This window comes from Candidatus Binataceae bacterium (assembly GCA_036495685.1).
GTDB lineage: Bacteria > Desulfobacterota > Binatia > Binatales > Binataceae > JAFAHS01.
In genome coordinates this window covers 1-55760 of record DASXMJ010000205.1, presented here as the reverse complement: position 1 = coordinate 55760, position 55760 = coordinate 1, and the positions used below count along the sequence as shown (strand labels likewise).

Here is a 55760-nt window from a genome sequence, read left to right as displayed (position 1 = left end):
TCTGCTAGTGTCCATCGGCAAATTACGCAGGCATTACGGCCTGCTTGAATTTGTTTCTGGATCAGTGTAGGTAAGCGAACCGAAACGCGCGTCTGGGAGGCCTTCCTTTTAGGTCACGGGAGGATCTTCTTGCGCCGGCTTTCTTGGGGATTGGTCGGCCAAAAAACGCGGAGGACGACAGGTTGAGTCACAGGGTACGTGCCTGCTGACTCAGCGGGGGTTACAACATGACTCAGGGAAGGATGCATACGATGACTCAGGTCAGAGATTGGTTCTCATTAGTGCACAGAGCCGCGCTAATGGTCGCACGCGCCCGGCGCACGTTAATGACGATAGCGAGCGCACTAATCGTGGCTTCGCTGGCAGTCGTCGGAGTCGGCTACGCGGGACCTATTGATGAGCTGGCTGTATTGAATTTCGGTGGCACAGTCACGGGTCTTGGTGGCCTCTGCTTCTTTTGCAACATCGCGGTTGACACGGCCGGCGGAGGACAAAATAAGGTTCCTACCGGGAATATCACTAGCTCCGCGCTCACTGGCGCCACATCGATAACGACTACTCCCGAGGGCGCACTCGCCGTAACCAGTGGTATAGGCGAAGTCCTGGAATTTGCGCCCAACGCGACCGGGGCGTCCGGACCAGTCCTTTTCATCTCGCCCAAGACGCCGCCCGCGAGTCCAACGCTCGATCTCTCGCTAGCCCAAGGTATAGCTTTCGTCCCAAAGAAGCCCCTCATGGCGCTGTCTGAGAGTTTCTACGTGGCCAACTTCCTCGGTGACCCGAAACCCGCCAACGTGGGTAGCGTGATCCTGTTCCCCGCCAACGCCGGCACCTCAAGCTGGACGGGCAACATTCTGGGAACCATTCATAATACGCTCGTTTGCAAGGGCTTGGGCCTCACCGACACCGCCCTTCTTCTGCCGGCCGGCGTTGCAACCGACGCCGCAGGCGACGTGTTGGTTGCGAACTCCGGCAATCCCGCCATGGGCATCCCCGCCTACGTGACCGAATACTCTTTGGCTAACACCGCGAACCCCGCCTCCACAGGTTGCTTCGCTCCCACCAACCTGGTCGGCTTGGGTATCCTTAAGTCAGCCAATGGAGTGGCAGTAGATCCCGCCGGAAACATCTTTGTTTCGGACCTTGTCGCGAACGCGATTTTCGAGTTCAGCCCGGCCGGTGCGGTTCTCACTGAAATCCGGGGCAAGAGGACGAACCTGACGTCTCCTATGGGTATCGCGCTGAGCCCGAAAGGGTTAGCCGCTGGGACTGATGATCTGTACGTGGCTAACAGCCTGCGTGGCTCAATATTGTTGTTCTCTAACGTCAATAGCATCGGAGTAGTAAATATGAGGGGAACCTTGGTACTCAGGGGCCCCAAGACAAGGCTGACCATTCCTATTGGGGTCGCCCCGCTCTAAAGCGCAGAAGAGTGGTCGTTCAGAAGAAGCCTCGGAGGTTATCCTCCGAGGCTTCTTTGCTAGTTGGTGCACAAACCTTGCTGACGGAAACGGCGGACCCAAGTCAGCGAAGGCAACCCCAGCCTTGCAAACGGGCCGTCTCAGCAGCAAGGACCGTGGGCGCATCATCGGCGAGAAAAACACCTGAGCGCGCAATTAATCCGCGACCAGCGGGTCTTCCTTCTGCGGGGTCGGAACCGGTTTAAATCCGCGTCAGCCCGCGAGGTCTTCGGCGAGGGCACGGGCTAGATTGCCGAGTATGGGCGCACGTGCTGCGAGGCTTGGATGATCCACTTCAATCGCGAGTTTGCCGCCCTCGGCGAACGCTAGCAATCGACCGCGATCGATTGATCCGACTGGAAACCGCACGAATTGCACCGAGCTAATGCGGTCGATGGTCATCTGGCGCGTATCGAAGACCGCGCGCTCACGTTTTTCGCCCATCGAGATCCAGAGATGATTTTCGAGTCCGAGCAGACGCCGCAGCGCGGCGTCGCGTTGCCCTGGCTCTGGATATTCGATGAGCATGGTGGCCGCCAGTTCGCCGGGGCCCAGGAGCAGCTCGTTGTAGGTTTCGATTTCGTGCGCGATGGCGTCTGCGGTAACAAGCTTCTCGGTACGAATCATCTCCTGAGTCTGGTACCAGACGGTCTGTCCGTTCTCGAACAGCAGGGTCAAATGCGATCCGACCGCCAGGCGTCGACGGTCCTTCTCGTGAATGAACAGCGCGCGCAGCCGCCCGCGCACTCTTTCATAGTCGGCCGGCGCCAGGATCTCGCTTGCGGTGATCGGCTTCATGTTGATTGCTCCGGTCGCGGAGGCGGCACCGGGTCCGGGAACCCGGTGTCGTCATACGCGCGTGCGAGGATCTCGAGGGGATGCAGCGGGCGAATGCCGGTGGCCTGCAGAATCTGCAGCGTCGCCAGCGGGCAATCGATCATGCGGGCGTCGGCATCGCGCAGACGGCGAACGCCTTTTCCCGGTTCGGAGCGAGAGCTCGAAATACTCTTTCTTCATCGCCCAGGTGCCGTCGTGGTCGGTGCAGGCATCGACGGTCGTGATTGCGGCGCCCGGAATAGTCCGCATCAGGTCACGTGATCGAAATCCAATCGCTTGCGCTTTTAGATGACAGGGCACGTGATAGGCAATTTTGCCCGGGGTAGTACGGAAATCGAGGCGAAAAAGATTTGCCGACTTCAACTGCCAGAGCACCTATTGCGGATCCACCACGGCCGCCGCGAACTCCTTCGCTTCAGCACCGGCCAGCAAGGCAGGGTACTCCTTGCGCATGGTCAGCGAGCAGGTGGGATTGATGGCGGCCACCTGGTCGCCTTGCCGGACCAGGGGAAGCATCGACTCAATGTTGCTGCGCGCCTGGCGCCGCGACAGCGTCGCGCGAATTCGGCCAGCCGCAGCACCGCATATCCGGCGCGGCGTCTCTCGCTGAGCAAGCGTAGTTCCAATACCTAGATGAGAATTATTATCATCTGATAGTAAGTGACGTCAAGGCCTTAACGGTACCGCTCCCCGCTTGGTGACCTCGCTCCCGTGATGATTTAATCTCAACTGCGATGCTCAAAGTGGTGCTCAGTATCGCCGGTTCGGATTCCTCCGGCGGCGCCGGCATCCAGGCCGATCTCAAGACCTTTTCTGCGCTCGGCGTGTTCGGTGCGACCGCGATCACCGCGCTCACCGCACAAAACACGCTGGGAGTACGTTCAGTCGCCGATCTGGATGCGCAGTTCGTGAGCGCGCAAATCCAGGCGGTGATGGACGATCTGCCGGTGGCGGCGGCCAAGAGCGGAATGCTCTCCCGTACCGAGATCATCGAAGTGGTGGCGGCGGCGGTACGCGAACGCTCGATTCCCAACCTGGTGGTCGACCCGGTGATGGTCGCGGCAAGCGGCGATTTGCTGCTTACTCCGGGCGCGGTCGCGGCACTGCGCGAGCACATGTTTCCGCTCGCGCTACTGGTCACGCCCAATCTGCGCGAGACCGAGATCCTGCTGGGACGCGAGGAGATCACCGGGCGTGACGCGATGCGAAGGGCCGCGCGCGAACTGGTTCACATCGGCGCGCGGGCCGCGCTCGTTACCGGCGGTGCGCTTAAAGGCGACGCGCTCGATGTCTTCTTCGACGGCCACGAAATCCACGAATACAGCATGCCCCGCCGCGGCGCCCGGGCACACGGAGCCGGATGTACCTTGTCCGCGGCCATTGCGGCGCGGCTCGCGCTGGGCGACCCGCTTGCCGACGCGATTGGCGCCGCCAAGCACTTCGTCACCCGCGCCATCGCGCAATCTCCCGAGCTGGGACGCGGCGCGCGACTCCTCAATCACCTCGCCTCTGACAAGACCTGATCGGCTGTGATGGACTCATTGAGTAGCATCCTGCGCTCCGACGCCGCGGAAATCTGGAAGCGCGAGCTTGCCCACCCGTTCGTGCGCGGGCTCGGCGACGGCACCCTGCCGGTAGATCGCTTTGGCTTCTACTTGGAACAGGATTACCTCTTTCTGGTCGAGTATTGTCGCGTGTTCGCGCTGGCCTCCGCGAAAGCGCGCGACCTTGGCGTCATGGGGCTATTTTCGGGCCTGCTCAATGACACCCTGCAGACCGAAATGCAGTTACACCGCGACTACTGCAAGCGTCTGGGCATCGCGGACTCGGCTCTCACTGGCGCTCGCGCGGCGCCGGTAACTCACGGATATACGCGCCACCTTTTAAGCACCGCATACAGTGGCTCGATCGTCGAGATCGTGGCCGCCGTGCTGCCCTGCCAGCTCGGCTACGTGGAGATCGCCCGCGCGCTGGAGCACGAGGGTGGCGGCGGGAACAATTCCTTCTACCGCGAATGGATCAAAACCTACACCTCACCTGAATTCGTGGAGGGCGCGAAGCGACTGGTGCAGCTGCTCGATCGACTCGCCGACGGGATACCGCCACCCGAGACGGCTTGGCTGTCGGATCTATTCCTGACCAGCAGCCGTTTCGAATATCTGTTCTGGGAAATGTCCTGGACCAAGGCGACCTGGCCGGTGTGAACTCCCGGCCAAACCGGGCAGAACACCCAAAGCGGCAGTGTAGTGCGCGCGCCTCGATCTCCGCGGAATTCCACAGCGCCCTCGATGCGGCGGACGGACCGCAACTATCCGCTGGTCACTCGATCCAGGAACTTCCGCACCGCCGCATTGAAAGCGGCCGGCTGGTCGATATTCGCGGCGTGACCCGCGTTCGCCAGGATTAACTTGTCAGCGCCAGGAATCTTGGCCCCCATGTACTCGGCGGACGGGATGAACATCTTGTCTTCTGCACCCGCAAGCACCAACGTGGGCACCCGGATTTCCGCTAATGACTCGATGACCTTACCGTCCTTCTGTGTCAGCATTCCCCGCGCCGCGAGCGCCAGGCCCTTCGCGCTGCGGTGACGCGCGACGCGCACCTCGGCACTCGCCTGCGCAGTGTCGAGCCCGTCCATTTCGAGTTGTGCGGCGCGCGCCCTCGCCATCTTGTTCCACTCCTCGCGCGAACCGTCCTTTTTGTAGCCGGGCCCGGTGTCAAATAGCATCAGCGCGATGGTTCGGTCCGGATGGACGAGGTGGAACGCCAGTGACATGAAACCGCCCAACGACAATCCACTGATGACCGCTCGCCGCACACTGCTCGAGCACCGCGCTCATGTCGCCAATGGTGAGTTCGTGTGAATACCGGGCCGGATCATCGGGCGAATCGGAGCGGTCGTGGCCGCGCATGTCAAAAGCGATCAAATGATAGCGATCGGACAGAGCCTCCAACTGCCCCTGCCACATCCGGGCGCTTGCGCTGTACCCGTGCGACAGCAGCACGGCAGGGCCGCTGCCCCACTCTTCGTAGTAGATTTTGACTCCGTCGCGATTGAGATACGCCATGATTGCCTCCAAGAGCGTGGAGCTCCCGCCAGGTGCGGTCTGTCGGTTGCTCCTGCCGGTTGGCGTTGCCGCCGAGTCCTTCTCGCGCGCGCGGCTTGACTGCGGCGGGATTCCCTGGACCCGGTCAGCGACACCTGGGTCGTGGGGGTTGCGGCGCGCCCGCCCAGCTTCATCCTCCTACGCCACTCTGGGATTCGCTTGCCCGCCGTCGACGGTCAGCACCGCTCCGGTTGTGAAGCTGGCTGCTGGACTGCCAAGGTACAGGGCCGCGCCCACGATTTCCTCCGGCTCGCCAGCCCGTCCGCTTGCGTAATTCCTCGCGGCCCGTTGGGTGAACTCTTCGGTGCGCGACCACCCCTTGCTGATATCGGTATGAAACGGGCCCGCCATGATGCAGTTGACGCGGACCTTCGGCCCGTACTCATTCGCAAAGGCAGCCGTAATCGCGTTCAGCCCCGCCTTGGCCGCCGAGTATGGCGCCGTGGTCGCAGAGGGTCGAATCGAAGAGACCGACGAGACATTGATAATCGCGCCGCCGGCGCCGGCCTTCATCTTCGACCCAAACAGCGCCGCCAGCCGAAACGGTCCCTTCAGATTGACCGCGATCACCTTGTCGAAGAGGTCCTCGGTGTGCTCGACCAACGAGGAGTACAATGGCGACAGGCCGGCGTTATTGATCAGCACATCGCAGCGGCCCCACTTCGCGTAGACTTCATCGTAAAGCCGGTTGCAATCGTCCCACTTGCCAACGTGAATTGCGTGCGCCGAACCGTCGCGGCCCAGCGCACGGATTTCTTTGACCGTCGCTTCGCACGATTCGATCTTGCGGCTCGCAATCGCGAGATTCGCTCCGGCTGCCGCGAAGCCCAGCGCCATGGCGTGACCAAGGCCGCGGCTCCCGCCGGTAATACACACCACCTGGCCGGAATAGTCGTACTGGATGGGCGCCGTCATGATTGCATCGACACCTCGCGCTCGATGCGACCCGCGTACTTGCGGATCGCCGCCTCGCGCAGCTTGGGGATGTGCTGGGTCGGAAAAAGATCGGTCGTGGCCTGATACTCGCGCAGCACCTGCCGGGCAACCGTGATTTTGTGAACCTCGGTTGGGCCATCGGCCAAGCCCATGTGAAAACTCTGGATCACCTGTTCCACGAACGGCATTTCGCTGGTCGCGCCCAGTGATCCATGCAGGTGAAGCGCGCGCGCCGCCACGTCGTGGAATACCTTCGGCATCAGTGCCTTGACCGCCGCGATATCTTTGCGCACCTTCAGGTAGTCCTTATAGCGATCGATCTTCCACGCGGTGCGCAATACCAGCAGTCGAAACTGCTCGATCTCCATCCACGAGTCGGCGATCTTCTCCTGTACCATCTGTTTGTCCGCCAGCAGCGAACCCTGAGTGGTGCGCGACAGCACCCGCTCACACATCATGTCGAACGCGCGCCGCACCTGCCCGATGGTCCGCATCGCATGATGAATCCGCCCGCCGCCCAGTCGGGTCTGCGCAACGACGAATGCGCCGCCACGGGGTCCGAGCATGTGGTCCTTCGGGACATGCACGTCTTCGTAGCGGATGAAGGCGTGGCTGCCCTCGCGCTCGTGCATACCCACGGCGAGGTTGCGCAGGATATTCACCCCCGGTGTGTCGGTCGGCACGATGAACATCGACATGCGCTGGTACGGCGAGGCCGTGGGGTCGGTCACCGCCATCACGATCAGGAACGAGGCCAGGTGGGCATTCGATGAAAACCACTTCTGGCCATTGATGACCCACTGGTCGCCTTTGAGTTCCGCCTTGGTGGTGAAGACCTTGGGGTCCGCTCCGCCCTGCGGCTCGGTCATCGAGAACGCAGACACGATTTCATTGTTCAGGAGCGGGGCTAGGAAGCGTTTCTTCTGATCGGGGGTTCCGTAGTGCGCAAGAATCTCAGCGTTGCCGGAATCGGGCGCCTGGCATCCGAAGACGATCGGCGCGAAGCGCGAGCCGCCGAGAATTTCATTCATCAGGGCCAGCTTGATCTGGCCGTAGCCCTGGCCACCCAGTTCGGGGCCCAAGTGGCATGCCCACAGTTTGTGTTTCTTTACTTCGGCCTGGAGCGGGCGCACGAGCGCATTGCGCTTGGGGTCGCGTACGTCATAAGGATGGCCGAGGACATAGTCGAGCGGCTCGACTTCCTCGCGCACGAATTGTTGGACCCAATCCAGCTCCTTTTGATATTCCGGTTCGGTTTCAAAATCCCAGCTCACGATAGTTCTCCTTCGAGCAGATCTGTTTTGCTCGGGTGGGTTCTGAGTACCTTGTCTGCAAGCACGATGGCAACTTCCACAGGGCGCTTGGGGAGCGGGGGACCGGTGCTGGCTTCGCATACGCGTAGCGGTCCGAGACGCTTCGCTCCTTCGCGTTGCTCACTCCTTAGGATGACACTTAGGTCTTACTAAAGATGCGGGCGTAGGTCTTCTGCGTGGCCGCCGCGGCATCCTGGGCCTTGCGCCGCTCTTCGGGCGTGGCCATCTCGGCAATCATCTTGCGCTCTAGCGCGAGGCCGTCCTTCAAGGTCAGGTCCAGGCCCCTATTGATGAGCGCCTTCGCTGTCTTGAGCGCGTAGGCGGCGCGCTCGATGTAGACGCGGGCGATTTCCTCGCACGACTTCATCAGGTCCGCGGCCGGCACGACGCGATTCACCAACCCAACGCGATACGCCTGCTCCGGCGTCCATGGAAGACCGCTGAAAATCATCTCCTTGGCGATTCCCGCACCGACCAGGCGGGGCAGACGCTGGGTGCCGCCACCAGCGGGCAATGCGCCGAAACGAATTTCGGGAAGACCTATGGTCGCAGTGTCGGCGAGGATGCGGATATCGCAGGCCAGCGCGATCTCGCATCCTCCCCCCATCGCGGCACCGTTGATCGCGGCGATGACTGGAACACGCGATTCCTCGAGCGCCGTGAACAGGTCGCGGCGCGGCGAGACGAAGTCTCCCCCGCCTGCACCCGGCTGCCCGCCACTCGCGCCGCGCTGGCGGGCGCGTTCCGCAAAATCGCGCAGGTCTGCGCCGCCGCAGAAATGCTTGCCACCGGCGCCGGTGAGGATCACGACCCGATACTCGGGGTCCTTGTCGATCTCTTCCATCGCGTTAACCACATCGATCATGAGCTGAAGGCTGATCGTGTTAGCGCGTTCGGGACGGTTGAGGGTCAGGTATCCGATGCCGTCCTTGGGTTCGAGAATGATGGTTTCGTAGTTCATGCTGTTTCCTCTACATGGCGAAAGAGTAGCCGCCGTTGACCGGCACCGTCTGTCCCGTCATCCAGCTCGATGCGTCCGACGCCAGGAACAGGATCATGTTCGCGGCATCCTCGGGTTCACCGAAGCGGCGAATCGTGTACGACCTGAGCATTCGCTTGGCGAATTCTTCATTGGAGGTCGCCGCGGCGATCGCAGGCGTGCGGGTCGCGCCCAGGGCCACGCAGTTCGAGGTAATCGAGAAGCGCCCCAGCGCCTTGGCCATCGCGCGCATGAAGCCCGCTGCTCCCGCCTTCGCCCCAGAGTAGATTTCGAGATTCGGCTCACCCACCCGGCCCGCGTCAGAAATCACCGTGACGAGCTTGCCGTAATTCTTCTGGATCATTCCTGGCACCGCGTGCCGCACGCAGTTCAGCACCCCGAACAGGTTGGTGCCCAAGAAAGCTTGCCAGTCCTTGGGCTCCTGCTCCCAGAACGGCTTGCGCGAGACGGCGCGTGGATCGGCGCCGGCGTTGCCGGCGTTGTTGACCAGGAGGTCAACGCTTCCGAATTTGCTGCGCGCCTGGTCGAACATCGCGCCCACGGATGCGAAGTCGGTGACATCGGATTGCACCGCCAGCGCGGCGCATCCGGCGCGCTCGACTTCGACAACGACCGCCTCGGCGCGGGCCAGCACGAAATCGTTGACCACGACCCCGCCCGCGCCGTTATTGGCGAAGTGCAGCGCGACCGCGCGACCGACGCCTTGTCCCGCGCCGGTGACCAGTCCGATGTGACCTTTGAGGTCGAGAATGTTGGTGCTCATGCTTGGGCTCCTTCAAACCTTCATTGGAGAATTCCGTCTGCCGTCAAGCGCGCGATTTCCTGCTCGGAGATGCCGCAGACCTCGCGGAGGATTTCGTGGGTGTGTTCGCCGATGCGCGGGCCGCGGCGAGTCGGCGCAGCCGGAGTGCGATCGAAAGCCGCGCGCGCACCTTCGATTTCCACCTCGCCGATGACCGGATCATCGATCTTCACGAAATGCCCGACATGACGCAGGTCGGAGTCGCGCGCGAGATCGAGGCCGCGACTGACGACATGCGCGGGGATTCGCGCAGCTTGCAGCTCGGCCTCGACCGCATCGCTCTCGCGCGTATGGGTCCACTCTGCGATGGCGCGATCGAGATCGTCGCGACTACGGAGCCGTCCAACAATCGTGTCGAAGCGAGGGTCGCCAAGCGCACCGCCGATCAGACTGCGCAGTGCGGTCCATCTGTCCTGCGACACCGCGTCGATCGCAACCCATCGATCCTTGCCCGCACAGGGATATAGGCCCTGCGGCGCCGCCAGCGGTGATCCTGCCGAGCCACGGCGTTCCGGAAGGCGCCCATTGGCAACAAACTCGTAGTACGCCGGCATCATGAACTGAATTCCGCATTCGGCCTGAGCCAGATCCAGATAGCAGCCCTTTCCGGTACGCGATCGCTGATGAAGCGCCGCCAGAATGCTTGCGACGATGAAGCGCGGAGTGACCGCGTCGGTCCAGGGCCCCCAGGGACCGCTGGGCGGCCGATCTGGCCATCCGAACTGGTAGGTCGCACCGGACATGGCCGCGCCCATTGTGCCCACACCGCTGGTTCCTTTGGCATCGGGTCCGGTCTGACCGAGGATGGCAGTCGAGGCCATGATGATCTTCGGATTGCGCGCGCTCAGGTCTCGATAAGCGAGCTGCAACTCCTCGAGCACGCCGGGTGTGAAACTCTCCAGCACCACATCGGCCCACTCGCTCAGGCGCAGCACAAGTTCGCGTCCCTGCGGCTTGCGGATATCGAGCGTGATGCAGCGTTTGCCGGCGTTGAGATTGTGATAGCTCACCGAACGCTCGGGGCCCGTCTTGCCGTCCTTGAACGGGCCGAGAGTGCGAACCGGGTCGATGCGCCTGGAGCTCTCGACTTTGATCACATCGGCGCCGAGGTCGGCGAGCGCGCGTCCGCTGGCGGGACCGACCATGACCCAGCTCAGGTCAAGCACGTGGATGCCGGTGAGTGGCGAGCTCATTTGGTTTCTGCAAGCCCCCCCTTCATCCGACGCCAGGGCGCACCTCCTCCCCAGAAAAGCGGAGAAAGACTTTCGCGGAGCGACACGCTTGGCTTTCGTCATACAACCCGGTGTGCAAACAGCGCCTGGATTTCGAGGCGCGACAAGTTCAATTCCGACTCCAGCAGCTCCACCGTATGCTGCGAGAGCGTGGGCGCCGGGCGTTTCGATTCGATCTGGAAATTGGAGATCTGCACGAAGCGTGCCGGCACGTCGATTTTGCGGCCGGGCGCGATCTCAATCTTGGTGAACAATCCGCGCTCGCGATACTGCGGAGATTCCGCGACATCGCGCATCGTCATCACCGGCGATGCGAGCAGACCGAGCCGGCGCGCCGCCGCCCCGAATTCATACTTGCTCTTGCTGCGGGCGAGCGCCTTGATGCCATCGATGAGCGCCTGCAGGTCGGCAGGAGTGCGCTTTTTCTGCTGGAGGTCGCCGATAAACGTGGTCCACGCGACCTCACCCAGCTCGGCCGCAAGGTGTTTCTCTTCTGCCGCCCACTGCGCAAGCCGATTCGTCATCTGTCCGAACACCGGACCGAACGCGACCGAGACCAGCACGAAACCGTCGGCGCATTCATAGATGCTCGGAATCTCAACACCGGCGAACGAAATCGAGCCGCCGGTGCGGCCCAGCTCAGCATTTCCCGCACCCGGCCCGAGCATCTGGCTCATCGCGCTAATCATCGCGGCGATACGCGCTGACACGTGAGCGTTCTGTCCGCGGCCCTCGCGATCGCGCGCCAGCAATCCCGCCAGAGCCGCGATTGCTGCATCGGCGCCCGCTTCCATCATCGCTTGGGGTACGGAAAAGAACGCGGGCGGCCGATCGCGATCGCCGCTGACGCCCGGCGCTCCACTGGCCGCCATCACGACCAGGTCCGACGCCGCATAGCCGCTCTTGGGGCCGTTCGATGCGAACGCGCTGATGCGAGTCCGAACCATCTTCTCGGGAAGCGCAAAACCATCGAGCGGCGCAGCGCCTTTTCGCGAATCGACCGAGTCGATCGCCACATCGCACTTGTCGGCGAGCTGCGCGAACAATTGCTGCCCGTCGATACTGGCGAGGTCGAGGGTGATTGCGCGCTTGTTGCGGTTCATCGCCTGCCAGGTGAGGCTGCGCTCAATTCCGGGAAGGTCGTCGAGGAAAGGCTCGAGCCTGCGGCCCGCCGCGCCGGAGGGTGGTTCGATTACGATAACATCTGCGCCGAGCGCGGCCAGGTTGCTGCCCGCGAGCATGGTCTCGGGCGAGGAAATCTCCAGCACGCGAATATCGTCAAGCATCGCGACGCTTCCTCGTGCTGCCATTAGCCGCGGCGAGGCTCCGCGTGAGGCTGGCGCGCAGCTCGCGGCACAACGCATCCGGATCGAACGCGGACCCATCGATTAGATGCTGGATGGCGAGACCGCGCAGAGTCGCGACAATCATTGCCGCTTGCGCATTGGCATCCGCGTCAGCGCGAATCTCGCCGAGCGCGATGCCCTGGACGATAGATTCGCGGACCCCGGCGCGAAAATTCGCGTCTGCCGCGCTAATCTCCCGGCGAATTTCCGGCATCGCCCCCAGCGCCTCTCCGATCAGCACGTAGAGCGCGTTGCGACTGCGCGCGACCACCGCGCGCAGGTAGCGTTCCACGAGGATGAGGACCGCTTCGAGGCCGTGATGGCGATCCGCATCAGCCATTTCGTGGCGCGCAAAGCTCGCCTGCGCTTCGCGCGTGACTGCACGCACCAGGGCTTCCTTGGATCCGAAGCGATGGCTCACCAGACCGTAGCTGTAGCCCGAGAGCTCGCCAATTTGCGCGAGCGTGGTGCGGCTGCTGCCCTGCCGCTCGATCAGCTTGACGGCGGCGGCCAGCATCCGCCTATAAGAGGCTTCGCGGCGTTCGCGCTGGGTGCGGCGAACGGGCCGCGCGGTGGTGGCTGCTCGATCCATCGAACGGGCTTGTAACATATTTGTTGACTAACCAGCAAATGCTCGAGTAGACTCCCGCTGTTTCCCGAGGTGCTGGTCGATGGCTGAATCAGTTCCTGCTCAACCTGCGCTCTACTCCGGATCGGAAAATCCGCCGTCGCTCAACGGTGGTCGATGCCACAGGTGCGGGTATGTGTTTTTTCCGCCCCAGCAATACGGATGCGAATCATGCGGCGCCCCGCCCGAGGAGCTCGAAGCAGTCACCCTGCCCGGCCGTGGCAAGCTGCATTCGTTCGCCACCGTGCATCTGCACCAGGGCAAAGGCATCGAAGCGCCGTTCACGGTCGGCGTGATCCTGCTCGATGACGGCCCGGCGATTCGATCGATTCTCACCAACCGCACCGGCCAAGGCCTTAAGGCGGGAGTTCGTATGAGCGCGACCATTGTATCGCAGGGAAGCGATGAACAGGGCCGTGAGGTCATGGAACTGCGTTTCGAGAAAGCGGCAAGGTAATCGACGATGAGTAAAACCCTGATCGATCTGCGACCGGTGTACGTGGTCGGTATCGGGCTGCATCGCTATCAGCGCCTGAGTGAAACCACCTACGTCGATCTCGGGCTGACCGCGGTGCGCGCGGCGCTCGCAGACGCGAAGATCCAATGGAGCGAGGTGGAGGCCGCATATACCGGCACGGCGTTTATCGGCATGGCGGCATCGCGCCCGATGCTGCGTCATCTCGGCGCGACCGGAATCCCGATGGCGCAGGTCGAGAACGCGTCGGCTTCGGGATCGACCGCGTTCCGGCAAGCCTGCCTCGAAGTCGCCAGCGGCATCTCTGATGTCGCGTTGGCAGTGGGCGTCGACAAGCCGGGACCCATCGCCGGGGCGCCCGGCAAGACCAACATCCGCGACCTGGTCGGCGCGCGCGTACTGCCGTTCACGCACTTCGCGCTGCTCGCCAACGACTACATGAATCGCAATCACGTGACCGCCGAGCAGATAGCGCTGGTCGCCGTGAAGAACAATCGCAACGGCGCGCGCAATCCATATGCGCAGCGGCAGAAGCAGGTGACGCTGGAAGAAGTAATGGCCGGTCCCGCGATCTCCGGCGCGCTGACCCGATTGCAATGTTGCCCGGTCGGAGAAGGTGCCGCGGCGGTGATCGTCGCATCGGAAGATGCGATCGCGCGGCTGGAAATCGATCGCAATCGCGCCGTGCGTGCGGTCGCATCGGTCACCCGCACCGAGCGGGTCTATCGCGAGGCCAAGAATTTCGATGCCGAGCTGACCGGCGAGACGGTTGCGCAAGCGTATCGTGAGGCTTCAATGACCGCACGAGACCTGGATGTGCTCGAGTTGCATGACGCATTCACGATCGAGGAGCTGCTGTACCTGGAAGCGATGGGACTGTGCGCGCCCGGCGAAGGCGCGCGGATGATCGAAAGCGGCGCAGCGGATATTGGCGGGCAATGTGCCGTGAGCGCATCGGGTGGTCTCCTTGCGATGGGTCATCCGATTGGTCCGACGGGAGTCGGGCAGATCGCAGAGCTCACGCGCCAACTACGCGGCGAGGCGGGCGATCGGCAGCAGCCGAACGCGCGCGTCGGGCTTGCGCACATGGTGGGCGTCGGCGCGGTGTGCGTCGTCCATATTTTGCGGAAAGATTGAGGAGGAGATGGCAATGGCTGAGAAAAATTTGCAAGTGACGCTCGCCAACCGCCCAACGGGATGGGTGAAGGAGAGCGACTTCAAAATCGTCGACCGCGATGTTCCCAAGCCGGGCGCCGGGCAGGTGCTGGTGCGCAACCTGTGGCTCTCGCTCGACCCATATATGCGCGGGCGCATGAACGACGTGAGGTCGTATGCGGCGTCGGCGCAGATTGGCGACGTGATGGTCGGTGCGACGGTAGGCGAAGTCGTCGAGTCGAACAATCCCGCGCTGAAGAAAGGCGATCATGTGCTCGGCTACTACGGATGGCAGCTTTACGGCCTGTCCGACGGACGCGAGCTGCAGAAGGTCGATGGTAAAGCCGCGCCGCTCTCCGCCTATCTCGGAACGCTCGGCATGCCGGGCCTCACGGCGTGGTTTGGCCTGCTCGATATCGGCGCGCCCAAGCCGGGTGAGACGGTGGTGGTTTCTGCGGCGGCCGGAGCGGTGGGAAGCGTGGTCGGACAGATCGCCAAGATCAAAGGATGCCGCGCCGTTGGAATCGCCGGCGGCAAGGACAAGTGCGCGCACGTCGTCAATGAGCTCGGCTTCGACGCGTGCATCGACTATAAGGCCGGCAACCTGATGAAGGACCTCGCGGCGGCCACGCCGAAAGGAATCGATATTTACTTCGAAAACGTGGGCGGCGACATCCTGGAAGCGGTCGCGCTGCGCCTGAATCCGTTCGCGCGCATCCCGCTGTGCGGACTCATCTCCCAATACAACGCGACCCAGATGCACGGGCTCAACAACCTGGTTATGTTGCTCATCAATCGCGTGAAGCTGCAGGGCTTTATCGTGTCGGACTATGCGGACCGCGCGCCGGGGGCGCTGGCCGAACTCGTGAACTGGGTGGGGCAAGGAAAGATCAAATATCGCGAGACGATCGCGAACGGAATCGAGAATGCGCCGAGCGCGTTCATCGGGATGCTGAAGGGAGCGAACGTCGGCAAGCAGCTCGTGAAGCTCGTCTGACGGAAGGCGCGTGTCACTTCCTGCGAGGATTGCGAAACGGCTGCGGCTGCCGCTGATAGCCGCTCCGATGCTGCGCGTGTCGGGCCCGGACCTCGTGGTCGCGGCCTGTATCAACGGCGTGATCGGGGCCTTTCCGGTCGCCAACAGCCGAACCCTTGAGCAGCTCGATGAGTGGCTGGTGCAAATCAAGTTTCGACTCGAAGCCGCGCGCGCCGAGGATCCTTCGCGCATCGTCGCGCCCTTCTGCCCCAATCTGATCATCCGGCACGCGCAGGTGCGCGAGGCACTCTCCTGCCTGGTGCGGCACAAAATCGAGATGGTCATCACCAGTGTCGGCTCGCCGGAAGTCGCGGTCGGGCCGCTGCACGACATCGGCTGCCTGGTCTTCGCCGACGTGGCAACCTTGCGCCACGCGCGGAAAGCGATCGCCACCGGAGTTGACGGGCTGATCCTGCTCACCGCCGGCGCGGGCGGCCAGACCGGATGGATGAACGCATTCGCGTTCACGCGCGCGGTGCGCGAGATGTTCGACGGTCCGATCGTGATGGCGGGCGGAATAGCGGACGGTCGGGTGCTTTGGACGGCGGAAGTGCTGGGTTGCGACCTCGCCTACATGGGCACCAAGTTTATCGCGACCCACGAGAGCATGGCGGAGCCCGAGTACAAGCACATGCTGGTGGAATCGAGCATGGACGACGTGATGCTCACGCGCGCATTCACCGGTCTCGACACCAACATGCTGCGGCCCTCGATTGTAGCGGCCGGCTTGGACCCGGCGAACCTTCCGGAGCGGGTGACCATCGAAGCGGCCAACCAGATGCATGGGTCCGGCGCCAGCGGCCCGCGGAGATGGAAAGACGTGTGGAGCGCAGGGCATTCGATTTCGGGCGTGACCGGCGTGATGAGTGCGGCGGAGTTGATCGAGCGGACGGCGCAGGAGTACGAGGCGGCGAAGCGAGCCACTTTGGAAACTCTTGGGCGCTGAGCCATACTACGTCATTTCTGAGCGGAGTCTGCGCAGCGAAGAATCTCGGCGCCCCCACGAACACCTAGCGGTGATCCACCGCAGAGTCTCGAAATCTTAGGTGAGATCTCTCACTTCACGGACTTCGTTCAGGATGACGGCGGGTGCCCTGGCGGGACGCCACGAGCCTCGAAGGAGTCAGCCGCGGCTTGAGTTGAGCTGACTCGATGGGCGATAGTGCGGCCTGAACGATCGGTACGGCGCCGACCTCGAAGGCGGCGACGGCAAGGAGCGTTCCCATGCATGACCTCGTCATTCGCAACGGCAAGATCGTCGACGGAACCGGAGCGCCAGCGTTTGTTGGTGATATCGCGATCGACGGCGACGTAATCGCCAGCGTTGGCGGCGAAGCCGGCGCAGGACGCCGCGAAATCGACGCGTCGGGCCTGCTGGTCACGCCCGGCTTCGTGGACATCCACACTCACTACGATGGCCAAGTCACGTGGGACCCGTATCTGTCGCCATCGTCATGGCACGGCGTCACGACCCTGGTGATGGGCAATTGCGGAGTCGGCTTCGCTCCGGTCGAGCCCGGCAAGCAGGAATTTCTCATCGGCCTGATGGAGGGCGTCGAGGACATTCCCGGCACCGCGCTCGCCGAGGGTATCAAGTGGTCGTGGGAGAGCTTTCCGCAATACCTCGACGCGATTGAGAAGATGCAGCGCGTGATCGACGTGGGCGCGCAGGTGCCACACGGTGCGGTACGCGCGTACGTGATGGGCGAACGGGGTGCACATAACGAGGAAGCGACTGAAGAAGACATCACCAGGATGGCGGCTCTCGTGCGCGAGGCAATCAAGGCTGGCGCGCTGGGATTCTCGACTTCGCGCACCATGCTGCACCGCGCGAAGAACAAGGAAGTCGTGCCGGGCACGTTTGCGAGCGAAGCGGAGTTGCTCGGAATCGGACGCGCGCTGCGTGCCGCGGGACACGGGGTATTCGAGATGGCATCGGACATGGCGGGACCCGACGCCACGATGGAATGGATGATCAAGCTGACGCGCGAGACCGGGCTGCCGATCACCTTCGCGATGGGCCAAGGTGATCAGAATCCGGACGGATGGCGCCGCATGCTCGATCGCGTGAAGAAATACAATGCCGAAGGCGCGCATCTTGCCCCGCAGATTTCGCCGCGGCCAACCGGAATGCTGATGGGCCTGCAAAGCTCGCTGCATCCGTTCATCACCCATCCTACGTATCATCGCGAGCTGGCGCATCTGCCGATCGACGAGCGCGTCGCCGAGATGCGCAAGCCGGAAGTGCGAGCGCGCATTCTGGCCGAAGAGCCTGGAACGAAGGACCGCGTGACCCGTTACCTGGTGACTAACTTTGCGAAGTATTTCCGACTCGGCGATCCGCCCGACTACGAACCCGCACCCGAGACCAGCATCGCAGCGCGCGCACAGCGCGCGGGAAAGAGCGCTGCAGAGTTGACCTACGACCTGCTACTCGAGCGCAACGGCCGCGAGATGCTGTACGTGCCGTTCTCCAACTACGCGTCGTACAACCTCGACGCGGTCCGGGAGATGATGACCGATACGACCACGACCTTGGGGTTGAGCGATGGCGGCGCACATTGTGGGCTCATCTGCGATGCGAGCATGCCGACTTACCTGCTCACGCACTGGGTGCGAGATCGCAGTCGCGGGGAGAGGTTGCCGGTCGAGTTCGTAGTAAAGCGCCAGACGGCGGACACGGCGAGGCTGTACGGACTCAAGGATCGCGGCACGCTGAAGCCGGGATTGAAGGCCGACGTCAATGCGGTCGATCTGGACGGGTTGCGGCTGCATGCGCCTGAGATGGTTTTCGATCTGCCGGCAGGTGGACGCAGGCTGGTACAGCGGGTCGATGGGTACAAGCACACGGTGGTGAGCGGCGAAGTAACCTACCAGGACGGTCAACCGACGGGTGCAATGCCTGGCCGCCTGATTCGGGGCCCGCAACCAGCCGCCTAAATAGCCTGTCATAGGGGCGCGGGCATTCCCGTGCTGCTCTTTTTTGCGAGCGCTTTTTCTTGCGCCGCGTCTGAATGCGCTCTCGGAGAGGATCGCCGGGAAGCGTCTATTTCACCTTCAGCGGGTACCCGCTAACCATCAGGAATACTTCGCCTGCTGCCTGTGCGATCCACTGATTCGTAAAACCCAGCCGGTCGCGGAAGCGGCGTGCCACCACGTTGTCTGGCACAATGCCGCTGCCGACCTCGTCAGTCACCACGATGCTGTCGAACGGCGCCTGCGCGAGAACCTGCGCGAGCCTCAGGCACTCCTGCCGGAATGCTTCCTCCGCCGGATAAGCCCCCATCAGGTTCGATACCCACAGGGTCAGCGAATCGATGAGAACCACCTCCGCACTGCCGCTGAGATGCTGCAACGCGCTGGTCAGCTTGACCGGCTCTTCGATGGTCGCAAAGTCGGCCGGGCGCTCGGCCTTATGCCGCGCGATGCGCGCGGCCATCTCCTCATCCGAAGCCTCGCCGGTTGCGACATATGCTCGTCGCACTCCCGGGCGCTCCCCCGCGAGTTTAAGAGCATATGCGCTTTTCCCGCTGCGCGCGCCGCCGGTGATTAACGTGATTCCTTCCACGACGCACAAGGCTACTCTCCTGCCGCTGCGCGTTCGACGACCGGTTGACTACCTCGCGATCACGGCGTAAATGTTGCGCGCACCCGGTGTACGGGAAGCCGGTTAGAATCCGGCGCTGCCCCGCAACTGTACGGGGGGACAAAGGCCCACGATGCCACTGCTGCGGCAGGAAGGCGGGCCCAAGGATGATCCCCAAGCCAGGAGACCGGCCGGGTCATTACGACGTCAGCCTTCCGCGGGGAGGGTCGGCATCAGGTGACGACCTGCCTGGAGCCCAATCCCTCTTGTGGGGGTTAGGGCTTTTAAGTCTTTTCCTCCGCGGATGGCCGACTGAACTCGGAGGAGTTCATGAATCGGCTGACATTTCTTGTCATTTGCGTCGTCCTCGTATGCATCGGAGCGTTTCGTACACCGGGCCACGCCGACCCGTCGCCGCTCTCTACACCATCGGCGTCCGCAACCCCGGCAGCATCCCAATCCACTCAGACCGCTCCGCAAACGACGCCGTCCCCCGCCCAGGAGACCAAGCTTAAGACCATCGTCGTGACCGCGACTCGAGTCGCGCAGCCGATCGATCAGATTGGCACCACCGTCACAGTGGTGCCCGATCAGCAAATGGAGTCGCAGAAGATTCAAAGCGTCGGGACCGCGCTGCAGCAGGTTCCGGGGGTCACCGTGACTCAGAGCGGCTCTCCCGGAACCGAAAGCGACGTATCGATTCGGGGCGCGTCGGCTTCGCAATCGCTGATTCTGATCGACGGGGTAGAAGTCAACTCGGGAACCACCGGCGCATTCGACATCGCGAATCTTACCACCCAGAATCTCAACCGCATCGAGGTCCTGCGCGGCGCCGGCGGATCGCTCTATGGGTCGCAGGCGATCGGCGGCGTCGTGAATATCCTGTCGCAGGAAGGCGAGGGGCCGCCCGCCGCGACCCTTCTCTCGCAGGGCGGCAACAGCGCGACCCAGCGGCAAATCGCCACGGTGAGCGGAGCGCAAGGCAAGCTCGGGTTCTCGGGCTCGGTCGACTATTTCTCGACGGAGGGTTTTCATCTGGTCAACGACAACTCCGATAACCTCTCGCTGCAGGGACGCCTTGACTATCACCCAACTGACGACACCACTGTGCGCGGCTTCGCCCGCTACATCATGTCCAACGTGAGTCTGACCAACTTCACCATTCCGTTCGGAGTCCCGAATAATCCGACTGCCCATCAGCGCGGCGAATTCATGCTCTACAAGGGCGAGGTCGAGCATAAGTTCGGCGAGCGGCTGGTGGTACGCGCCAACGGCTACTACGTGCGCAACCAGATTCGGCTCAACGAGACACCGTTCCTGGGCTTCGACGGCAGCGAGGTCGACAATATTCCGGAAGAAAGTCGCGGCGCGCAGATCGAAGCCGTCTACACTTGGAACGAAAATTTCCGCACCGTATCGGGTTTCGATTTCAGGAGCTTGTGGGCGCGCTCTGACAGCACCTCGCTGTTCGCCGGGACCCTATCGGCGAGCAACTTCACCGCGACCCAGCAGCAATATGCGGGCTACCTCGAACAACAGGCGACGTTTCTTAACGGCCACCTGCTGGCGACCGGCGGTTTCCGCGTCGATGGCAACAGCCAGTTCGGCACAGAAGTGAGTCCGTCCTGGTCGGTGCTGATTCCCATCACGCAACTCTCCACCAGGCTGCGCGGCAGCTACTCGGAAGGCTTCCGCGCACCGTCGTTCGACGAACTCTATTTTCCAGGCTTCGGCAATCGCAACCTGAAACCGGAAATCTCCAGCGAATACGACGGCGGATTCACGACCAATTTTGGCGAACTCGCATCATTCACCGCGACCTATTTCTCGCGGCGAGTACACGATCTGATCGTCACCGTGCCGTGCCCGGTGGGTCCGGGTTGTCAGTTCGGCGCGATGGCCGGAAATGCGGGCCGGGTTGATACCCAAGGCGTCGAGATTGTCCCGAGCATCACCCTCTACAAAGGGCTGAATCTAAGCGGCAGCGTGACCTATCTCGACGAGACCCACGTCTCCGCTTCCGGAGCGACCCCGACGCGGGTTCCCAAATGGTCCGCGCAGTGGCTGCTCCAATACATCGGCAATGGCATGCTGCTCGCGCATGACCAGGTGGTTGGCAGTTTCGCGATGACATTTGTGGGCGATCGCGACGACATTACTCCGGTCGGGACCATCCAAAACCACGATGCCTACTATCGGTTCGACCTGGTCGCATCCTACGCGCTGGGACGACGATGGAATTACCTGCAGGACGAGCAAGTGTTCACGCGCATTTCAAACTTGTTCGACCGAAACTACTCGGAGGCGTTCGGTTTTCGCTCGCCGCCGATAAACTTCGTGGCGGGCGTCAAGCTGGACTTGCAGTGAGCATCGGTTGCGGACGGAACAGTCGTCACGCCGCGGTTTCCGCTGCGAAGTATTTTTCAAAGATCTGATGGGTTCGTCGGCGTCGCTCCTGCAATTCCTTGAGCAGGCGCTCCGGGCCGTCCTCGCCCTGAAAGCCCATCCTGCGTGCGAGCGGCAACAGCGCATCATGTTCGGTCGGCACCGCCCACGCCGGCTGATCGCTCTCGATTCTCAGGCGATTCTCCAGGCGCGCAAGAAAATAAAAATTGTCCGCCAGACTGGCCGCGTCCGCAGCCTCCACCAGGCCGCTGTCGTGCAGTGCGGCAAGCAGCGCGCGGGTGTTCCGGACCCGCAGCCCCGGATAATCCTTCCCGTGCCGTAGCGCCATCATTTGGGTCAGGAACTCAACATCGATGAGCCCGCCCCGCCCCTGCTTCAGATTGAGGCGGCTTTTGTCCTCGATCCCGATTTCGTTCGCCATCCGCTCGCGCATCGCGGCGATCTCGGCGACCCCCTTGGTGTCGAGTCCACGGGAAAAGACAAACTCCTGGCGGGCGAGTTCCACTTCGGCTGCCAGGCCCGGATGCCCTGCCACCACGCGGGCGCGCACCAGCGCCTGGCGCTCCCAAACTGCGCTGCTCTCGCGATGGTACGAAATAAAACCTGGCAGCGAAGTCACCAGCGGCCCCTGGTTACCGGAAGGCCGTAGTCGCAGGTCGAGCTTGTATGCGTAGCCTTCGCGGGTACGAGACTCGAGCACCGCGATCAGCTTCTGCGCGATGCGCGACGCGACCAAAGCAGCGTCGGACTCGCCCGTGCCGGCATCCGCATAAACGAAAATCAGGTCCAGGTCGGAGTTGTAAGTCATCTCGCCCGCGCCGAGCCGACCCATTGCAAGAATCCCCATCCGCAGCGACGCGGGAATTCGATGACGGCTCGCAATTTCGGTGCGCGCCACCTCGAGCGACTCCGCCAGCACCGCCTCGGCCAGGTTGGTAAATTCGGTCTCCACATCGGGCAGCTTGAGCTCGCCCGCGAGATCGGCGATTGCGATGCGCAGAAACTCCTGATGGCGAAATGCGCGGAGCGCATCCAGGCGACCCTCAAAGTCGGGGCAGGCCCGGACTAGTTCGCCAACTTCCTCCTTCAACTCGGTCAGAGTCCGGCGCGCGCGTACCAGATCGGACCTGACCAGCGTATCGAGCATGTCCGGATGCCGGATGAAGATGGTGGAAAGATAGCGGCTTGACGCGAACAGCCTGAGCAGGACGCGGCGAGTAACCGGATGTTGCTCGAGGAGCCCGAGGAATGACGTCCGTGCGCCAACCGCAGCGATAAACGCGGCGAGGTTCATGATAGCCAGATCTGGATCGGCCAGCGAGCGCATCTCGTCGATCAGGACCGGACCGAGGCTGTCGAGCAATTCGCGGCGGCGCGGGCTCTGCGTCCAATGCTCAGGTCCGCGCCACAGTTGCTCAAGATGCCGGGCGCTTTCCTCGGGCGATGCATAACCAAGGGCGGCTAACAGAGGGACAGTCAAATGGTGCTCCCCCGCGTTGGCCCAGGCCGCGACCGCCTGGGGAGAAGCAGCTTGACGCACCTCCTCTTCGCCCCCAGCAAGGGTCTCGCGAAACTGAGACGCAATCAGCCCACGACGCCGTTCCAGCGCTTCGACCAGACGCGCCGACGCTCCCGCCTCCTTCCCAAAACCCATGCGGGCCGCCAGGGCGCGCATGGCCGCATCGTCTGCTGGAAGGGTCTGGGTCTGCATTCCGGCGACCACCTGCAGCTTGTGCTCGACGTCGCGCAGCAGAACGTACGCTTCCGCCAGGGCGGTCGCCCGTTCCTGCGCCATGTAGCCGTAGGTCTCGAGGTGGCGCAGCGCGGCGAGCGCGTTACCGGTACGGATTCGCGGGTCGCGGCCGCCATAAATCAGAGTGAGGGCGTGGGCAACGAATTCCAACTCGCGGATTCCGCCGCGCCCGAGCTTGATGTTGCGCGCGATCAGCTCGGGCGATCTCAGTTCCGCTTCGATCTGGTGCTTCATCGCGCGCAGCTGGCGCAGGGTATCGAAATCGAGAAAGCGCCGATAGACGAAACTCCCGAGCTCCGCGATCAGCTTCTCGCCCATTGCAACCGCGCCGGCAACCGCGCGCGCGCGCAACAGCGCCGCGCGCTCCCAGGTCTGACCGTAGTTCTGATAGAAGCTGAGCGCGCCCTCGAACGGGACCACCAGCGGCGAGCTGCGGCCTCCCGGGCGCAGCCGCAGATCGACCCGAAAGGAGCCGTCGGAGAGCATCTCGGTCAGCAGCTCCCCCATTCGCGCGGCGGATACCGCGGCAGCCTGGGTATCGGGCGCATCGTAGAGATACATCAGATCGATATCCGAGCTGAGATTGAGTTCGTTGGCGCCGAGCTTGCCCATCGCGAGCACGCAAAACGCGCCTGCATCCTTCGCGCGCGGACCCATCAGATGTTTCACCGCAGCCAATCCGGCGCGGATAGACTCGTCTGCCAGCGCCGACATCAGGCGGGCGGTCTCGGCCACATCGATGCGCCGCAGCAGGTCGGCGATCGCGATCTTGGTAAACTCGCGTCGCTTGAACTCGCCTAATGCCGCCGCGGCGTCCGGGCGCGTGGTTGCGACTATCGGGTCGCATCGCATGGTGGCGCGAATCGATTCGACCGATGCCGAACGCGCCACGCGGAATGTTTCGATCCATCGATCGCCGGCGGCAGTTAACTCCGACCGCACCAGGTCGGATGCGCCGAGGCAGAAGATCAGGTCGCCCGCAATTGTGGAATCTTGCAGCGTGGTGGCCAGGAGGTCGGGCGACAGTTCGGCGAGTTGCAGGAGCGCGGCGAGCGCGGCGCGCTCATCGGGCGCGCGCTCGGCTATGATCGCATCGGGCCGCGCCGCCAAGGAGGGAAGCTTTTGCCGAAGCGTCTCAGCGAGCGGTCGAAGCTCGGGGCTGAGTTCGCGCACCGCTGGCATCGCGGTAGACGATAACAGAGGTTGCTGCTCGAAAGCATGGTGCCACGCGGACGCTCAGTGGTACGCTGGCTTAGGACCTCTGGAGGCACCGGCGATGATCGTCTTGTATACCACGGAACGCGACTATCCCTGGGGGACCTTGCGCTCCACCCACGCCAGTAAGACCAAAGTGGTGCTGGAGGAAAAAGCCGTCCCCTACAGGATCGAAAATCTGCCGCCCGGCCATCTGTGGAAAAAACCTCCCGAGATGCTGGCCAAGCACCCGCTCGGCAAAGTCCCCTATATCGAGGACGAAGACCTGATCATCTTCGACTCCACCGTGATCAACGAATACCTGGAGGATCACTACACAAGCGGCGTCCGGCTGATGCCGCACAACCGTACGGCGCGCAACCACATCCGCCAGGCGGAGCAGTTCGCCGATGAGGCCATCCTGGCAGGCAGCCTTCCGCTCATCTGGATGCCGTATTGGAGCCCCCCCGAGAAGCGCGACCAGGAGCAGATGGAAAAGGGGCGCGAACTACTGCGTGGGCGCGACCTGCCCTTTATGGAGAGGCTGCTGGAGGGAAACCAGGGTGGCGGAGATTATGTCTGCGGCGAGTTCTCGCTTGCAGACGCTCCGATGATGGCAGTGGCGATGGTCCTGGAAGTCGATGGAATGAAGCTCGACGTATTTCCGCGGGTCGAGCGATATTTGCACAACCTGCGCCAACGTAAGAGCTACCGGGCCATCAGCCCTCGCAGCAAAGTCGCCGACGCCTCAAGCGGCGGCTGATGATCTCCCAAAAGCCTGTTCCAAAAAACGAAAAATAGTGTGCAAGCCCACGGTGAGGGGCGCAGGCGGGACTAAATTAACCTCGGCGCGGATAGGAACACATCGACCACGCCTCTCTGCGCGGGCACTACAATCAGGGTTTTCCCGATCCCGGAGAATCAGGCACTAGCTCGGTGGGTATGGTGATGATGATGGGCGGCGCCGTGGTGTCGGGCTCGGTGGCTGCTTCTTAAGTGCCGGGGCGCCTCCTCGTCGGGTTCTGATTCGGTATCCTCGGCTACAAGATTGGCGACCTCGTCCTTGATTCCCGGAAAATAAGTCTCTTCGTTCTCGTAGACGTCCATCGCAGCCAGGAATTCCGCGTAGTAGTTCTTCACCGCAAAGCCGAAACGCGGCCCCTGGTAGCGTTCGATCATGGTCGCGTAGTCGCCCTCGTAGAGGTCCGCGGCCCGAGCGATGCCGCCTGTGCCGTAGTTGTATGCGGTAATGGCCAGCGCCCAATCACCCAGCTGGTCGTAGTTGGATCGCAGCAACTTCGCGGCCGCCTCGGTCGAGCGAACCGGGTTAAGCCGATCGTCGTGGTGGCGCGAGATGTTCATATACTTGGCGCCGGTTGCGCGGGTGAATTGCCAGATGCCGCACGCACCCGCACTAGACTTGGCGTGCGTCTGGAAGCCCGATTCGACCTGGGCCAGAGTGACCAGCTCAGGGGGAAGCCCCGCCTGCCGGAAGATTCGCTCCATAGTCGGCCGATAGTAGCGGCTGCGAACCAGCCCTTCACGAAAGCGCTCGCGCAATCCCTCCTGGACCCGGAGGTTTTCCGCCGCGATCGAATAGGCGCTCGGCGACTCTCCTTTGAACATCTCGGCTACCCGCCGCTCCTCGGAGGTCTCCGGCTGATGGCCCGACGCAAGGCGCTGCAGTATGTCGACATATTTGGACTTGAGGTAGACGTTGACCCAATCGACATCGTCGCGGGTCGGGATTCCATCACCGGGGAGATGGAAAACCTGGTAGAGGCGAGACACCTTGTCGCGATCGACGATCGTAAAATCGCGCACCGAATAGGTGGTGAAAACGTCGACCCAGAATTTAACGTTGGGCTCGATGAATGCCGGGCGGGGGAAGGGTAGCTCAGCTGCAGCACGGCAGGATGTTGCACCGGCCAGGCTCATCACAGCCAGGCTCGCGGCCAAAGCCAACACCACGCCACTCAAACGACGAAGCAACCTTTCCAGCAAACCGCTCTCTCCGATGCTCGCCGCCAACTCATGCGAGCCTGGGTAAGACAAATGCTCTTATCGATTACCCCTCCCCGCTCTGATAGTCAACGATGCAGCTAAAAGCGTGCGAGGTGTAGTTTTGGCGAAAGGTCGATTGTGGTGGCTTCTCAAGTCGAGAGGTGCGGAGTTCGCGCTGGTAGTAGCGTTCTGTATCACCTCGAGCTGTCAATCCAGCACTCCGACGTCCACCGGGCCGCGGCTTTTAAGGTCGCGCTGCTCACACCCGGCCCGGTGAGCGATGCAGGCTGGAACGCGGCGGCATTCCACGGTCTTCAGGAGATCAAGCAAGCTCTGAATGTCGAGACTGCGCTGGTGCAGACGCAGTCGCCGGCAGATTTCGAGGATTCGCTGCGCGACTTTGCCTCGCGCGGTTCAATATCGTCTTCGCGCACGGATTCGAGTACACAGACGCTGCGCTCAAAGTGGGAAAGCTGTTTCCGAAGACCTGGTTCATCGTGACTTCCGGGAGCGGATCGGCAGCAAATGTCTCCTCGCCGACTTTCAAAATCGAGGAAGCAACCTACGTCCAGGGCGTGATCGCAGGCGGAATGACCAAGACCGGAGTGATCGGCGCTATCGGCGGAATCGAGCTGCCATCGATCAAGCTGACCTTCGCGGGAACCCGCCGGTGATTCCTCGCAACCCGGCCGCAGGGACGGATGCTGGTCAGCTTCACGGGCAGCTTCGATGACGTAGGCGCGGCTAAGGAGGCCGCCCTCGCGCAGGTCAGCGCTGGAGCCGACTTGCTCTTCCATAACGCCGATGCTGCCGGATTGGGCGTGTTCCAGGCTGCGTTGCAATCACACATCTATGCGTTCGGCGCAAACGGCGATCAGAATGCCGTCGCGCCCGATAACGTTCTGGCTAGCGCTGTGATCCACATTCCGAAGGCATTCGTGCGCATCGCCACGGAGATCAAGAGCGGTGAGTTCCGGGGCGGGATGCTGGAATATGGAATGAAGGAGGGCATGGTCGAGGTGGTCTACAATCCACGCCTCCAGTCAAAGATTCCGGCGGCCATGTTGGAGGAGGCCAAAGCAGCCGAGCAACAAATCATCGCCGGGAAAATCGTTCTTGAGTAACGGGGAAATTGAGCGCTCAAACACCGGGCCTCTGCGGCGGGAGAGGCTGCATGCGATACGGTTTCTGGGCGACCACGGCGGCAGCTGACGCGATTGCCCTGGCGCATGGGTTTCTCGCGGAGGGAAGTGGCCGTCTCACTCGAACTTTGCTGGGGGTTCGCTTGAGTAGGCATTCCGTGCGTGCCTAACTGTAGCTCACGAGCTTTCGATGACTGCCGAAGAACTGGAGATTACGCCCGCGCGCGGGCCGTTGCACGCCGATATCGCGCTGCCGGGCTCCAAGAGCATTACCAATCGCGCGCTGTTGCTCGCCGCGATGGCATCGGGCCGATCAACTCTTGAGGCGGCCCTGCTGAGCGATGACACCAGCGCCATGACCGCGGTGCTGCGCGCCCTCGGTTTCCGCGTTGAGGTCGACGAGGCCGCACATCGAATCTCCGTCGACGGCCTTGGCGGCGCCATTCCAGCCTCGAGCGCCGAACTCTTCGTCGGCGGCGCCGGGACCGCGATGCGTTTTATCGTGGGGTTCCTAACTCTTGGCCAGGGCCGCTATCGGGTGGATGGTAACCAGCGGATGCGTCAGCGGCCGATAGGACCGCTGCTGGACGCGCTGCAGCAGCTTGGTGCAAGCGTGTATGCCGAGCGCGACAACCGCTGCCCGCCGGTAATCGTTGAGAGCCGCCGCAGTGCATTCAGGGGCGGCGAGACGACCATCGATGCACGCGCATCGTCGCAGTTCGTATCTGCGGTTCTGATGCCAGCGCCGCTGTGGCCGCGGGGACTCAAGCTCCGGGTGCTCGGTGACACCGCGCGCCCATTCATCGAGATGACGCTGCGGCTTATGGAGGTGTGGGGGGTGCGCAGTGAGGTGGAAGGCGATGTGATCACGGTACCCGGCGGGCAGACCTATCACGCGCGCCAATTTGTGGTGGAGCCCGATGTGTCCGCGGCCAGCTATTTCGCGGCCGCCGCCGCGCTCTGCGGTGGCGAGGTCAAGATTCCAGGCCTCCAGCGCGATTCCGTACAGGGTGATCTCGGTTTTTTTGACCTTCTCGAGCGGATGGGCGCACATGTCGAATGGACCGTTGACGGAGTTGTGATCTCGGGAACCGGGAGCCTCAATGGCGTAGACGTGTCGATGAACTCGATGCCCGACATGGTGCCGACGCTTGCGGCAATCGCGCCATTCGCTTCATCGGGGACCAGAATCCGCGAAGTAGGATTCATTCGTTACCACGAGAGCGATCGCGTGCGCGCGCTGGCGACCGAGCTGCGCCGCCTTGGTGCGACGGTAGCCGACTACGAAGATGGAATCGGGATCGAGCCTTCGCGCCTCGCGCCGGCCACGATCGAAACTTATGACGATCACCGGATTGCCATGAGCTTCGCCATCGCCGGGCTCAAACTTGCCGGCGTGAAGATCAAAGATCCTGGCTGCGTAGCCAAGACCTTTCCGGATTTTTTTGACCGCCTCGCGGAATTGACCAAGTAGGAGCCAGCATCCGCGGACCTTCGACCAACGTTGCCGCCCCGCTCTAGGGGCGGGTCACCCGATAGATCGAGAAGACTCCGTCAGGATTTCGCCGATGAAAATATAATGATCGGCCGTCCGGCGAGATGGTCGGCGCTTCGACAAAACCCGTGATGGCCAAGAGCTTTTCAGCTGCACCAAATGGTTTTGCGGTGCTGGTGCGGCTCGCCATTAGAATGGCTGGCTCTTTGCCGTTCAAGCGGGTGAAGAAAATTTCCAGCTCATCTGCCGAAGTGCAGGCCGCATAGTTGAGCCGGGCGCTGCTGTTGATGGTGCGAAGAATCTCCTTGCTCTGCGCGTCGCGGATGAAGCCGTTGTCGCTGCGACGCGCGATCAGCACCTCCGAGGAAGCGGGCACGCTCCCACCGGTGAATAGGCCCTCCGTGAAGTAGAGCGTGTTCCCGTCGGCACTGATTTCCTGATCGAAATCGACCAACCCGCGCCTGGTCGGCGGAACTCCCGCTACGATCGCCGGACCGCTCACCGAACCGTTGGAATAGTTGCCCGAATAGATGGTGGACAAGGTCGTGTCGTAGCTGCGCGTGGACACCAAATAGAAGTTGTTGCTCAGATCCATCGACGCGACCGCGTCGAGCGCGGGGCCGTTAACCCCGCCAATCTCGCCCTGAAGTTGAAAGGTTGAATCGTCAACTTTCGTTGCCCAAAGGAGATTCGTATCGACCGTGGGAGCATTGGAGTTGTTGAAGAACAGCACCTTGCCGTCACGGGTGAGAAACGGCTCCATCGCGTCCTGGCCGTTCCCGGTAATCGTAACTGCCCGCAGGTTGGTGAAACTGGCGGCCTTGGCCGCTGCCGACGGGTCACCAGCGTCCTGGGCTTGCGCGGTGGGGCCGCTCGCGAGCCCAAGGCCGAGGAGAAACGGGCATCCGAGCAGTAGTATCTTGCCGAGCATTGTTTGCATCGCTTGAACCGCGCGGAATTGCGGCAGACTCACCTGCGTAGGCGAGTCTCATTTTTCGTCATTCTGGAAAACGGAGTTCGCGGAGCGAAGAATCACTGAAACTAAAGGCTCGTCTCGCTCGCCTCACAACTTCTGAGCAATTTCCCAGCCCAGCTGGGCGCTGATGCCGGCGCGCCGGCCGCGGTCCGCCGCGTCAGGAGCAGAGGCGTTGCCGAGCTTCGCGCGCATCGCGATTCCCTGCGCGATCGCCGCACCGCGAAAGAACGCGAAGGCGACAAAAAAATTCCAGTTCTCAATATTCGCGCGCCCAGCGCGCGTGCAGTACGCGGCGAGGTATTCCTCTTCGGTCGGGATTCCAAGCGCTTTCAAATCGTGGCCGGCGAAACTGCCGGTGTCCGCGTGGTCGGGCGGATAGTGATAACCAAGGCAATTCCACGCGAGGTCCGCGATTGGGTGCCCCAGGGTCGATAGCTCCCAGTCCAGCACCGCGACTATCCGCGGCTCGGTCGGATGCAGAATCAGATTGCCCAGGCGAAAGTCTCCGTGTGCGATCCCGGTCTCGTCTTTCTCGGGAATGTGGTTGGCGAGCCACTCCATGAGATGATCCATCGCCGGAATCGGTTCCATCTCGGCCGCCTTATACTGCTTGGTCCAGCGGGCGACCTGCCGCGCTACGTATCCGTCCGGTCGGCCGAAGCCCTCGAGCCCGACGGTGCGATAATCGACTCGGTGCAGCCGGGCCATGGTCTCATTCATCGAATCGTATACCGAGGCGCGCTCGGCAGGCTTCATGCCCGGAAGGATGGGCTCCAGGATGATACGTCCTGGCACGAAGTCCATCACGAAAAACGCGGTCCCGATTACCCCGGTGTCCTCGCATAACAGATGGGCTCGCGGTACCGGGACATCGGTGTTCTCGAGCGCCTTGATGATGCGGTATTCGCGCTCCACCTGGTGTGCCGATTGCAACAACGTGCCGGGCGGTTTCTTGCGCAGTACCAGGCGCGCGCCCGGAGCCTCGAGCAAAAAGGTTGGATTCGATTGACCGGTTATGAACTGCGAAACGATCAGTGGGCCGCGAAATCCGCCCAGATGCTCGGTGAGATGACGCTCCAGATTGCGCTCGTCGAACCGATGGTTCTCTCTGACCGGCGTGGTCAGTCCTTCAATTGGCACGCGATTGCTCCACTCCCAGGCCCGCAAAAATCGACCCGCTGCCTTTGCCGTCAATCCAATGTCGTGGTACTCCCATTGCAGGTCCAAACTCAATTGCATCGCAATGGCGCGAGGGCGGGATCTCGCTCGCACCCAGCACCCCCGCGGCCGGATGGTGAGCGATATGATAACGGCGACCGAAGAAACTCTGAACGTTGACGGCACCCAGCTCGCAATGATCAAAGCCGGCAGCGGCAAGCCGCTGCTGATTTTTCACGACGAGCTCGGCTATCCGGGTTGGATGACCTGGAACGAGAGTTTCGCGCATGAGCGAACTTTACTAATCCCTCTGCAGCCCGGCTACGGAAAGACTCCACGACTGGATTGGATCCGCAGCTACCGCGACCTCGCGGGCTTTTACTCCCACATGGTGCGGGACATGAAGCTCGCCCCGGTCGATGTGATCGGCTTTTCTGCGGGAGGCTTCGTCGCCGCGGAGATGGCGGCCGCTGACCCGCGGATCTTTGGGAAGATGGTCCTGGTCGCCCCTATGGGCATCAAACCCGAACAGGGCGAAATCATGGACGTGTTTCCGATCACGATCCGAACTCATCTGCGTGCCACCGTCGCCGATCCCGCAGGCACCCCGGAATTCGCAAAAATCTACGGCGGCGAGATGACCCCCGAACAGTTCGAGGCCTTCGAGGACGCGCGAGCGGAATGCGCGCGGATCGGATGGGAGCCCTACATGCACAATCCCAGCCTGCCGCACTTGCTGCAGGGGTTGAAAACCCCCACCCTGCTAGTCTGGGGGTCCAGCGACCGGGTCGTGCCGGGCGGATGCATCGACGTCTACAAGCGGGTTATCCCATCCACCCAGGTCGCGATTATCGACAAGGTCGGGCATCGGCCCGAAATCGAAAACTCCGCTGAATTCGAACGCGTTGTCAGCCGTTTCCTGGCTGCGTAGGAGAGGTGCACCATGAAGGTAGGATATTTCACCGAGCGTCCGGTCCGTTGGGTTCCCGAAGAAGTCATCCTGAAGAACGGCGCGCACTTCGCCGTGTCGAACAAGTACTTCGATCGCGAGAAGGCGGCCGACGATTACAACTACTGGATCGACGAGAACTGCTACGCGGAGGAACTCGGCTTCGACATCGTGGCGTTAAACGAGCATCACGGCAACCCGTTCTGCATGGGCAGCGTGATGAACGTCGAGGCCGCGATCCTCGCGCGACTGACCAAGAAGGCGCACATCCTCTTGATTGGAAATCCGCTTCCGGTGCTGAAGCATCCGCTGCGGATGGCTGAAGAACTGGCGGAAATCGATCTGATCTCGCGGGGCCGGCTCATCACGGGATGGGTGCGTGGCGCGGGCAGCGAGCAGTTCTTCAACAACGCGAATCCTTCCTACAACCGGGAGTATTTCGAGGAAGCGCACGACTTTATCGTACAGGCGTGGACCAAGCCGGGACCGTGGCGTTACGAGGGCAAGCATTTCCACTATCGCCACGTGAACCCGTGGGCGTTGCCCTATCAAAAGCCGCATCCCCAGATGTGGATTCCGGGCACGCTCAGCCCTGAAACCGTGCTGTGGTGCGCGCAGCATGGATATCCCTACTTCGGACTCGGCACGGCTCTCGCAGCAACCTGTGACCTGTGGGAGTACTACGCCGACGAAGCGCAACGGCAGGGTTACCAGGCTGGTTCCGAAAATTTCGGCTATCTGGTTCCGGCCTTCGTCGCCGAGACCGACGAGAAGGCACAGGAACTCGGCAAGGGATTTCTGTTCGGCGGCGGCCAGAATACTTTCGCGCGTCCCGAGCACACCTTGCCGCCCGGATACAATTCCAAAGACGCGATCCGCCGGCTCTCCAAGCAGCCGCAGGGAAGCTGGCTGGGAGTGAGTGGCGAGAAGCTAAAGGCGACCCAAGTCGAAGAAAAGAAGCAAGTGGATGCGGAAGAAATCCACCGCAAGCTGCTGCCCGGCTACGAACGCGCGCAGAAGCAGCATCAGTTCGTCATCGGCAGTCCAAAAACCGTAATCCAGAAACTCGAGACGATCATGAAGGTGCTGCGCCCCGGCTCAATCGTGGTGTTTAACGTGCAGGGACCCGTCAGCAACCAGGATCGGCAGAACAGTATGAGGCTGATGGCGAAGGAAGTGGCGCCGGCGATCAAGGAGTTTGCCGGCACGATCGGGCTGGTCGATGCAATCACGCGCCCGCCGCGGCAATCGAAGATCCAGGCCGAGACCAAGCGCGCTCCGGTGTCGGACAAGGGCCCGCTAAAGGAACTCGGTCTGCTCTAGGAAAACAGACTATCGCTACTCAGGGGCGCTTCGCTGAGCGAAGCGCCCTATTTTTTCGCGCCAACACTCTGCTCGCGCAGGCTTGGCCGCTATGCGGACACAATCCTAGGAGCGGGTTACGGGCCGCCGGCGCGGCACGTCAGGTCAGAAACAGGGCTGATGTATAAGGGTGTCGGCGGAAGGTAGCCAGAGACCGAGACCGACCGATCCTTGGGGCGTTAGAGAGCCCGTCTAGGAGCGTGGTCCGTGGGGTGTTGCGACAGCGACATTGGTGACAGGCCAGCATCGCCGGCATGATCCCGTTTGAGGGAATGTTAATCCCCTCGCACCCCTGTCTGCGGCGCCTTCCGCCAATTCCGCTATGGAAGAGGCGGCAATGAAGCACTCCGCGAACGTGAGCGGACAGGGAAACCAGCGCGAGGCTCATTCTCGCTGTTCGAACGCATGCTGACAGAACAGCCACTTCGTAGCGATACCACCTAAGCGTGACCTACAGCCGGTGCGTGAGTTCCGTACCTGAGAGGAAGACGGCAAGACCTGGTCAGACCATTCCCTACCCCCATTTTCTTTACCGGCTCCTCACGAAATCTGAATCATGAGTGGCTTTCAGGGCAGAGATAAACGCGACCTTCGAACTAAACGGTGAGACTTTAAGGGCGGGCGATGAGAACACCGAAGTCGCTCGATACGGCGATGCCATTCTGGGCTGCGATCTCGCGGTCCAGTTCGACGCGCAACCTATCCAGCAGAGAAGGCGGGACCTGCCGCATCCGCGCCGTGGAGAGAAAGTAGTCGATCACCGGCTGGCTCTCCGTTACGCGCATGGAATTCTGATACCGCTTGACCTCGACGTTCGCGAATGCCGCCTTGAGCTGATCGTAGCCAGTCTCCAGGCCAAAACGCTCCGCTGCGTTTGTGACACGATTGGCGCCGAAAACGCGGCCCGCTATTTCGCGCAGCTCGCGCATATGCGCGCGCCCCATCGTCGAGGCATACAGCCTCCCTCCCTCGCGCAGCACACGTCGAATCTCCCGGAACGCCGCCGGACGATCCTCGAGGTGGTAAAGCATCGCCATGGCCATGACCGCATCAAGGCTGCCGGTCTTGAAGGGCAGCAGGGTCGCATCGAGCTGGCAGAAGTTGGCGGCGCCAGCTTTACTCCCCAGACTGGCGCGCGCCTCACGCACCATACCGTGCGAGAAATCCGATACCACGAGGGTCGTGTTGGGGGGCAATCGATCGGCGTTTTGTCGCCACAGAAATCCCGGGCCGCACCCGAGCTCGAGGATGGCGGAGACATGTGAGAGATCGAACTGGTCGAAGACCCATCGATAGAAGCTGTAGCGATTGGTGCCGAAGCGTGCGTGCAACGCTACCCGCTTCTGGAAGTTGCTCGAGTCCTTGTATTGCTCCTTCAGAGCGGTCCGCCCCGGATTCTCAAGGGGCGCAGCTGGCTTTCCTTCCGGCATAGGACGACTCTATTATTTCATCTCGCGCAGCAGGAATCACCCGAGTGAATTTTTTTACATACCGAGCGTTCAACTGGCTTGCGGTCCCTATTAGCCTTGCTGTAAGAACGAATTAGCTGCGGTGACTCTCTAACAGCGCACCGACAGTCCACGGGAGGATGTTCGATGGCCGATTTCGATGTTCAAATAAAAGGTGGAACTGTAGTCGACGGAACCCGGGTACCCCGCTATCGCGCGGACGTCTGGATAAAGGACGGCAAGATCGCCCAGGTCGGCGGCCGTGCCCCCGGCTTCGCCAAGCAGGTGATCGATGCTGACGGGCTGCTGGTCGCGCCCGGCTTTGTCGATCTGCACACCCACTACGATGCGCAAATCCGCTGGGATCCGTATTGCACCATCTCGGGTTGGCACGGCGTCACCTCGGTAGTGCTGGGCAATTGCGGTTTCGGTTTCGTTCCGGTCAAGCCGGATTTTCGCGATCGCTCGATGCTCACCATGACGCGCACCGAGGCGATTCCATACGAGGCGATGAAAGCCGGAATGAGGTGGGATTGGGAGACCATCCCGCAGTACCTGGATTCGCTCGAGCGAGCTCCCAAAGGCGTCAATTGCATCCAGTATCTGCCGACCGCGTCGCTCATGACCTACGTGATGGGACTCGAAGCTGCCAAGACCCGTCCGGCCAGCGATCGAGAGCGCAGCGAGATGGCGCGCCTGCTGGCGGAAGGGATGGATGCAGGGCTGTGCGGATTCTCGATTCAGCGCCTGGGGCCCGACTCGACGCAGGCGGACTTCGATGGCTCGCCGATGGTTACCGACACGATGTGCGACGAGGACATCCTGAACCTCGCGCGCGTGCTGCGCGAGCGCGATGAAGGGTTCATTCAGATCACGCAGGCGACCGGGCGCATCAAGGACGACCTCAATTTCCTCGAGCTGCTAGCCGCCGAGGCCAACCGGCCGATTCTGCACAACGCGATCGCGCCGGCCCGCCGCGACCCGAAGCCGCATCAGCGCAGCCTGGCGTGGCTCAAGCGCTGCCGGGACAAGGGCCTGCCAATCTTCGGTCAGACCGCTACCTTCCGCACCGGGTTTGCCTTCACGCTGGAACATTGGAACCTGTACGATGCGAGCCCGGCGTGGCGCGCGGTCACGACCGGCACCACGCAAGAAAAGATCGCCAAGATGAAGGATCCGGCGCTGCGCGAAGCGATCAAGCGCGAGCACGACGCCGCCAACAAGAAGCTCGAGGTGATCCAGAAGGGAGTGGGCGGCGCGTTGAAGTACCTGATGGTGCAGTGGGCCAACGACAATCCCGCCCTCGAAAAGTACCTCGGCAAATCGGTCGGTCAGATCGCGATGGAAGATCACAAGCACGAGATCGACGTGATGCTCGATCTGTCGATCGCCGGCGATCTGAAGGTGGAATTCCTTGGTCCCAATCGTGGGTTCAACGTCGACTTCTATGCCGAAATGATGAACGATTCGCCCTACACGATTCCGGGCGTGTCGGACGGCGGCGCTCACACCAAGTTCTTCAACGGCGGCGCCTACACGACCGACTTTCTCCGTTGGCTGGTCCGCGACGAACAGCGCATCACATTGGAGGAGGCGCACTATCGGCTCTCCGCGTTGCCTGCGCACGCGGCCGGCTTCCGCGATCGCGGCACGCTGCGCGAAGGCCAGGCCGCCGACGTGGTCGTCTACGATCTGAACGGTCTCGGCGTCGAGCCGGACTGGGTCGGCGAGATCACTCACGACTTCCCCGGCGGTGAGTGGCGCCGCGTACAACACGCCCGTGGCTATAAAGCGATCATCGTAAATGGCGAGCTGACGTGGGACGAGGGACGCTGCACCGGAGCCACGCCGGGGAAGCTGCTGCGCAACGGGCACGCCTGACGTTCGGTCATCCACTTAGGGGTCGATCCAAAGGCCGGAGCGTAATAGCGCTCCGGCCTTATTTTGTTTTCAATGTCGCTGCATCCCGAGCGGCGCCGATTGCTTCAATGCTTCTGACGATCGCCCGCACGGCTTAAGAGCACACCGGCGCCTGCCGGTGACACCGAATTCCTCTCCCTCGCTCGGAGCGCCGAGATACGACTCATAATGGTTCGTTATCGCTGCGATTATCGATCGTGGCTCCGAAAAATTCGTGTGGTGCCGCCTTTCCCTTGCGCCACTGCGGCAACCTTGCTTCCTTCTAGATAGCTTCCGGTTCATCAATGCCAATTCGAGTCGCGCTCCATCACAAGACGGAATATCGCTACGACCGTCTTGTGACGCTCTCACCGCAGACCGTGCGCCTGCGCCCCGCGCCGCATTGCCGCACGCGGATTTCCGCATACTCGCTGAAGATCGAACCGCGCGATCACTTCATCAACTGGCAGCAGGACCCGCAGAGCAACTATCTCGCGCGCCTGCTCTTTCCGAATCCCACGCGCCTCTTTTCGGTGGAAGTGGATTTGATCGCGGAGATGTCCGTGATCAACCCCTTCGATTTTTTCCTGGAGACCTCCGCCGAATGCTTTCCGTTCTCATATGAGGCGAAGCTGCGCAAAGAGTTGGCGCCGTTTCTCGAGCCCTTGCCCGCCGGTCCAAGAATGCGCGCGTTCCTCGCCGGCATCGACATGGCCGAGCGTCGCACCAACGATTTCCTGGTCGATCTGAATCAGCGGCTGCAGCACGCAATCAAATACGTCATTCGGCTGGAACCCGGCGTGCAATCATGCGAGGAAACGCTCTCGCTGGCCAACGGGTCGTGCCGTGACAGCGCATGGCTGCTCGCAGAGATTCTGCGCAATCTCGGACTCGCGGCACGCTTCGTCTCCGGCTATCTCATCCAGCTCAAGCCCGACGTGAAACCGCTCGAGGGTCCGGAAGGGCCCGCGGGGGATTTCACTGACCTTCACGCATGGACTGAAGTTTACCTGCCGGGCGCGGGATGGATCGGTCTCGATCCCACTTCGGGCCTGTTCGCGGGCGAAGGCCACATTCCGCTGGCGACAAGTCCAGAACCGTCATCGGCCGCGCCGATCACTGGTATGGTCGGTCCGTGCGAGGTCGAGTTCTCCCACGAAATGACAGTGACGCGCGTGCACGAAGACCCGCGCGTGACATTGCCCTACACCGAAGATCAATGGGCTCGCATCTACGCGCTCGGGTTTCAGATCGATCGCGAGATAGCGGCGGGCGATATTCGCCTGACGATGGGTGGTGAGCCGACGTTCGTCTCGATCGACGACATGGACGGCACCGAATGGAACATCGCTGCGCTCGGTCCCGAGAAGCGCAGGCTAAGCGAGCAGCTTCTTGCACGCCTTTGCGATCGCTTTGCGCCGGGCGGACTGCTGCATTACGGGCAGGGCAAGTGGTATCCGGGCGAGCAGGTTCCGCGCTGGGCGCTGAATTGCTACTGGCGAAAAGACGGCGCGCCGATGTGGCACGACCGCGCGCTTATCGCGCGCATCGAAGACAGTACTTCGTTCGGTCCGCTCGATGCGCAGCGGTTTGCGGAAACACTCGCGCGGCGGCTCGGCGTCGATCCGGCTTACGCCAATGCCGCGTTCGAAGATCCGTTCTACTATCTCCAGCGCGAGCGCCAACTGCCGATCAACGTCGACCCGGTTGAAAACCATCTCGAAGACTCGGCTGAGCGCGAACGTGTGCGCCGCGTCTTCGATCGCGGCCTGAATACTCCCATCGGCTACGTGCTGCCGCTGCAACGCGGATGGGGCAAGAGCGGACCCGAATGGCAGACGGGACTATGGATGCTCCGCGGGCAACATCTATATCTGCTGCCTGGTGATTCCCCGGTCGGGCTGCGCTTGCCGCTGCCCAGCCTGCCATGGGTGGCGCCGTCCGAGGCGCAGCAGCTTTTCGAGGTGGATCCGATGGTGAATCGCGCGCCGCTGCCGGTGCCGCCGCGCATCTCGCCGTCCGATCCCCGGCTGCAATCGCGGCGCGGCGACGAACGCGACCGCGCACCCGGAATCGGCCAGTCGGCCCCATGGATCGTGCGCACTGCTCTCTGCGTTGAGCCGCGCGACGGAATGCTGCATGTGTTTATGCTTCCGCTCAGCTCGACGGAGGACTACATCGACCTGCTCGCCGCAATCGAAGATACTGCTGCCTACCTGAAGAACCCCGTGGCGATCGAGGGGTATCCGCCGCCGCCCGATTACCGGATAAACCGCTTGTCAGTCACTCCCGATCCCGGAGTTATCGAGGTGAACGTTCATCCCGCGCGCGACTGGACTGAACTGTCGCAGATCGTTACCGCGCTGTACGAGGATGCGCGTGCGTGCCGGCTCGGCACCGAAAAATTCCAGCTCGATGGCCGTCACGCAGGCACCGGCGGCGGAAATCATTTCGCGCTCGGCGGAGCGACACCCGCCGACAGTCCGTTTCTCAGGCGGCCGGATCTCCTCCGCAGCATGCTCGGCTACTGGATAAATCATCCGTCTCTTTCCTACATGTTCTCCGGCATGTTCATCGGACCGACCAGTCAGGCGCCGCGTATCGATGAGTCGCGCATGGACAGCATCTACGAACTCGAGATCGCCTTCAGCCAGATTCCGAACAACGGCGACGCGTACTGTCCGCCGTGGCTGGTGGACCGGATTTTCCGCCACATCCTGGTGGATGTAACTGGCAACACCCATCGCGCGGAATTCTGCATCGACAAACTCTACTCGCCCGATTCCGCAACCGGACGAATGGGATTGCTGGAGATGCGCGGATTCGAAATGCCGCCGCATCCGCGCATGAGCCTGGTCCAGCAGCTGCTCGTCCGCGCGCTGGTTGCGTGGTTCTGGCGTGAACCCTACCGGATGCCGCCGACCGATTGGGGCACGCAGCTTCACGATCGCTTCATGCTGCCCTACTTTGTGGCGAACGATTTCCGTGGCGTACTCGATGATCTCTGCCGCGCGGGCTATCCGTTCGACGGCGACTGGTTCGCGCCGCACTTCGAGTTTCGCTACCCGGTGTTCGGCCGCGTCAGTTATTCAGGCATCGAACTGGAGCTACGAGAGGCGACCGAGCCCTGGTACGTCCTCGGCGAAGAACCGGCCGGCGGCGCCACCGCGCGCTACGTCGATTCATCGGTCGAGCGCATCCAGATAAAGGTCGATGGCCTCAGTGGCGATCGCTATGTCCTGACCTGCAACGGACGCCGCCTGCCGTTACATTCAACGGGGGTGCGCGGCGAATGGGTTTGCGGCGTGCGCTATCGCGCGTGGCAACCGCCCTCATGCCTGCATCCCACTATCCCGGTGCATACCCCGCTGGTTTTCGATGTGCTCGACACGTGGACCGGACGCTCAATCGGGGGATGCACCTACCATGTAGCCCATCCGGGCGGCCGCCACTATGAAGCCCTTCCGGTCAACGCCAACGAGGCTGAAGCGCGCCGCGCCGCGCGGTTCTTTCCATTCGGCCATACTCCCGGCCCGGTGAGAACGCCGGCGCGGGAAATGAACGCCCAGTTTCCAATGACCTTGGATCTGCGTCGCGCGCAGGTCCTTTCCGCGCCGGATAGCTATTAGCGGCGCGCTCCGTCTCAGCTATTCTCGATAGAGTGGCCCAGCAGTTTCATCCCGTGAATCCGGGCGCCCGCGGGGACACCTCTTCGGGATGGCCCTATCGTCCGAGCGCCGGCTTCTTCGATGAAATGCTGGCGGACGATGCGCAGGTACGGTCGCACTGGCGCACGCTGATTGAATCGGTCGCGGCGATGGGCGCTGACGGGTTGGCCGGGCGATGGCAGGAAGGACGCCGGCTTATCCGCGACAACGGCGTCACCTACAATGTCTACGAAGATCCGCGTAGCACAGATCGCCCCTGGCCACTCGATCCGATTCCGCTGGTTATCGAGCCCCGCGAATGGATTGCGATCGAAGGTGCGATGCGCCAGCGGGCGACGCTTCTCAATGCGATCCTCGCTGATATCTATGGCGCGCAGCGCCTCATGCGCGACGGCATCTTCCCGCCCGAGCTGGTGTTCCGTCATCCGAATTTTCTGCGCCCCTGCTGCGATGTGCCTGCGTCGCAGGGAATCTATCTTCACAACTATTGCGCCGATCTCGCGCGTTCGCCGGATGGGCAATGGTGGGTAATCGCCGACCGTACCCAGGCACCGTCTGGCGCCGGCTACGCGCTGGAAAATCGCCTGGTGTCTCAGCGCGTGCTTCCCGACGTATTTCGCGCCACGCACGTGCGCAGGCTCGCCGACTACTTTCAGTCGTATCGCAACATGTTGCGCGACCTGGCACCGCACCATCGCGACAACCCGCGCGTCGTGCTGCTGACTCCCGGCCCGTACAACGAAACCTATTTCGAGCACGCATTCCTGGCGCGCTATCTCGGCTTCACCCTGGTCGAGGGCGCAGATCTGACGATTCGCGGCCAGTCGGTGTTCCTGAAAACCCTGGGCGGCCTGCTGCCGGTCGATGTCATCGTGCGCCGCCAGGACGACAGCTTCTGCGATCCCGCGGAGCTGCGTGAAGACTCGGTGCTCGGCGTGCCCGGTCTCGTGCAGGCGGTACGCGCGGGTAACGTTGCGATCGCCAATGCTCTCGGCTCGGGATTGCTGGAATCGCCCGCCCATGCCGCGTTCCTGCCTAGCCTCTGCCGGCACATCCTGGGTGAAGAGCTGAAGATGCCGACCGTGGCGACGTGGTGGTGCGGCGATGAAGATGCGCTTTCGTACGTGTCCGAAAATCTGTGGCGCCTCGTCATCAAGCCGACTCTCTCCGAATCGCGCCGCCAGCCGCTTTTTGGCGCGCGCCTGTCAGCGGCACGCCGCGAGCAACTAATCGAAGAGATTCACCGCTCGCCGGCAGATTATGTCGCGCAGGAGCAGGTCGCGCTGTCCACGGTTCCGGTTTTGGAAGAGGGTGAGATGGAACCGCGCCATATGGTGCTGCGGGTCTACCTGTCTGCCAGCGGCGGTTCTTATGTCCTGATGCCGGGAGGACTCACGCGCGTGACCTCCTCGCTCGACAGCCTGGTCGCCTCCATGCAGCACGGCGGCGGCAGCAAGGACACCTGGGTGCTGGGCGACGGTCCCGCCTCGCAGACCACGCTCATGCCCCCGTCAGCCGTTCCGTTGCAGGTCAGCCGCGCCACTTTTGAATTGCCGAGCCGCGTCGCGGACAATCTTTTCTGGCTCGGTCGCTACGTCGAGCGAGTCGAGTTCGCGGTGCGAATCACCCGCGCCATCCTCTCCCGCATCAGCCAGGAATCCGACAGCGCCAGCGCCGCCGGCATCAACACGAGCGTGAGAATCCTGGCTGCGCTCGGGCATCTGCCCGCCGAGGCTGCATCGAGCAACGGCCGGCCGTCATCGGATCGCGACCTGGTGCTGGAACGTGAGATTGTCGCGATGATTCATGATTCGAGCGAGAAGACCAGCCTCGGATGGACGCTCGAGCAATTGCGTCGCGTCGCCTACCTGTTACGCGATCGTTTCTCCGTGGACGCGTGGCGAATTCTGAACCGGTTCGATCGCCAGTTCAGCCGCGCGCAGCCCCGCGAACCGCTGCGAAGCGGCCGCGCGCTGAATCTGCTCGACGATGCGATCGCGACGCTGTCGGCCTTTGGCGGCCTGGTGATGGAAAGCATGACGCGCGGCGACGGATGGCGCTTTCTCGAAATCGGGCGGCGCCTCGAGCGCGCGTTGCAGATGGTCGAGATGCTGCACAACGGGTTCAGCGCGAAGACCGGCGACGAGAGCGGCGCCCTGATGGCGATGCTGGAGATAGCGGACAGCTCGCTGACCTACCGCTCGCGCTACCTGACCTCCACGCAGCCGGACCTGGTGCTCGACCTGCTGCTGCTCGACGAAGCGAACCCGCGATCGGTCGCGTTCCAGCTCGAGCATCTGCGCGCATACGTCGAGGAGCTCCCCAAGCGTACGACCAGCGCGCGGATGTCCCCGGAATGGCGCATCGTGGTGAAGGTGCTCTCGGCGGTGGAACTGGCGGAGGCCGCGGAGTTGATGAATCGCAACCAGGCGGGAGAGCGAGGCGATGCGGAAGCGCTGCTGGTTTCACTCGCGGATGGACTGCGTTCGCTGTCAGAAACCATCACGTGCGATTACTTCGATCACACCATCGCCTCGCGGCAGATGGCGGCCTCATGATTCTGCGGGCGACTCATACGACGACCTACTCGTACGCGGATACGGTTTCGATCTGCTATACGGAAGCGCGGCTCTCGCCCCGCAGCTCACCCGGCCAGAACCTGGTCGCACACGAATTGATCATCGATCCGGAACCGGACTCCGCACTTCTGCGAACGGATTTCTTCGGCAACGCGGTTGCAGCCTTTTCGGTGCAGCAGCCGCATCGCGGACTCAAGATTACTTCGCAGAGCATCGTCGAGACGCGCGATTTCGAGCCGATTCATCCGGGCCTCACTCCGCCGTGGGAGCAGGTGCGCGCAGCGGTCAACCGGCACGACAGCGAAGACGCCTTCGGGGCGTTTCAGTTTGTGTTCGAATCCCCGCGGGTCGCGTGCCTCCCCGAGTTCGCCGAGTATGGAAAACCGTCGTTTCCGGCGGACATACCCGTGCTCGAGGGCGCGCTCGATCTGTGCAGGCGCATCCACGCCGATTTCAAGTACAACACCGCCGCAACCACGGTGACGACCCCGGTCGGTGATGCCCTGCGGGCGCGCCAGGGCGTGTGCCAGGACTTTGCGCACGTCATGATCGCGTGCCTGCGTTCTCTGGGGCTGCCGGCACGCTACGTCAGCGGATATCTGCAGAACGGCGCAGATTCGGTCGGCACGGGCGCTTCACACGCCTGGGTGTCGGTGTACTGTCCGCGCTTTGGATGGCTGGACTTCGACCCGACCAACAACCTGATGCCGTCCAGCAAGCACATCACCCTCGGATGGGGGCGCGACTATTCAGATGTCCCCCCGGTGAGGGGGGTGGCTCTTGGTGGCGGCGAGCAGAAGATCGCGGTGGAAGTGCTGGTGACGCCAACTTCCTCGCTGTTGCTCTCGAACTGAATTACTTTTTTGTCGATGACCCTCCTCGGAAAGGGCAAGGCTTAGAAAGCGAGCAGTCAGTTCGCGGCGAGCGGAAGTCGATATGCCTTGGCTGCCGTTCCGTAAAACAATGCGGCCTTCTCTTCGACGCTGAAACCGGCCGCCATCTTCTTGAACGCGTTCCATAACACCGCGTACGAGCACGAGGCCTTGTCGACCGGAAAATTACTCTCGAACAAGCAGCGCTGTGGGCCGAACTTGTCGATCGAGTACAAATAGTAGTCGCGCGTCGCTTCCACCAGCTCGTCCGAGGTCGCCGGTTTCGGCCGCTTGTGCCATCCGTAGCCGTTGACCGGCATGTTGATACCGCCGAGTTTGGCGACGACGTTGGGACACTTCGCCAACTCGGCGATGTCTTTCTTCCACTGAGCGAAGATCTCCGCGCGTTTGCCTTCGTACGGCCCGATGCCGAGCGGACCGCCGAAGTGATCGAGAACGATGGTGACGTTGGGAAAAACGCGCGCCAGTTCCGTCAGCGACGGAATCTGGTGATGGTAATTCCATGCATCGAAGCTGAGCCCCAGCTCTCCGAGCTTCTTGAAGCCCTCGCGAAAGTTCTTTTCCCCGTACAGGTCAGGAGGAGGACTGGTGTGCGACCTGCGGATGTCCGAGCTTTTGTCGAATGCGGCAGCGTGGCGGATTCCACGAAAGCGGGGCGATGCCGCGATGTGTGCCTGCAGGACCGGTTCGACTTCGGCACCCAGGCTTAGGTCCGCGAAGCTGACGATGCCCAGGCATGCGCGCGTATCGCCATAGCGACCACTGGCGCTCTGCGCGGCGATTCCATTGACGAACTCCGTCTCACCGATTGGCTTGAGCGCCTGGGGACCATCGCCGCGGTACATCGAGCCGCACTCGACGAACACCGTGGCGGTCACGCGATGACCGGAGCCGGTATCGCGCAGGAGTTCATCGAGGAAATAGCGGTTGGTGGGAAAATCCCACAGGTGATGATGAGGATCGACGATTGGCAGGTCTGGCTCGAGTATCGGTTCGGTTACCTGAGCCAGCCACACTTCGCGTTCGTTGGTAGCCATGGGTATTCCTCGCTATCCGCAATGTCGATCGACCAGCGCAAATTGGCAAGCAGAAAAGAGTGCGGTGGTTTGCGCATCAACTTAAACCCTTCCCCGGAAGGAACCAGGGAAAGAAGGCATTTCAGAAAAAGGCAAGGAGGTGTTTCTGGTTCCCCGTCGGCCGCCGGCCACAAAACTCACGGCTCAGGTTGAGGCGCGCAACCGAACGCCTAGCACGCACAATGCCGATAGTCTGATTAGACGATGCACGACCGCTGCGTTCCCCTGAGGATCGTCGCCATGGCCACCCCTATTCCCGAAGGTAAGTATTGCAGCATCAGGGCCGGCATGACGCTCCACTATCACGAGGCCGGAACGGGCGAGCCCATAGTGTTCCTCCACGGCAGCGGACCGGGAGCCAGTGGCTACAGCAACTTCAAAGGCAACTACCTCGTGTTCGCCAAGAGCGGGTTTCGCGCGATCGTTCCCGATCTTCCGGGCTTCGGTCTTTCTTCAAAACCGGAAGACGCGGCGTACGTTCTCGACTTTTTCGTCGAGGCTGTGCACGGCCTGATCACCAAGCTGGAATTTGACCGCTGCATCCTGCTCGGCAATTCGCTCGGCGGCGCGATCGCCCTCAAGTACACGCTCGACCATCCGGAGACCGTCAGCAAGCTGATCCTGATGGCTCCCGGCGGATTGGAGGAATTGCCGACCTATCTCCAGATGGAAGGCATCCAGAAGATGATCCAGGTGTTCACCGCGGGGCCGATGGACATGGATGCGATGCGCCGGCTTTTGACCCTGCAACTTCACGACCCGACGCTCATCTCCGACCAGCTGCTCCGGGAGCGCGTGGGCGTATGTGCGGATCAGCCACGCACGGTGTTGACCACCATGCGCGTGCCGAACATGGAGGAGAGGCTCGCCGAGGTGAAGTGCCCGGTGCTCGGCTTCTGGGGGACCAACGACCGCTTCAATCCCGTTAGCGGCGCAACCAAAATCGTCGAGCGCTGCCCGCAGGCCCGCGTGCTGCTACTTAACCGCTGCGGCCACTGGGTGATGGTCGAACATCGCGAACTGTTCAACCGTACCTGCGTGGATTTTCTGCAGAACGGATAACAGAACAGAAATCCGTGCTGGTCGTGTCCTTGCGATTCGAGGGGGAATGCGCGCGGAGCATCAAACGATGCCGGGTGCTTTGCGCGACGGGCGCGCTCCTTCGTGCCTCAAGGCGAACAACCAGGCTGGCTCGGCGCTTCGCCCGGAGGTAACACGCAAAGTTCAGTCCGGAAACTTGACTTTGACGGTCCGGGTGTCCGCGATCGCCTGGCACGCGAGTATCCAGCCCTGTGCGAGATCGTCGGGGGCGAGCACTTCGTTGTTGCGCAGATGCACCTTGCCCTCCAGCAAGGTGCACATGCACGTGCCGCATTCGCCCATCCGGCATGAATGAGGGGCTTTCAGCCCCAGCCGTAGCATGGCAGTCAGCAAAGGTTCGTTACGGCCGCATGCGAGCGTGTGATGCGCTCCATCGAGGTCCACTTCCAGCTGGATTGCGTCGTCTGCCACGAAAACTTCGGATCAGTAGGCGTTGGTTATCCGAATCTGCGCGCCGCTGATGAAACGGGACTCGTCTGAAATCAGAAATAGCACCAAATTGGCGACATCGCTCGGATCGCAGAAACGCGTGGTCGGGTCCGCGTCGTAGCCGACGGTTTTGGGATCGGGATTGCCTAACATCGGCAGGACCATCGGCGTGAGCACCCCATCCGGATGGATGGAGTTGCAACGGATTCGATAGCCCGCGCTGCGACAATGGATCGCAACGCTGTTGGTCAGTGCCGCCACCGATCCCTTCGATGCGCTGTACGCGGCAGCGAAGGGCAGCCCGAAGGCCGCCACCGACGACATGTTGACGATCGAACCACCTCCGCCCGTCTTCATCGCCGCCACCGCATGCTTGCACCCGAGAAAATAGCCGTCGGAATTGACGCGATGAACCTGCCGCCACTGCTCAAGCGTGGTGTCTTCGACCGAGGCCATCAATAGCACGCCCGCGTTATTCACCAAGCCATGAATCTGCCCAAATCGCTCTTGGGTCGCCGCAATCACCTCTTTCCAGTTGTCTTCATGGGAAACGTCGTGGCGGATAAACATTGCCGCGTCACCGATTTCCTTTGCGACCGCACGGCCCGCCTCCTGGTTCACATCGGTGATCGTAACTCGCGCGCCCTCGCGTGCCAGCGTGAGCGCATCCTCCCGGCCTATGCCGCTGGCAGCGCCGGTGACTATTACAATTTTTCCCTCAACCCGTCCCATGCCTGGTTCCCGTGTCAGGCGCTCGCGGCGGCCTTCACCCTGGTCACCGCCGCTGATGCCGCGAAGCCTCCCGCGCGGCGGCCCGACCAGATGCAGTCCGCGAGCGCAAGACCGCTCACGTAGTGGTTCGATGCAATACCCACCGCCGCGCGCCCGGCGGCGTAGAGCCCCTCGATTGGGTCGCCATCGCGCTTTCGCACCGCGCCGTTGCTCTCGTCCACACGCAAGCCTCCCAGGGTGAGGGCGGGGCACGGGAATACGCGCATATCGGCAGAGATATTGAGTGCATAGAATGGCGGCACAACGATGGCCTGCAACAGGTCAGCAGACTTGCCCAACGGATCGTCCGCACTGGCGGCCGCCTGGTTGTAGCCGGTCCAGCTCTGGATCAGCGTCGCGCGGTCGGACTCGATCTTGCGGGCTAAAATTTCGATCGTCAGCGCGCGCTTAGCACCCACGAGCATCAGTACCAGAGCGGGTACCCGCTGAAACCCCCAGAGCCCGCCGAACATCGCTTCTCTTATTGCCTCGTGGCGAATCGTCGAGTCGATCACGAGCCATGCCTTGCCGCCACGATGTTCGCACATCTCGTAGCCCAGCTTTGCACCGTACACTTCCTCGTTGCAGAAGCGCTGTCCCTGCACGTCGACAATCATGCCGCGCGCCCACGCCAGGGGTGGATTGATGAAGCGCCAGGCCGTGATGCGTTCCAGGTGAGCCGCATCGCCGCCGACCGACTGCCCAAGCCGGATCCCGCTGCCATCGCAACCAGAAGTGCCGAGTCGAAAATTTTTCAGATATGTGGGGGCATGCTGCGAAACCATCTCGCGGTTGAATATGAAACCGCCGGTGCTCAGCACCACGCCACCGCACGCTCGCACCCGGCGCGGATGGGCTTCATCGAGTTCGACCTGCAGGGCCCGCCGGCGCAGAGAATCCGACAGTCCCGGCACCGCGTAGTATGAACCCTCGGCCCATCTGCTCAATCGCCGGTGACGCCGCGCAGCCGTGCTGCCCGGATCGAACTGCCACACCTCGGCGCCGAGCACACCGCCACCCGCTTCATCGAGGATCAGGCGGCGCACGGTGGACTGAGTCAGCAGGCGCACACCCGCCCGCAGCGCGCTGCTGCGCAGCGCCCGATACAGGAGGGCTCCGGACAGTCCGGCGCCCTTGACCCGATGACCGCGTGGCGCGGGCTGGTGCACGCCCGCATATTCCTTGACGGTCTCGTTACCCGAGAAATAGAGATAGCACCCGTCTGGTGGATAGGAGGTCTTGCGCGGTGGCAGAGACGAATCGAACTCGACTCCGTTGTGCTCGAGCCATTCCAGCAGCCCGACGCTCTGGTCGCAGAAGGCGCGCAGCGTCGCCGAGGAAACCGCATCGCCAACTTCCTTGCTCAGATATTCGTACATTGCCTCGGGCGAATCTTCGTAGCCGGCCGCCTTCTGAAAGCGGGTACCGCCGCCCGCATACACCACGCCGCCGCTCTTGGCGCTGGCCCCGCCGCCGCCAAAGCGGTCCGCCGCTATCACTCGCGCACCGGCACGCGCGGCTTCGATAGCCGCGCTGGCGCCGGCCGCGCCAAACCCTGCCACCAACACGTCACAGCTGTCATCCCACGCGATGGCGCCCTCGCCCGCGATGCGCAGCGGCGCCTCGACGCGAGTCGCCGCAGAACCTGCAAAGGCAGCGGGTGCATCGATTCTCGAAGCGGCGGCGGTCATTCGATGAATATGTCGGTGAATTCCGATGGCGCGCCAAGGTACGCGCGGCCTGACGGCGGTTGCTTGCCGTCGATGTCTTTTACGCCGTAGCGTTGAGCAAGTTCCGCTGCGAAGAAGGTCTTTCCACTCAGCGTCATTCGCTCGCGATCATTGAATACCGCGTCGATGATGAGACCGCCGAACTCCGGCGACTCCGCGATTTCGAGCATCGGTCCGTACTTCGACTTGTTGGCGTCGATCATCATAACCTTCTCGGTTTTCACCAGCCCGAGCCACACCGAAATCACCGCCACGTCGAACGGTTTGAAATCGTGCGCCATATCATGCGACATCTTGTCGCCACCCGCCTTGGCCGCCCCGTAAGCGGGGCCATGAACATAGCTCCTTGCGCCGGGCGAGGATGAATTGAAAATCAACCCACCGTTGCGGACGAGCAGTGGCGCAGCCAGGTACGAGGCCACGTAGTTCGATCGGAGACCCACATTCAGCAGTTTCACGAATCCCAGCGGCTTCTCCCAGAACGGACCCGTTTCGGTAAGACCGTCGGGGATGGCGATGGCATTGTTCACCAGGATGTCGAGGCGCGCAGATTCTTTCTCGACGCGCTTAAACAGTGCGCGGGTCTGGTCGTCGTCGCTGTGATCGCAGACCACGGCGATCCCGCGTCCGCCCCGCTTGCTAACTTCCTCGGCGGTGGAAAACACCGTGCCGCCATAGGGATTGTCGCCCTGCCTGGCGCTGCGTCCGGTCACGTAAACAGTCGCGCCCACCGCGCCCAGCGCGATCGCGATCCCCTTGCCAACCCCAAGGCTCGCTCCGGTAACGACCGCGACCCGTCCGTTTAACATGATTCAAACTCCTGCCAAGTGATGCGCCGCGATGTACCCGAACGTCATCGCGGGACCCAGCGTGGAACCCGCGCCGGGGTAGCTTGGCCCCATCACCGCGGCCGAGGTGTTACCGATCGCGTACAGGCCCGGGATCGGCTGATCATCGTCGCGCAAGACCCGCGCGAATTCATCGGTCAGCAGGCCGCCCTTGGTGCCAATGTCGCCCGCGTCGATGCGGATCGCATAAAATGGCGCCTTCGCCAGCGGCGCGAGACACGGGTTGGGCTTCACATTGACGTCGCCGTAGTAGCGGTCGAAAGGGTTGCTGCCCTTGCCGAAGTCTCTATCGTCACCGGTGGTCGCAAACTCATTCATCCGCTCGACCGTCGCACCAAGACCCGCCGCGTCGATCTCTATCTGCTGAGCAAGCGCCTCGAGCGAATCGGCTCTGAAATAGACCTGGCCAAGCCAGCTGGCGGGAAGGGCTTTGTCGGGACGCGCCATGCCCGGAAGTAGCGGGCCAATCGGATATTTGCGGCGAAACTCGGCATCAAAAATGAGCCACGCGGGCAGATTTGCGCCGGTCTTCTCGTGGTCCGCGTACATGGCATAGACGATGTCACTATAGGGCGCGGCCTCGTCGACAAATCTGCTTCCCTTGCGGTTCACCAGCACGCAGCCGGGCAATGCCCGCTCCACGAATACCGCGCGGCGCTTCTCGCGCCCCATGACGAACAGGGTCGGGGCCCACCACGCGTGGTCCATCAGTGCGATCTGAGCACCGAGGCTCTGTCCCGCGCGAATCGCGTCCCCGGTATTCGACGCGGGCGTCACGGTCCACTCGGCGCTGGTGGGCTTGGGCAGATACTGGTCGCGCATCGATTGGTTGTGCTCGAATCCACCCGCCGCCAGCACCACGCCACGCTGCGCGCGAAGGCGCACCGCCCTGCTGCCCCGGGTCGCAATCACGCCCGCCACCCCGCGTGAGTCGCTGACCAATGACTCCAGCGGAGTCTCTAGCCACAAGGGAATTTTCCGATCGAGCATCGAGCGCCGCAGCGCGCCGATCAGCGCGCTGCCCAGGGTCAGTCGGCGATCCCGCTTGGAACGGAACCGCCAGGGCAGGTCGAGCCAGTATTTCGCCATGCGCCTGAGCAGCAGTGCGATCCATCCACGCTCTTTGGTGAGCATGGCGTGTGCCTCGCCCGCGGTCATCGCGACCCGTCCTCCGATCAGGGTGCCCGGCTGGGGCGGACGCATATCCGCAAAATCGTCGCCCAGTTCGGCCGCATTGAATGGAATCGGATCCAGGGTTCGATACCCAGACTTGGCTCCGGGTAGATTCGGATAGTAGTCGGAGTACTGCGGCATTGAGCGGTAGCGGAGCCGCGACTTCTCCTCCAGGTATTTGAGCATCTTCGGCGAGTGTTCCAGATAAGCACGCAGGCGTGTCTCCGCGACCATTCCGCGAGTCGCAGTCTTGAGATACGTCAGCGCGTCATCGTAGCTGTCGCTCCCGCCCGCGCCCGCCATCAAATGATTACAGGGCACCCACACGCCACCACCTGAGATCGCGGTGGTGCCTCCGTACTGATCGCTCTTTTCGATGACCAGCACGGACTGGCCGAGATCGTGCGCGCACAGCGCCGCCGTCATGCCGCCCGATCCCGATCCGACCACCACCACATCGAACTCGTAGTCCCATTTCCCGTCTGAGGGGGGAACGTTGACCCGCGCGCCGTCGCTCATATGAAAAAGTCGGAGTTAACCTGGCCCAGCAACACGCCACCGTAGTTACGCGCAAACTTGTCCGCGTTGTTGGCATAGTGCAGGCGTGCCGCATGGATGTCGGCGAGAAACCGCCCGATCGGATGGTCGGTGTAGACGCCCTGCCCGCCGCAGGCGTGGAAGAGACGATCGACGTGTTCCGCACAGCGCTGCGCAACCGCGGCCGACTGATAGCGGTAGTGAATTCTATCGTTGATGTCGAGAGACTCTCCGCGCTCAAGCGTGTCCATCATCGCCGCGAAGTTGCGGTGCAACTCAAGCTTCATGTCGTCGATCGCGACGGCAGCCTCGGCCACCGCAATCCCGGCGGAGGGATCTTCGGCGGTCCGCGACATGTCGTTGGTGCTCAGGCGCGTGGACGCATATTTGCGAAATACCTCGAGCGCACCCTGGAGCGCGCCGATCGAAGCGCTGGAAACCGCGCGCACGAAGATTTGTCCGAAGGGGAGCTTGTAGAGGGGCGCCGAGTTGACGCTCAGGCCGGGACTGGCCCCGGTAAAGCCATCGATCGCGCGATGGGTGCGATACTCGGGTACGAATGCATCTTCGATTACGACCTCTTTGCTGCCCGTTCCGCGGAGCCCCCAGGTGTGCCAGTTGTCGTTGATGCTGATATCGGCACGTGGAACAAGAAAGGTCCGGTAGTCCGGCGCGCCTGCTCCGTTGCCGGCCGGAACGACTCCACCCAGAAAGAGCCAGTCGGCGTGATCGACGCCGCTGGAAAAGCTCCAGCGCCCGCGAAACTTGAACCCGCCGTCGACGCGCTCGACCTGGCCACGCGGCATGTAACTCGATGCGATTAGAACGCTGTTGTCCTTGCCCCACACCTCTTCCTGCGCGCGCACATCGAACAGCCCCAACTGCCAGTTGTGCACCGCCACGACCCCGTAGACCCAGCCGCTCGACATGCATCCTTGAGCGAGGGTTATTTGCAGGTCAAAGAAAATCTGCGGGTCGAGTTCGTACCCCCCGTAGCGTTTCGGTTGAATTACCCGGAAGAACCCGGCACGCTTGAACTCCGCGATCGTCTCGGCAGGAATCGAGCGCTGTGCCTCCGCCGCAGACGCGCGCTCCGCCAAAACCGGAATCATCTCGCGCGCCCGCGACAAGAGAGTGTTCGCCATTTCACTCTGGCGACCCCCTGCATCGGCCTTCATCTGGCGCACGGATGTTTCTGCCACGCTTTGCCCCTGCTCAGTCCATCGTTGAATCGCGGCGATGATCGCATCGCGCACCGCGCTAGCTCATCGTCCGAAAAGACTAGTGAAACCAACCGATTCTAGCCTCGCGCGGCCACCAACAGGAACGCGGGCCGCTCGCGTTCATCTACCCAATCCGGTTGCGACGCTATTTGTCTTGGCGTGGGACCCCATTCGTTAATTTCGGAAATCGAGAGCCCCAGCCGAAGTAAGATGTTGATGTAGGTCGCCAGGGTGCGGTGTTGCTTGATGACGCCCTTGGCGAGCCAGTCCGTGGAGCGGGGACCTTCTTGCAGATATCTATCGACGGGCCAAAACTTGCGCCCGGAAGCGGTGCGCCACCTGGGACTGGAAGGGGCGGTATAGATCGGGTGCTCGACCGAAAAGACCAGGCTTCCGCCGGGGACGAGCGATCGCCGAACCTTCGACATCAGTCCCGCTAGATTCTTCACGTAGTGAAGCGCCAGGGAACTAAAGACCAACTCGAATGAATTCGACTGCAATCGCAATCGTTCCAGGTCGGCCCTGAGGTAACGAATCCCCGAATCATGGGTTTCGGCGCGAGCTCGAGTCAACATTTTCCGCGAAACATCGATGCCCAACACCCGAGAGGCTCCGTTTTGTCGGGCCCAGCGGCTGAACCACCCAATCCCGCATCCGAGGTCCAGGACCCGAAGCCCGCCCATGGTGGGCAGTAAGGCGCGCAAGGCAGGCCATTCCGGAGCGCCTGGCAATCCCTTAAGCGAACGCGGTAAACGCTGGTACTTTTCGAAGAACTTCTGGTTGTCATAGATGTTCTGAGTCAACCGCGCGCTCCTTTCACCTACGAGCGTCGGCGTGGCGCCGGAAGTGGGTCACGGAGAAACTCCTTCAGCCCAGCCAGATGACACTACTAAGCAGCAGGCGCACGAGCGTGGTCTGCCGCGTCACGCCAATTTTCGCGAAGATCGCGCGCAGATGGGCGCGCGCGGTATTCTTGCGGATCTTGAGCCGCTCCGCCGCTTCGTCGAGGGTAAGCCCGTCCGCAAGCGCCAAGGCGAGCGACGCCTCGGCGGGAGTCAGGTCAAACAGGCGCCGCACGGTCTCGCGCGATGCCTCGCTGCGGCGCGCGGGGTCGCGAATCAACAGCGCCACCGCGGGACGGCGGTTGCCCTCCGACCATTCGGCATGCGGTACACCGCGTACCACCACGCCGAGGTTGCCGCGTCCCGCCTTGCGGGTAATGGAAATTGCTTCCGCGACCCCGGGCGAAGCTCCGTCGTTGGGACCGCACATGGCTTGTTTGATCAATCGCTGCAGTTCCCGATTTTCCGCGGGATGCACCGCGCGCAAAGTCCCGTTCGCCAGCAGCAGTCCGTCGGCCGCATCCAGCATTTCGCGCGCCACCGCATTGCTTTTCACCACTGCGCCGGTTTCATCCAGAATCACGGTGCCCACCAGCATCCGGTCGATGGTGCCGGCGTAGAGCCTGCGCTCCGAGTCAATCAGGGTGAGCTGCGAATGGAGGATGACGGCCCGTTTCAGATGCGGCAGCATCGCGCTGCACAGTGCCGTGTCACTCGGCGAGAACGGCTGCTCACGATGCGGGCGTGCGGCGCGAAACCGGCAATGGATTCCATCGTCGGTCAGGATGTCGGCGCCCAGTGCGTGGAGGATGTCGAGCGGCTTTAGGAACTGCTTGTAGAACTCGCTTTCCCGCCACTTGCCATTGCCCGCCAGCTCGTCGGCGATGAAGACCCGGTCGGGCGGCAAATCGATAAATGGATCGAGGGCGTAGTAGTACTTGTTGTATTCGGCCTGCCGGGTAATGGGTGCATCGCCCGCGGCGTTGACCATAAACCCTTCGCGATCCGGCGACGGGGGCCGCAGCATCAAGGTCACGTAGTTGGCACGCAGATGAACCCGCAGCAGGTCGAGCGCGGTCTTCCACGGAACCGTCTCCAAAGGACCCTGATAAATCGCGGCCAGTAGGTCGCTGAATTGCGACAAGGAGAGGGGAACTGATTCGAAGGGTCCCGGTTCCGCCGGCTCCCGCCGGGAGGATGCGTTGCGCACCCCTGTTGATTTACGCCATGCGCAGTCGAAAAAGAAATCGGCAAACTACGCTGGTTTCACGGACTTCCGAGCCGCGCCTCTTTACGGATTTGTGGCCCTCTATTCCTCGAAAACGTGATGCGGCGCCGGGGGGTGGTCGTAACCACGATTGATCTCCACCACCTGGCGCTTGTGGTTTTCTTCGGGCACCGCGTCAGCGTCGAGATAGAACTGCCTGTACCACTCGCGCAGCTGGTAGATGGGTCCGTCGTTTTCGCACAGCAGCGGATTATCGATCCGCACCTTGTGGTCCCAAATCTCGACGTCCTGGTAGAACCCCTGCTGAATCGCCTGGATGTAGGCGTCGCAAACCTGCTTGGACATCTCCTCGCTCATCCCCTTCATCTTGCGCACCACCATCCCAAAGCGCAGGTCAAAGGAATTAAGCGTAATCGGAACGTGGCAGTTGAGCAGAAGCGAATCGACCGTGAACCCGCCCATCTCCCCGCGCATCTGCGTGATCTGATAGGCCGGGCCAAAATAGGTCGCGCAGGTAGCCAGGTTTCCCTGCATTCCGCCCTGCCCCGACCCAATCATAATCTGGGTCGCCTTGTGTCCCTGGAACACGTTGGCGAAGTAATCGACCGGTGCGCTGTGCACCACCGGAAAATGTGCCATGTCGGACACGTTGTCGATCAGCTCGCGGCAATTGGTATTGATCGTCCACTTCACCATTGCCCAGTCGGTCCATTCATCCGAGTAGCACGCATCCATGCGCGGAATGGCGACTTCGTCGGAGGGCGAATTGCCCTCGGGATCGTTCCATACGAACAGCAGCTTGTTCTGTTCGCTGGTCGGCCACGACCTTACCTTCGCCTTAGGCGGAATCCGCTTGCTGTAAGGAATGTGATTGCATTTGCCATCGGGACCCCAGCTCCACGCATGGAATGGGCACTGAATCGAGTTGCCCCGTATCTGACCTCGGCTTAAGTCGGCGCCCAT

Annotated in this window: 44 protein-coding genes, 2 pseudogenes and 1 riboswitch; of the genes and pseudogenes, 19 read left to right on the top strand and 27 right to left on the bottom strand. The window is 62.2% G+C overall.

What is annotated here, in order from left to right; all coding sequences use genetic code 11:
- Nucleotides 1-734: 734 nt before the first annotated feature.
- Nucleotides 735-1421 carry a hypothetical protein gene (locus tag VGI36_19040; GenBank protein HEY2487244.1) on the top strand — a complete coding sequence of 229 codons (687 nt, stop codon included), beginning with the start codon at nt 735-737 and terminating at the stop codon, nt 1419-1421.
- Nucleotides 1422-1673: 252 nt separating this feature from the next.
- Here VGI36_19040 and VGI36_19035 read toward each other — a convergent pair whose 3' ends face one another.
- Both VGI36_19035 and VGI36_19030 read right to left on the bottom strand, forming a co-directional pair.
- A complete protein-coding gene (locus tag VGI36_19035; protein ID HEY2487243.1) occupies nt 1674-2258 on the bottom strand; it encodes a DUF3501 family protein in 585 nt (194 codons plus the stop codon).
- A 414-nt stretch (nt 2259-2672) separates the two neighbouring features.
- A complete protein-coding gene (locus VGI36_19030) occupies nt 2673-2813 on the bottom strand; it encodes a hypothetical protein (GenBank protein ID HEY2487242.1) in 141 nt (46 codons plus the stop codon).
- 218 nt (nt 2814-3031) lie between these two features.
- Between VGI36_19030 and thiD the strand changes: the two genes are divergently transcribed.
- Nucleotides 3032-3820: a bifunctional hydroxymethylpyrimidine kinase/phosphomethylpyrimidine kinase gene (thiD, locus tag VGI36_19025; protein ID HEY2487241.1), complete on the top strand. Its 789-nt coding sequence runs from the start codon at nt 3032-3034 to the stop codon at nt 3818-3820.
- A 9-nt stretch (nt 3821-3829) separates the two neighbouring features.
- Complete coding sequence (tenA, locus tag VGI36_19020) at nt 3830-4501, top strand: thiaminase II (protein HEY2487240.1); 672 nt, start codon at nt 3830-3832, stop codon at nt 4499-4501.
- Nucleotides 4502-4605: 104 nt separating this feature from the next.
- Here tenA and VGI36_19015 read toward each other — a convergent pair.
- The 8 genes and pseudogenes from VGI36_19015 to VGI36_18980 form a co-directional block, all read right to left on the bottom strand.
- A pseudogene (locus VGI36_19015) lies at nt 4606-5365 on the bottom strand (alpha/beta fold hydrolase).
- A 177-nt stretch (nt 5366-5542) separates the two neighbouring features.
- Nucleotides 5543-6319 carry an SDR family oxidoreductase gene (locus tag VGI36_19010; GenBank protein ID HEY2487239.1) on the bottom strand — a complete coding sequence of 259 codons (777 nt, stop codon included), beginning with the start codon at nt 6317-6319 and terminating at the stop codon, nt 5543-5545.
- On the bottom strand, nt 6316-7614 hold the full coding sequence (locus VGI36_19005; GenBank protein ID HEY2487238.1) for an acyl-CoA dehydrogenase family protein: 1299 nt from the start codon (nt 7612-7614) through the stop codon (nt 6316-6318). Before VGI36_19005 ends, VGI36_19010 begins: the two co-directional genes overlap by 4 nt.
- A 178-nt stretch (nt 7615-7792) precedes the next feature.
- Nucleotides 7793-8614, bottom strand: a complete 822-nt coding sequence (locus tag VGI36_19000; protein HEY2487237.1) for an enoyl-CoA hydratase/isomerase family protein — start codon at nt 8612-8614, stop codon at nt 7793-7795.
- Between the two features lie 10 nt (nt 8615-8624).
- Nucleotides 8625-9416: an SDR family oxidoreductase gene (locus tag VGI36_18995; protein ID HEY2487236.1), complete on the bottom strand. Its 792-nt coding sequence runs from the start codon at nt 9414-9416 to the stop codon at nt 8625-8627.
- 20 nt (nt 9417-9436) lie between these two features.
- Nucleotides 9437-10648, bottom strand: coding sequence for a CoA transferase (locus tag VGI36_18990; GenBank protein ID HEY2487235.1), 1212 nt, complete (start codon nt 10646-10648; stop codon nt 9437-9439).
- A 98-nt stretch (nt 10649-10746) separates the two neighbouring features.
- Nucleotides 10747-11997 carry a CoA transferase gene (locus VGI36_18985; GenBank protein ID HEY2487234.1) on the bottom strand — a complete coding sequence of 417 codons (1251 nt, stop codon included), beginning with the start codon at nt 11995-11997 and terminating at the stop codon, nt 10747-10749.
- On the bottom strand, nt 11966-12625 hold the full coding sequence (locus VGI36_18980; protein ID HEY2487233.1) for a helix-turn-helix domain-containing protein: 660 nt from the start codon (nt 12623-12625) through the stop codon (nt 11966-11968). The genes VGI36_18985 and VGI36_18980 overlap by 32 nt, the downstream gene beginning before the upstream one ends.
- 79 nt (nt 12626-12704) lie before the next feature.
- Between VGI36_18980 and VGI36_18975 the strand changes: the two genes are divergently transcribed.
- Genes VGI36_18975 through VGI36_18960 form a run of 4 tightly spaced genes read left to right on the top strand, consistent with a single transcriptional unit; the run spans nt 12705 to nt 16273 of the window.
- The gene (locus tag VGI36_18975; protein HEY2487232.1) at nt 12705-13118 is read left to right on the top strand and encodes an OB-fold domain-containing protein; all 414 of its coding nucleotides are present in this window, start codon (nt 12705-12707) and stop codon (nt 13116-13118) included.
- A gap of 6 nt (nt 13119-13124) precedes the next feature.
- Entirely contained in the window at nt 13125-14273 is a 1149-nt protein-coding gene (locus VGI36_18970; protein HEY2487231.1) for a thiolase family protein, read from the top strand.
- 13 nt (nt 14274-14286) lie between these two features.
- Nucleotides 14287-15288: an NADP-dependent oxidoreductase gene (locus tag VGI36_18965; protein HEY2487230.1), complete on the top strand. Its 1002-nt coding sequence runs from the start codon at nt 14287-14289 to the stop codon at nt 15286-15288.
- Between the two features lie 10 nt (nt 15289-15298).
- Entirely contained in the window at nt 15299-16273 is a 975-nt protein-coding gene (locus tag VGI36_18960) for a nitronate monooxygenase (GenBank protein HEY2487229.1), read from the top strand.
- Nucleotides 16274-16388: 115 nt separating this feature from the next.
- On the opposite strand, the gene VGI36_18955 is transcribed toward VGI36_18960, so the two are convergent.
- Complete coding sequence (locus tag VGI36_18955; GenBank protein ID HEY2487228.1) at nt 16389-16553, bottom strand: hypothetical protein; 165 nt, start codon at nt 16551-16553, stop codon at nt 16389-16391.
- On the opposite strand from VGI36_18955, the gene VGI36_18950 reads away from it, so the two are divergent.
- The gene (locus VGI36_18950) at nt 16552-18267 is read left to right on the top strand and encodes a D-aminoacylase (protein ID HEY2487227.1); all 1716 of its coding nucleotides are present in this window, start codon (nt 16552-16554) and stop codon (nt 18265-18267) included. The two genes, VGI36_18955 and VGI36_18950, sit on opposite strands and share 2 nt — an antisense overlap.
- A gap of 106 nt (nt 18268-18373) precedes the next feature.
- On the opposite strand, the gene cobU is transcribed toward VGI36_18950, so the two are convergent.
- The gene (gene cobU / locus VGI36_18945; protein HEY2487226.1) at nt 18374-18895 is read right to left on the bottom strand and encodes a bifunctional adenosylcobinamide kinase/adenosylcobinamide-phosphate guanylyltransferase; all 522 of its coding nucleotides are present in this window, start codon (nt 18893-18895) and stop codon (nt 18374-18376) included.
- 67 nt (nt 18896-18962) lie between these two features.
- Nucleotides 18963-19124: riboswitch (cobalamin riboswitch) on the top strand.
- Nucleotides 19125-19243: 119 nt separating this feature from the next.
- On the opposite strand from cobU, the gene VGI36_18940 reads away from it, so the two are divergent.
- Nucleotides 19244-21280, top strand: coding sequence for a TonB-dependent receptor (locus VGI36_18940; GenBank protein ID HEY2487225.1), 2037 nt, complete (start codon nt 19244-19246; stop codon nt 21278-21280).
- Between the two features lie 25 nt (nt 21281-21305).
- Here the strand turns inward: VGI36_18940 and glnE are convergent, their stop codons facing one another.
- Nucleotides 21306-24245, bottom strand: a complete 2940-nt coding sequence (glnE, locus tag VGI36_18935; GenBank protein HEY2487224.1) for a bifunctional [glutamate--ammonia ligase]-adenylyl-L-tyrosine phosphorylase/[glutamate--ammonia-ligase] adenylyltransferase — start codon at nt 24243-24245, stop codon at nt 21306-21308.
- Between the two features lie 103 nt (nt 24246-24348).
- Between glnE and VGI36_18930 the strand changes: the two genes are divergently transcribed.
- Nucleotides 24349-25029: a glutathione S-transferase family protein gene (locus VGI36_18930; protein HEY2487223.1), complete on the top strand. Its 681-nt coding sequence runs from the start codon at nt 24349-24351 to the stop codon at nt 25027-25029.
- A gap of 158 nt (nt 25030-25187) precedes the next feature.
- Here the strand turns inward: VGI36_18930 and VGI36_18925 are convergent, their stop codons facing one another.
- Nucleotides 25188-26270, bottom strand: a complete 1083-nt coding sequence (locus tag VGI36_18925; protein ID HEY2487222.1) for a transglycosylase SLT domain-containing protein — start codon at nt 26268-26270, stop codon at nt 25188-25190.
- A 287-nt stretch (nt 26271-26557) separates the two neighbouring features.
- Here VGI36_18925 and VGI36_18920 point away from each other — a divergent pair.
- Nucleotides 26558-27394: pseudogene (locus VGI36_18920) on the top strand (BMP family protein).
- 208 nt (nt 27395-27602) lie between these two features.
- Entirely contained in the window at nt 27603-28886 is a 1284-nt protein-coding gene (gene aroA / locus VGI36_18915; GenBank protein ID HEY2487221.1) for a 3-phosphoshikimate 1-carboxyvinyltransferase, read from the top strand.
- Nucleotides 28887-28929: 43 nt separating this feature from the next.
- On the opposite strand, the gene VGI36_18910 is transcribed toward aroA, so the two are convergent.
- Both VGI36_18910 and VGI36_18905 read right to left on the bottom strand, forming a co-directional pair.
- Entirely contained in the window at nt 28930-29847 is a 918-nt protein-coding gene (locus VGI36_18910) for a hypothetical protein (GenBank protein ID HEY2487220.1), read from the bottom strand.
- A 123-nt stretch (nt 29848-29970) separates the two neighbouring features.
- Complete coding sequence (locus VGI36_18905; GenBank protein ID HEY2487219.1) at nt 29971-31023, bottom strand: phosphotransferase; 1053 nt, start codon at nt 31021-31023, stop codon at nt 29971-29973.
- Between the two features lie 163 nt (nt 31024-31186).
- On the opposite strand from VGI36_18905, the gene VGI36_18900 reads away from it, so the two are divergent.
- A complete protein-coding gene (locus VGI36_18900) occupies nt 31187-31972 on the top strand; it encodes an alpha/beta hydrolase (GenBank protein HEY2487218.1) in 786 nt (261 codons plus the stop codon).
- Between the two features lie 12 nt (nt 31973-31984).
- Nucleotides 31985-33313, top strand: a complete 1329-nt coding sequence (locus tag VGI36_18895; protein HEY2487217.1) for an LLM class flavin-dependent oxidoreductase — start codon at nt 31985-31987, stop codon at nt 33311-33313.
- Between the two features lie 650 nt (nt 33314-33963).
- Here the strand turns inward: VGI36_18895 and VGI36_18890 are convergent.
- Nucleotides 33964-34782 (bottom strand): methyltransferase domain-containing protein, encoded by an 819-nt coding sequence (locus VGI36_18890; protein ID HEY2487216.1) that lies wholly within the window; start codon nt 34780-34782, stop codon nt 33964-33966.
- A gap of 165 nt (nt 34783-34947) precedes the next feature.
- Here VGI36_18890 and VGI36_18885 point away from each other — a divergent pair, with 165 nt between their 5' ends.
- The 4 genes from VGI36_18885 (at nt 34948) to VGI36_18870 (ending at nt 43800) form a co-directional block, all read left to right on the top strand.
- The gene (locus tag VGI36_18885) at nt 34948-36681 is read left to right on the top strand and encodes an amidohydrolase family protein (protein HEY2487215.1); all 1734 of its coding nucleotides are present in this window, start codon (nt 34948-34950) and stop codon (nt 36679-36681) included.
- 323 nt (nt 36682-37004) lie between these two features.
- Nucleotides 37005-40328: a transglutaminase family protein gene (locus VGI36_18880; protein HEY2487214.1), complete on the top strand. Its 3324-nt coding sequence runs from the start codon at nt 37005-37007 to the stop codon at nt 40326-40328.
- 53 nt (nt 40329-40381) lie between these two features.
- The gene (locus VGI36_18875) at nt 40382-42925 is read left to right on the top strand and encodes a circularly permuted type 2 ATP-grasp protein (GenBank protein ID HEY2487213.1); all 2544 of its coding nucleotides are present in this window, start codon (nt 40382-40384) and stop codon (nt 42923-42925) included.
- Complete coding sequence (locus tag VGI36_18870; GenBank protein HEY2487212.1) at nt 42922-43800, top strand: transglutaminase family protein; 879 nt, start codon at nt 42922-42924, stop codon at nt 43798-43800. Before VGI36_18875 ends, VGI36_18870 begins: the two co-directional genes overlap by 4 nt.
- A 56-nt stretch (nt 43801-43856) precedes the next feature.
- On the opposite strand, the gene VGI36_18865 is transcribed toward VGI36_18870, so the two are convergent.
- The gene (locus VGI36_18865) at nt 43857-44876 is read right to left on the bottom strand and encodes an amidohydrolase family protein (GenBank protein ID HEY2487211.1); all 1020 of its coding nucleotides are present in this window, start codon (nt 44874-44876) and stop codon (nt 43857-43859) included.
- 279 nt (nt 44877-45155) lie between these two features.
- On the opposite strand from VGI36_18865, the gene VGI36_18860 reads away from it, so the two are divergent.
- Nucleotides 45156-45977 carry an alpha/beta hydrolase gene (locus VGI36_18860; GenBank protein ID HEY2487210.1) on the top strand — a complete coding sequence of 274 codons (822 nt, stop codon included), beginning with the start codon at nt 45156-45158 and terminating at the stop codon, nt 45975-45977.
- Between the two features lie 162 nt (nt 45978-46139).
- On the opposite strand, the gene VGI36_18855 is transcribed toward VGI36_18860, so the two are convergent.
- The 9 genes from VGI36_18855 to VGI36_18815 all read right to left on the bottom strand — a co-directional run.
- Complete coding sequence (locus VGI36_18855; protein ID HEY2487209.1) at nt 46140-46427, bottom strand: 2Fe-2S iron-sulfur cluster binding domain-containing protein; 288 nt, start codon at nt 46425-46427, stop codon at nt 46140-46142.
- 12 nt (nt 46428-46439) lie between these two features.
- On the bottom strand, nt 46440-47177 hold the full coding sequence (locus tag VGI36_18850) for an SDR family oxidoreductase (protein ID HEY2487208.1): 738 nt from the start codon (nt 47175-47177) through the stop codon (nt 46440-46442).
- Between the two features lie 14 nt (nt 47178-47191).
- A complete protein-coding gene (locus VGI36_18845) occupies nt 47192-48907 on the bottom strand; it encodes an FAD-binding protein (GenBank protein ID HEY2487207.1) in 1716 nt (571 codons plus the stop codon).
- Complete coding sequence (locus tag VGI36_18840) at nt 48904-49755, bottom strand: SDR family NAD(P)-dependent oxidoreductase (protein ID HEY2487206.1); 852 nt, start codon at nt 49753-49755, stop codon at nt 48904-48906. The genes VGI36_18845 and VGI36_18840 overlap by 4 nt, the downstream gene beginning before the upstream one ends.
- Nucleotides 49756-49758: 3 nt before the next feature.
- Nucleotides 49759-51486 carry an FAD-dependent oxidoreductase gene (locus VGI36_18835; GenBank protein HEY2487205.1) on the bottom strand — a complete coding sequence of 576 codons (1728 nt, stop codon included), beginning with the start codon at nt 51484-51486 and terminating at the stop codon, nt 49759-49761.
- Nucleotides 51483-52760 (bottom strand): acyl-CoA dehydrogenase family protein, encoded by a 1278-nt coding sequence (locus VGI36_18830; GenBank protein HEY2487204.1) that lies wholly within the window; start codon nt 52758-52760, stop codon nt 51483-51485. Before VGI36_18830 ends, VGI36_18835 begins: the two co-directional genes overlap by 4 nt.
- A gap of 44 nt (nt 52761-52804) precedes the next feature.
- The gene (locus tag VGI36_18825; protein ID HEY2487203.1) at nt 52805-53530 is read right to left on the bottom strand and encodes a class I SAM-dependent methyltransferase; all 726 of its coding nucleotides are present in this window, start codon (nt 53528-53530) and stop codon (nt 52805-52807) included.
- Between the two features lie 64 nt (nt 53531-53594).
- Nucleotides 53595-54713 (bottom strand): LuxR C-terminal-related transcriptional regulator, encoded by a 1119-nt coding sequence (locus VGI36_18820; protein HEY2487202.1) that lies wholly within the window; start codon nt 54711-54713, stop codon nt 53595-53597.
- Between the two features lie 165 nt (nt 54714-54878).
- A partial coding sequence (locus VGI36_18815; GenBank protein HEY2487201.1) for a Rieske 2Fe-2S domain-containing protein occupies nt 54879-55760 on the bottom strand: 882 nt, incomplete at its 5' end.

Coding starts and splice junctions, on each gene's coding strand:
- VGI36_18900 (HEY2487218.1), top strand. CDS start 31,187: ATGATAACGGCGACCGAAGAAACTCTGAACGTTGACGGCACCCAGCTC.
- aroA (HEY2487221.1), top strand. CDS start 27,603: ATGACTGCCGAAGAACTGGAGATTACGCCCGCGCGCGGGCCGTTGCAC.
- VGI36_18955 (HEY2487228.1), bottom strand. CDS start 16,553: ATGGGAACGCTCCTTGCCGTCGCCGCCTTCGAGGTCGGCGCCGTACCG.
- VGI36_18890 (HEY2487216.1), bottom strand. CDS start 34,782: ATGCCGGAAGGAAAGCCAGCTGCGCCCCTTGAGAATCCGGGGCGGACC.
- VGI36_18980 (HEY2487233.1), bottom strand. CDS start 12,625: ATGGATCGAGCAGCCACCACCGCGCGGCCCGTTCGCCGCACCCAGCGC.
- tenA (HEY2487240.1), top strand. CDS start 3,830: ATGGACTCATTGAGTAGCATCCTGCGCTCCGACGCCGCGGAAATCTGG.
- VGI36_19010 (HEY2487239.1), bottom strand. CDS start 6,319: ATGACGGCGCCCATCCAGTACGACTATTCCGGCCAGGTGGTGTGTATT.
- VGI36_18835 (HEY2487205.1), bottom strand. CDS start 51,486: ATGAGCGACGGCGCGCGGGTCAACGTTCCCCCCTCAGACGGGAAATGG.
- VGI36_18885 (HEY2487215.1), top strand. CDS start 34,948: ATGGCCGATTTCGATGTTCAAATAAAAGGTGGAACTGTAGTCGACGGA.
- VGI36_18895 (HEY2487217.1), top strand. CDS start 31,985: ATGAAGGTAGGATATTTCACCGAGCGTCCGGTCCGTTGGGTTCCCGAA.
- VGI36_18870 (HEY2487212.1), top strand. CDS start 42,922: ATGATTCTGCGGGCGACTCATACGACGACCTACTCGTACGCGGATACG.
- VGI36_18850 (HEY2487208.1), bottom strand. CDS start 47,177: ATGGGACGGGTTGAGGGAAAAATTGTAATAGTCACCGGCGCTGCCAGC.
- VGI36_18965 (HEY2487230.1), top strand. CDS start 14,287: ATGGCTGAGAAAAATTTGCAAGTGACGCTCGCCAACCGCCCAACGGGA.
- VGI36_19000 (HEY2487237.1), bottom strand. CDS start 8,614: ATGAACTACGAAACCATCATTCTCGAACCCAAGGACGGCATCGGATAC.
- VGI36_18930 (HEY2487223.1), top strand. CDS start 24,349: ATGATCGTCTTGTATACCACGGAACGCGACTATCCCTGGGGGACCTTG.
- VGI36_18975 (HEY2487232.1), top strand. CDS start 12,705: ATGGCTGAATCAGTTCCTGCTCAACCTGCGCTCTACTCCGGATCGGAA.
- VGI36_18860 (HEY2487210.1), top strand. CDS start 45,156: ATGGCCACCCCTATTCCCGAAGGTAAGTATTGCAGCATCAGGGCCGGC.
- VGI36_19035 (HEY2487243.1), bottom strand. CDS start 2,258: ATGAAGCCGATCACCGCAAGCGAGATCCTGGCGCCGGCCGACTATGAA.
- VGI36_19030 (HEY2487242.1), bottom strand. CDS start 2,813: ATGCTTCCCCTGGTCCGGCAAGGCGACCAGGTGGCCGCCATCAATCCC.
- VGI36_19040 (HEY2487244.1), top strand. CDS start 735: ATGGCGCTGTCTGAGAGTTTCTACGTGGCCAACTTCCTCGGTGACCCG.
- VGI36_18940 (HEY2487225.1), top strand. CDS start 19,244: ATGAATCGGCTGACATTTCTTGTCATTTGCGTCGTCCTCGTATGCATC.
- VGI36_18840 (HEY2487206.1), bottom strand. CDS start 49,755: ATGTTAAACGGACGGGTCGCGGTCGTTACCGGAGCGAGCCTTGGGGTT.
- VGI36_18995 (HEY2487236.1), bottom strand. CDS start 9,416: ATGAGCACCAACATTCTCGACCTCAAAGGTCACATCGGACTGGTCACC.
- VGI36_18880 (HEY2487214.1), top strand. CDS start 37,005: ATGCCAATTCGAGTCGCGCTCCATCACAAGACGGAATATCGCTACGAC.
- VGI36_18990 (HEY2487235.1), bottom strand. CDS start 10,648: ATGAGCTCGCCACTCACCGGCATCCACGTGCTTGACCTGAGCTGGGTC.
- VGI36_18845 (HEY2487207.1), bottom strand. CDS start 48,907: ATGACCGCCGCCGCTTCGAGAATCGATGCACCCGCTGCCTTTGCAGGT.
- VGI36_18950 (HEY2487227.1), top strand. CDS start 16,552: ATGCATGACCTCGTCATTCGCAACGGCAAGATCGTCGACGGAACCGGA.
- VGI36_18970 (HEY2487231.1), top strand. CDS start 13,125: ATGAGTAAAACCCTGATCGATCTGCGACCGGTGTACGTGGTCGGTATC.
- VGI36_18865 (HEY2487211.1), bottom strand. CDS start 44,876: ATGGCTACCAACGAACGCGAAGTGTGGCTGGCTCAGGTAACCGAACCG.
- thiD (HEY2487241.1), top strand. CDS start 3,032: ATGCTCAAAGTGGTGCTCAGTATCGCCGGTTCGGATTCCTCCGGCGGC.
- VGI36_18910 (HEY2487220.1), bottom strand. CDS start 29,847: ATGCAAACAATGCTCGGCAAGATACTACTGCTCGGATGCCCGTTTCTC.
- VGI36_18985 (HEY2487234.1), bottom strand. CDS start 11,997: ATGGCAGCACGAGGAAGCGTCGCGATGCTTGACGATATTCGCGTGCTG.